48 protein-coding genes and 1 pseudogene are annotated in these 43,309 nt (G+C 53.3%); 32 read left to right on the top strand and 17 right to left on the bottom strand.

Annotated elements, in window-relative coordinates:
- The first annotated feature begins 137 nt into the window (after positions 1-137).
- Together FH749_06665 and FH749_06660 are read left to right on the top strand one after the other, a co-directional pair.
- Positions 138-692 (top strand): nitroreductase family protein, encoded by a 555-nt coding sequence (locus FH749_06665; GenBank protein ID MTI95157.1) that lies wholly within the window; start codon positions 138-140, stop codon positions 690-692.
- An 88-nt stretch (positions 693-780) separates the two neighbouring features.
- Positions 781-1,326 carry a hypothetical protein gene (locus FH749_06660; GenBank protein MTI95156.1) on the top strand — a complete coding sequence of 182 codons (546 nt, stop codon included), beginning with the start codon at positions 781-783 and terminating at the stop codon, positions 1,324-1,326.
- A gap of 106 nt (positions 1,327-1,432) precedes the next feature.
- Here the strand turns inward: FH749_06660 and FH749_06655 are convergent, their stop codons facing one another.
- Complete coding sequence (locus FH749_06655) at positions 1,433-2,254, bottom strand: NERD domain-containing protein (GenBank protein MTI95155.1); 822 nt, start codon at positions 2,252-2,254, stop codon at positions 1,433-1,435.
- Positions 2,255-2,488: 234 nt separating this feature from the next.
- Here FH749_06655 and FH749_06650 point away from each other — a divergent pair, with 234 nt between their 5' ends.
- The 3 genes from FH749_06650 to FH749_06640 all read left to right on the top strand — a co-directional run bounded on the left by FH749_06650 (position 2,489) and on the right by FH749_06640 (position 5,886).
- On the top strand, positions 2,489-3,910 hold the full coding sequence (locus FH749_06650) for a hypothetical protein (GenBank protein MTI95154.1): 1,422 nt from the start codon (positions 2,489-2,491) through the stop codon (positions 3,908-3,910).
- Between the two features lie 88 nt (positions 3,911-3,998).
- Positions 3,999-4,697: a DUF1614 domain-containing protein gene (locus tag FH749_06645; protein ID MTI95153.1), complete on the top strand. Its 699-nt coding sequence runs from the start codon at positions 3,999-4,001 to the stop codon at positions 4,695-4,697.
- Positions 4,678-5,886, top strand: a complete 1,209-nt coding sequence (locus FH749_06640; GenBank protein MTI95152.1) for a stage II sporulation protein P — start codon at positions 4,678-4,680, stop codon at positions 5,884-5,886. The genes FH749_06645 and FH749_06640 overlap by 20 nt, the downstream gene beginning before the upstream one ends.
- A gap of 44 nt (positions 5,887-5,930) precedes the next feature.
- On the opposite strand, the gene FH749_06635 is transcribed toward FH749_06640, so the two are convergent.
- The gene (locus FH749_06635; protein ID MTI95151.1) at positions 5,931-6,161 is read right to left on the bottom strand and encodes a thioredoxin family protein; all 231 of its coding nucleotides are present in this window, start codon (positions 6,159-6,161) and stop codon (positions 5,931-5,933) included.
- A gap of 173 nt (positions 6,162-6,334) precedes the next feature.
- Between FH749_06635 and FH749_06630 the strand changes: the two genes are divergently transcribed.
- The 5 genes from FH749_06630 (at position 6,335) to FH749_06610 (ending at position 9,446) form a co-directional block, all read left to right on the top strand.
- On the top strand, positions 6,335-6,673 hold the full coding sequence (locus FH749_06630; protein ID MTI95150.1) for a PadR family transcriptional regulator: 339 nt from the start codon (positions 6,335-6,337) through the stop codon (positions 6,671-6,673).
- Entirely contained in the window at positions 6,622-7,788 is a 1,167-nt protein-coding gene (locus FH749_06625) for an RDD family protein (GenBank protein ID MTI95149.1), read from the top strand. The genes FH749_06630 and FH749_06625 overlap by 52 nt, the downstream gene beginning before the upstream one ends.
- 25 nt (positions 7,789-7,813) lie before the next feature.
- A complete protein-coding gene (locus tag FH749_06620) occupies positions 7,814-8,053 on the top strand; it encodes an ATP-binding cassette domain-containing protein (protein MTI95148.1) in 240 nt (79 codons plus the stop codon).
- Between the two features lie 151 nt (positions 8,054-8,204).
- Complete coding sequence (locus tag FH749_06615; GenBank protein MTI95147.1) at positions 8,205-8,690, top strand: ABC transporter ATP-binding protein; 486 nt, start codon at positions 8,205-8,207, stop codon at positions 8,688-8,690.
- Positions 8,691-8,693: 3 nt separating this feature from the next.
- Positions 8,694-9,446, top strand: a complete 753-nt coding sequence (locus tag FH749_06610; GenBank protein ID MTI95146.1) for an ABC transporter permease — start codon at positions 8,694-8,696, stop codon at positions 9,444-9,446.
- 115 nt (positions 9,447-9,561) lie between these two features.
- On the opposite strand, the gene FH749_06605 is transcribed toward FH749_06610, so the two are convergent.
- The 6 genes from FH749_06605 to FH749_06580 all read right to left on the bottom strand — a co-directional run bounded on the left by FH749_06605 (position 9,562) and on the right by FH749_06580 (position 15,154).
- Complete coding sequence (locus FH749_06605) at positions 9,562-10,152, bottom strand: class I SAM-dependent methyltransferase (GenBank protein ID MTI95145.1); 591 nt, start codon at positions 10,150-10,152, stop codon at positions 9,562-9,564.
- 4 nt (positions 10,153-10,156) lie between these two features.
- Positions 10,157-10,876, bottom strand: a complete 720-nt coding sequence (locus FH749_06600) for an rRNA pseudouridine synthase (GenBank protein ID MTI95144.1) — start codon at positions 10,874-10,876, stop codon at positions 10,157-10,159.
- 384 nt (positions 10,877-11,260) lie between these two features.
- Positions 11,261-12,244, bottom strand: a complete 984-nt coding sequence (locus FH749_06595; protein ID MTI95143.1) for a dipeptide ABC transporter ATP-binding protein — start codon at positions 12,242-12,244, stop codon at positions 11,261-11,263.
- A complete protein-coding gene (locus tag FH749_06590; GenBank protein ID MTI95142.1) occupies positions 12,244-13,242 on the bottom strand; it encodes an ABC transporter ATP-binding protein in 999 nt (332 codons plus the stop codon). The genes FH749_06595 and FH749_06590 overlap by 1 nt, the downstream gene beginning before the upstream one ends.
- A gap of 14 nt (positions 13,243-13,256) precedes the next feature.
- The gene (locus FH749_06585) at positions 13,257-14,171 is read right to left on the bottom strand and encodes an ABC transporter permease (GenBank protein MTI95141.1); all 915 of its coding nucleotides are present in this window, start codon (positions 14,169-14,171) and stop codon (positions 13,257-13,259) included.
- Between the two features lie 17 nt (positions 14,172-14,188).
- Positions 14,189-15,154, bottom strand: a complete 966-nt coding sequence (locus FH749_06580) for an ABC transporter permease (GenBank protein MTI95140.1) — start codon at positions 15,152-15,154, stop codon at positions 14,189-14,191.
- 421 nt (positions 15,155-15,575) lie between these two features.
- Here FH749_06580 and FH749_06575 point away from each other — a divergent pair, with 421 nt between their 5' ends.
- Complete coding sequence (locus FH749_06575) at positions 15,576-16,025, top strand: methylated-DNA--[protein]-cysteine S-methyltransferase (GenBank protein MTI95139.1); 450 nt, start codon at positions 15,576-15,578, stop codon at positions 16,023-16,025.
- A gap of 45 nt (positions 16,026-16,070) precedes the next feature.
- Here FH749_06575 and FH749_06570 read toward each other — a convergent pair whose 3' ends face one another.
- The 5 genes from FH749_06570 to FH749_06550 form a co-directional block, all read right to left on the bottom strand.
- Positions 16,071-17,726 (bottom strand): hypothetical protein, encoded by a 1,656-nt coding sequence (locus FH749_06570; protein MTI95138.1) that lies wholly within the window; start codon positions 17,724-17,726, stop codon positions 16,071-16,073.
- A 390-nt stretch (positions 17,727-18,116) separates the two neighbouring features.
- Complete coding sequence (locus FH749_06565) at positions 18,117-18,473, bottom strand: hypothetical protein (protein MTI95137.1); 357 nt, start codon at positions 18,471-18,473, stop codon at positions 18,117-18,119.
- The gene (locus FH749_06560) at positions 18,454-19,188 is read right to left on the bottom strand and encodes a folate family ECF transporter S component (protein MTI95136.1); all 735 of its coding nucleotides are present in this window, start codon (positions 19,186-19,188) and stop codon (positions 18,454-18,456) included. The genes FH749_06565 and FH749_06560 overlap by 20 nt, the downstream gene beginning before the upstream one ends.
- A 70-nt stretch (positions 19,189-19,258) precedes the next feature.
- Positions 19,259-19,780 (bottom strand): signal peptidase I, encoded by a 522-nt coding sequence (gene lepB / locus FH749_06555; protein ID MTI95135.1) that lies wholly within the window; start codon positions 19,778-19,780, stop codon positions 19,259-19,261.
- Positions 19,781-19,844: 64 nt separating this feature from the next.
- The gene (locus FH749_06550) at positions 19,845-20,291 is read right to left on the bottom strand and encodes a GNAT family N-acetyltransferase (GenBank protein MTI95134.1); all 447 of its coding nucleotides are present in this window, start codon (positions 20,289-20,291) and stop codon (positions 19,845-19,847) included.
- Between the two features lie 121 nt (positions 20,292-20,412).
- On the opposite strand from FH749_06550, the gene FH749_06545 reads away from it, so the two are divergent.
- The 5 genes from FH749_06545 (at position 20,413) to FH749_06525 (ending at position 27,478) form a co-directional block, all read left to right on the top strand.
- On the top strand, positions 20,413-21,300 hold the full coding sequence (locus FH749_06545; protein MTI95133.1) for an HAD family phosphatase: 888 nt from the start codon (positions 20,413-20,415) through the stop codon (positions 21,298-21,300).
- A 146-nt stretch (positions 21,301-21,446) separates the two neighbouring features.
- Entirely contained in the window at positions 21,447-22,289 is an 843-nt protein-coding gene (gene fdhE, locus FH749_06540) for a formate dehydrogenase accessory protein FdhE (GenBank protein ID MTI95132.1), read from the top strand.
- A gap of 14 nt (positions 22,290-22,303) precedes the next feature.
- Positions 22,304-25,285: a formate dehydrogenase-N subunit alpha gene (gene fdnG, locus FH749_06535; protein MTI95131.1), complete on the top strand. Its 2,982-nt coding sequence runs from the start codon at positions 22,304-22,306 to the stop codon at positions 25,283-25,285.
- Between the two features lie 3 nt (positions 25,286-25,288).
- The gene (locus tag FH749_06530) at positions 25,289-26,065 is read left to right on the top strand and encodes a hypothetical protein (protein ID MTI95130.1); all 777 of its coding nucleotides are present in this window, start codon (positions 25,289-25,291) and stop codon (positions 26,063-26,065) included.
- A 114-nt stretch (positions 26,066-26,179) separates the two neighbouring features.
- Positions 26,180-27,478, top strand: coding sequence for a hypothetical protein (locus FH749_06525; protein MTI95129.1), 1,299 nt, complete (start codon positions 26,180-26,182; stop codon positions 27,476-27,478).
- A 35-nt stretch (positions 27,479-27,513) separates the two neighbouring features.
- Here the strand turns inward: FH749_06525 and FH749_06520 are convergent, their stop codons facing one another.
- Positions 27,514-27,846: a YlbF family regulator gene (locus FH749_06520; protein MTI95128.1), complete on the bottom strand. Its 333-nt coding sequence runs from the start codon at positions 27,844-27,846 to the stop codon at positions 27,514-27,516.
- A gap of 162 nt (positions 27,847-28,008) precedes the next feature.
- Between FH749_06520 and FH749_06515 the strand changes: the two genes are divergently transcribed.
- The 7 genes and pseudogenes from FH749_06515 (at position 28,009) to FH749_06485 (ending at position 32,429) form a co-directional block, all read left to right on the top strand.
- Positions 28,009-28,287 carry a DUF503 domain-containing protein gene (locus tag FH749_06515; protein MTI95127.1) on the top strand — a complete coding sequence of 93 codons (279 nt, stop codon included), beginning with the start codon at positions 28,009-28,011 and terminating at the stop codon, positions 28,285-28,287.
- Between the two features lie 235 nt (positions 28,288-28,522).
- Positions 28,523-28,906: a hypothetical protein gene (locus tag FH749_06510; protein MTI95126.1), complete on the top strand. Its 384-nt coding sequence runs from the start codon at positions 28,523-28,525 to the stop codon at positions 28,904-28,906.
- Positions 28,903-29,091, top strand: a pseudogene (locus FH749_06505) (hypothetical protein). The gene FH749_06510 and the pseudogene FH749_06505 overlap by 4 nt, the downstream one beginning before the upstream one ends.
- A gap of 122 nt (positions 29,092-29,213) precedes the next feature.
- Positions 29,214-29,756 carry an ECF transporter S component gene (locus tag FH749_06500; GenBank protein MTI95125.1) on the top strand — a complete coding sequence of 181 codons (543 nt, stop codon included), beginning with the start codon at positions 29,214-29,216 and terminating at the stop codon, positions 29,754-29,756.
- Entirely contained in the window at positions 29,735-30,193 is a 459-nt protein-coding gene (locus FH749_06495; protein ID MTI95124.1) for a DUF1893 domain-containing protein, read from the top strand. The genes FH749_06500 and FH749_06495 overlap by 22 nt, the downstream gene beginning before the upstream one ends.
- Positions 30,194-30,379: 186 nt before the next feature.
- Positions 30,380-31,333: a diacylglycerol kinase family lipid kinase gene (locus FH749_06490; GenBank protein ID MTI95123.1), complete on the top strand. Its 954-nt coding sequence runs from the start codon at positions 30,380-30,382 to the stop codon at positions 31,331-31,333.
- A 133-nt stretch (positions 31,334-31,466) separates the two neighbouring features.
- Complete coding sequence (locus FH749_06485) at positions 31,467-32,429, top strand: HAMP domain-containing histidine kinase (GenBank protein MTI95122.1); 963 nt, start codon at positions 31,467-31,469, stop codon at positions 32,427-32,429.
- A 75-nt stretch (positions 32,430-32,504) separates the two neighbouring features.
- On the opposite strand, the gene FH749_06480 is transcribed toward FH749_06485, so the two are convergent.
- Positions 32,505-33,248 (bottom strand): DUF4130 domain-containing protein, encoded by a 744-nt coding sequence (locus FH749_06480; protein MTI95121.1) that lies wholly within the window; start codon positions 33,246-33,248, stop codon positions 32,505-32,507.
- Positions 33,249-34,370 (bottom strand): putative DNA modification/repair radical SAM protein, encoded by a 1,122-nt coding sequence (locus tag FH749_06475; GenBank protein MTI95120.1) that lies wholly within the window; start codon positions 34,368-34,370, stop codon positions 33,249-33,251.
- A 99-nt stretch (positions 34,371-34,469) separates the two neighbouring features.
- On the opposite strand from FH749_06475, the gene yedF reads away from it, so the two are divergent.
- From yedF to FH749_06440, 7 genes are all read left to right on the top strand, one after another.
- Positions 34,470-35,036 carry a sulfurtransferase-like selenium metabolism protein YedF gene (yedF, locus tag FH749_06470; GenBank protein MTI95119.1) on the top strand — a complete coding sequence of 189 codons (567 nt, stop codon included), beginning with the start codon at positions 34,470-34,472 and terminating at the stop codon, positions 35,034-35,036.
- 153 nt (positions 35,037-35,189) lie between these two features.
- Positions 35,190-35,687 (top strand): rubrerythrin family protein, encoded by a 498-nt coding sequence (locus tag FH749_06465; protein MTI95118.1) that lies wholly within the window; start codon positions 35,190-35,192, stop codon positions 35,685-35,687.
- A gap of 27 nt (positions 35,688-35,714) precedes the next feature.
- On the top strand, positions 35,715-36,050 hold the full coding sequence (locus FH749_06460; protein ID MTI95117.1) for a rubredoxin: 336 nt from the start codon (positions 35,715-35,717) through the stop codon (positions 36,048-36,050).
- 85 nt (positions 36,051-36,135) lie between these two features.
- Complete coding sequence (locus tag FH749_06455) at positions 36,136-37,323, top strand: amidohydrolase (GenBank protein MTI95116.1); 1,188 nt, start codon at positions 36,136-36,138, stop codon at positions 37,321-37,323.
- Between the two features lie 79 nt (positions 37,324-37,402).
- Complete coding sequence (locus FH749_06450; GenBank protein MTI95115.1) at positions 37,403-38,140, top strand: hypothetical protein; 738 nt, start codon at positions 37,403-37,405, stop codon at positions 38,138-38,140.
- A gap of 95 nt (positions 38,141-38,235) precedes the next feature.
- Positions 38,236-39,657, top strand: a complete 1,422-nt coding sequence (locus FH749_06445) for a hypothetical protein (GenBank protein ID MTI95114.1) — start codon at positions 38,236-38,238, stop codon at positions 39,655-39,657.
- A 113-nt stretch (positions 39,658-39,770) separates the two neighbouring features.
- On the top strand, positions 39,771-41,138 hold the full coding sequence (locus FH749_06440) for a hypothetical protein (GenBank protein MTI95113.1): 1,368 nt from the start codon (positions 39,771-39,773) through the stop codon (positions 41,136-41,138).
- A 62-nt stretch (positions 41,139-41,200) separates the two neighbouring features.
- Here FH749_06440 and FH749_06435 read toward each other — a convergent pair whose 3' ends face one another.
- Positions 41,201-41,686: a QueT transporter family protein gene (locus tag FH749_06435; protein ID MTI95112.1), complete on the bottom strand. Its 486-nt coding sequence runs from the start codon at positions 41,684-41,686 to the stop codon at positions 41,201-41,203.
- 71 nt (positions 41,687-41,757) lie between these two features.
- On the opposite strand from FH749_06435, the gene FH749_06430 reads away from it, so the two are divergent.
- Together FH749_06430 and FH749_06425 are read left to right on the top strand one after the other, a co-directional pair.
- Complete coding sequence (locus tag FH749_06430) at positions 41,758-41,961, top strand: zinc ribbon domain-containing protein (GenBank protein ID MTI95111.1); 204 nt, start codon at positions 41,758-41,760, stop codon at positions 41,959-41,961.
- Between the two features lie 137 nt (positions 41,962-42,098).
- Positions 42,099-43,067 (top strand): hypothetical protein, encoded by a 969-nt coding sequence (locus tag FH749_06425; protein ID MTI95110.1) that lies wholly within the window; start codon positions 42,099-42,101, stop codon positions 43,065-43,067.
- Positions 43,068-43,309 lie beyond the last annotated feature (242 nt).

Raw genomic sequence — 43,309 nt, 5'->3', positions numbered from 1 at the left:
ATTGTCTGGGAACATCCCGAAAAATCCAACCCCTTAATAAGATTTCCCCCTCGGAAAGCAAGGGGGAAAGTGGAAGAAAATTACTGGGAATTTAGAGAAATATGCTTTCTAAACATATTATACGAGGAGGCGTTTGTATGGATAACAGATTAGACTTTATCTTCCGGAGACGCAGCATTCGCAGATTCCACGACAAACCGGTGGAGCAAGACAAGGTCACCGCCTTGCTGGAAGCGGCAATGGCGGCGCCATCGGCTGCCAACCGCCAGCCCTGGCATTTTGTCGTTATAACCGAACGGGAACGCCTAGACAATTTGGCGGAAGTGCATCCGTATGCGAAAATGCTCAAAGAAGCGACACTGTGTATTGCTGTCTGCGGAGAGCCCGCCGTCAGCCTTAGCAACCAAACCGGTGACCGCTACTGGGTTCAAGATTGTTCGGCGGCCATGGAGAACATGCTCATCGCAGCCGCCAACCTGGATTTGGGCGGCGTCTGGCTGGGTGTGCACCCAGTGTTGGACCGGGAAGAAGACATTCGCCGCCAACTCAAGCTGCCGGAAAACATCTTCCCTCTGGGCCTTGCCGCTTTGGGATATCCGGCTGAAGAGAAAAAGGCCCAAACTCGCTATACCGAAGCCAAAGTCCACTATCAGCAATATGGCGGCGCCAATCCCAGCTGTCCCACGGATTAATATCTCCGGCGGTTATTCGATGTAGAGCGGATTGCTTTGGGCAGATCAAGGGACATATTGCCCACATATAGCCTGAGAGGAGATTCCGATGGAGACAAAACAGCTAATTGCTAACCTTGCCGCACGTAACATTCACGCGCAATTTCTCCCCGGCCTGTCGGAGGCAAAGGCGGAGATACTATCGATGTTGCCGGATAATGTCAGCGTCGGTATTGGCAACTCCCAGACCATAAAAGCGATGAACCTCACCGACACCTTGCTGCAAAAGGGCTATACTGTTTATGACAAAACCCTGGCTAGCTCTCGGGAAGAGAGTAAATCACTAAAAAAGCAGGCGCTCCTGGCCCAGTGGTATATCAGTGGCAGTAACGCCATTGCCCTGGACGGCAGGATTGTCAATATTGACCACAGCGGGAATAGGGCCGCGGCCCTGACCTTTGGCCCTGATTATGTAATTATAGTTGTTGGCGTCAAAAGATTACCGAAAGTTTCGAGGCAGCCGTGGAGCGGGCCAGGTTTCAGGCGGCGCCTCAAAACGCACGCCGGGCAGGCTTTAACCCGCCCTGCGCAGAAACAAATATTTGCATCGATGTCGGCATCCCCACCGGGTGTGCAACAATCTATTGGTTATTGAAGGACAGGTAGACCCCCTGAGGATGCGGGTACTAATTGTTGACGAAGAAGCAGGGTTCTGATGAAATATGTCTGCAAGTAAAACACCGGGATTTTTCCCCGGTGTTTTACTGTACCAGCCAAAAGAGCAGCCAGAGCACAAACGGCAGCAGAACCGACGCCACAAATACCAGGCCCGGCCACTGGCGTCGCCGCCATTGCGGTCGGCGCTGACTTTGCCGGTCAAGCACCAGGCGTGTCAGTTTATGTAGTTGTTTCGTGTTCAGACGCGTTGGCAGACGTTGGGTTTTCTCCGCCAGCACCCTGTTTATTTCTTTTGGCGGTATCACTCGGGAACTGGCAAACGAATCATTGTCCAACACCACCAGCCCATAACAAGGTAAATTAAACTTCTCCCGGGCCAACAACTCTGTGACAGCCTGGACTTGCGTGCGGTTCTGGGCCAGAGGATTGGTCATTTCTTTTACTTCGCCGTGTTTGCGGACCAGCCAGGCGCCCGTTTTGCCCGAGCGGATAATCTCACCCTTCTGGGCTTTGGTCTCCAGCACCCAGGCCGCAGCGGGCGTGAGCACCAGGTGATCAATCTGAATTACCGGTCCCCGGGTTTTTAGGGCCAGGTCGTTGACAACCAGCCACTCCCCGGGCAGGCCGGACAATTTTTTCGCCACCGTGCCCTCCAACCCGTGGCCGGCAGCAGTAATTTGATGCTGTATCAGCAGCTTACGGGTATAATAACTCCAGCCCAGGGTGCCGAAAAAAGCCCAGACCGCAAGGTAGAGTAGGACCGACACTTGTCGCTGCCAGGAGAAAAACACTAATAAAGCTGCTGCTGCCAATAATAAGCGGCTCAACTTAAGAACCGGTGGTGTAAGCTTAAAGATTAGTCCCCGCAGGCCGGAATATCGATGGGACCGGAGCACTTTTGCCATGGCGGACACCTCCTGCTAACAAATTCCCCGTCGCAGCCCCCTTTTCCTGCCAACGCCAATTCAGGACGGTTCTCGATTGGCGCCTTATCCTGGAGATTCCGAGAACGCCAATCGAGAACCGTCCTCCGTTGGTCCTCCGTTGGTGCGGTATATTGGCAGAGTTTGTTGAATAATAGTTAAAGCAGGAAATTTATTCTTGAACACCGAAAATAATAGGGGAAGGAGGTTTTTAATATGGCATATTTATTAGACATGTTGCCCTCGGCGCGGGAGGCCGAGGCCGCGGCGATTCTGGGCCAGGCACTGGTCAACCGCAAGGGTAAGGGATTGCCGGGGCGGCGCCAATACGAGGAGATTGAAGTTGTGTCCCGGTTTTCTGTGCCCCTGCGCACCGTGAGCTGGTACCATACCGAACAGGGCTGCCGTTCTTTGGTGGTGGACCCCCAGGGCTTACTGGCCGGCACTGTCCGTTTCGGCCTCACTGCGGCGCAACCGGATCTGGAATTAAGTGATGATCTCAGTGAAGAGGGGTTTCACAGCCTATGTCAGCAACTGACGAAAAAGGCGGTGGATATAAACACTCGCAGCTTGGAAATCGCCGGGCTGGTGATGCCGGTAGATCAAATTCTGCCCTTGTTCAAGGAGGTTGAGTCGGATGTGCCTGGCGCCGAACTGGAGCAGCCGGTGGATGCCGACGAGGTCGTCAGTCAGTTGCGGCAAGAATTGGAGCGCTATGCGGAGTCGGCTGCGGCCTGGCAGCAGGCGCTGGCGGCGATTTATGCCCGCCGGGACCAGCTGACCAGCCAGATTGAGCAGGCGGCCCAGGAGACCCGGGATGGAAGCAGCAAGGCGTTGGAGGACCTGAAGGTGGAGGTGGATGCTGCCATTGCCACCAAGGCCCAGGAAATCGAGGCTGCCTTGGCCAAGAGCAAAGACGAGTTCGCAGACAAGCGACAGTTGTTGAGCAGCGAACTGGAGCGCTTTCAACAGGGATTTAAGGACAACGGCGATGACTATTGGCGTGACCAAATAAAAAGCACCGAACAAAAAATTGCCGAGTTAGACCGTAACCAAAAACAGGCGGCCAAAGACTTGGAGCAAAATCTGGAGCAGTTCCGCAAGCAACAACAGGAGCGGCTGGAAAAATTCAAGGCGGAGCGGGATAAGCGCCTTGCGGCCTTGGAGCAGCGGAGCAAGCGCCTGGATACCACTGTGGCCGGTCTGAAAAATGGTGTCGAGAAGCGGCTGGAATTATTGGCCGCCCAGCCTGACGTGGTCTCGGCCCTGGCGGTGGAACTTGCCCAGGAGCGCTGCGCCAGCGAATTATTGGTCGAATTTTGCGCGGTCCGCTACCCCGGCAACCGTTGGCAGGTGTTTGCGCCCCAGGTGTTGACGGAACCGGGACTGGCCGGCAAGCTCCGGGGCTTGGTTGGTGGCGTGAATCTACCCTTCAAGCCGGCGACAAAGCTTGGTGAAACCCTGGCCGGCAAATTGGAGAAGCAAATTTTTGGCGAGTTCGCCGCCCGTTTGGAAGCACATAATTTGCTTAATCCCGATTATGTCGCCCTGGCCAGGACTGGAATCAGGCAATTGGTTGACCAGGGCAAAGCCGATAAAAAAGCGTTGAAAATTTATGATGAGTATGAGCCGCAGTAGCGGCTCTTTTTTTGTGCACAGGGTTTGATTTTCCCGCATTTTGGGTAATTTAAGTACGTCTCAAACAAAATTGTAAAGGAGCGCAGACATGTTTGTGGGAATTTCAACCCTGATTGTTGTTGCAATCCTGATTTACATCGGGGTGGCCCAGCGGGTATTGGACCGGTTGCGCCTGACCGACCGGGAAGCGCTGCTCTTTATTGCCGCTATGGCAGTGGGCAATATGTTGCCGGAGATACCAATAACCGCCAATGTGGCCGTGAATATCGGCGGCGCTGTTGTGCCTGCGGTTTTGGTCGGCTATTTGCTGGTCCGGGCTGGCACTGCCGGCGAGCGTAATCGCGCGATTATCGCGACATTGGTCGCCACGGCCGCGATATACGGCGCTAACAAATTATTGCCCGCCCACCCCTTTGAAGTGTTACCTGTGGATCCCATGTACTTGTGGGCTGTGATTGCTGCTGCTGCCGGTTATCTGGCCGGACGCAGTCGACGCAGCGCCTTTATTGCCGGTGTCGGTTCGATGATACTGTTTGATGTTGTATCCCGGATTGAAGTGGCGTATATCGGTGGCGAGAGCTCGGTCACCATTGGCGGCGCCGGTTTGTTTGACGGCGTGGTAATCGTCGGCGTTCTGGCAGTGGCCCTGGCGGAAATATTTGGCGAGACCCAGGAACGGCTTCAGGGCGGACCCAGCAAAAACCGGCCCCGCAATCTCAAAAAGGGGCTCAGCGGGCCCAAGGTCGTGCCGCTGCGCCGTGAGAAGGATGACGACGATGAGAAGTAAAGGGGCGTCCAAAATGAGGCAAGTGCTGCTCTTGTTGATGGTTGTCGCTTTGGCTTTACCGGGAGCTGTTATCGCCGAAGAGCAGTCGGCAATAGAAGAGTTTTTTTGTGAGCTGAACTTGACGGAACGGGATGACGGCTCCTTCTACACTTTGGTCGATCAAGAGGGCAATGTGATTATGCGTACCGCCCGGATTGTCCATGAAGGGGACACTTGGATTGGTATTGATAACCGCAAGTTCGAGGTCTACCAGGTGGAAGGAGATACGGCCTATGCTGCCGCGGTGCAAGACCGGGAGGAACGAGGTTCACTAATTAGCCGTATTCAGTCCTTCCTGACCGGCCTCTGGCCCAGCGCCCAACCTGTGCAACAGGACGGAGAGGTTAACCGGCGGGTAGCAGTCTACAATACCCATGGTGCCGAGGCCTATGTTCCCAATGACGGGGTGGAGAGCGATCCCGATGGGGGAGGCATCATCACCGTGGCCGAAAGTTTGGCCCAGGCCTTGGAGGATCAGGGGGTGGAGGTGGCCCAATCCACCGAGACCCATGTGCCCCACGATGCCGGCGCCTATAAGCGGTCCCGGGACACGGTGCAGGAGCTGCTCCAGGAGGGAGTGGATGCCACCATCGATGTGCACCGGGATGCGATTCCCGCCGAAGAGTATCTGGGGGAAGTGGAAGGCCAGGGCGAAATGGTGCAAATCCAGCTTGTGGTTGGGCGTCAGAACCAAAACCAGGGTGTGATTCAGCAATTTGCCGAGGACCTGAAGGCGCTGGCCGATGAAAAATACCCCGGTCTGGTCAAGGGTATTTTCTCGGCCCAGGGCAATTACAACCAGGACATGACTCCCAATTCGATCCTCATAGAGGTGGGAACCCACGAGAACGACCGTGAGGCTGCCCAGGAGTCGGTTGTGCTGTTTGCCGATGTTCTCTCCACATATTTGTATGGTGAGGGCGCGGCGGCCCAGGCCGCTGATGGCGGTGGGCGCAATGCGTTTACCACCATCCTTTGGTTGCTGGCCATTGTCATTGTCGGTGGCGGGATTTTCCTGTATGTCAGCGCCGGCAGCTGGCCCGAGATGAAACGCAAGCTTCAGGGCTTTGCCAAGGGCGAATTCGGCGATTTGTTTAAGACCCGGGTCGATAACAGGGGTAATGACGATGACCCGGACGACCTGAATTAAGTCCACATTAAAAGCCGGTTGGGTTTATCCAAACCGGCTTTTTGCTATTGCAGAAGTTCTTTTAGCTCCGCCACCGACGGAACTTTGCCCGAAAGCACGACCTTCTCATCCAGGACCAATCCCGGGGTCATCATTATATCGTATTCCATGATATCTTTGATATCAGTAACCTTCTCAATTGTAACTTCAAGACCCAATTCTTTGGCTGCCTGCTCAACTCGTTCCGCCAGCACATGACAATTCCTGCACCCGCCGCCTAAAACTTTCGCAATCACTTTATCCCCTCCGCTTCTATCATTTGCCTTTAGTATAGACCACAGTTGTGAGCGAGGTCAAGATTACAATTAGTCATCACGGTTTGTTACAAAAAAATAACATTAGTTGCAATGTGTTTGTTTATCGCATATACTTGTTTACACAAAGTATTGATGTGAATGGAGGGGCGCGATTGGATGACAAGATTATCCGCGAACTGAAGCGGGGCACTTTGGAGATGGTATTGCTGAGCTTGCTCAGTGAGCGGCAACAATACGGCTATCAATTGGTGAGCGCCATTGCTGAGCGCAGCGACGGTCTGCTGACATTGGCCGAGGGTAGTCTCTATCCAGTGCTTTATCGCTTAGAGGACGCCGGCCTGATTGAGGCTCGCTGGGAGACCCAGGGGCGGGGTGTGCCCCGGAAGTATTATTGTGTAACTGAACTCGGCAAAGAAAATTTAGCTGCCCAAAAGGGCCAATGGCAGGCCTTAGTGGTGGCAATGGAAAAATTGCTTGGAGGTGGCTCTTGATGTATCGTAGCTTGGAAATGTATTTGCGGGATTTGGAACGGGAACTGCGTTTGCTGCCTGCAGAGCGGCGGCAGGACATTATTCAACAATTGCGCGGCGATTATGAGGCCAAGATTGCGGAGCAGGGCGCAGCAAAGGTTTTGGGGGCGCTGCCTGTGCCAGCGGAACTGGCCCGAGAGTTTGCGGCCGATCTTCCCCTGAAGCCCGCTGGGCACTTGCGCCGGATTCTGGCCTTCGCCCTTGACATTTTGGTGATGCTTTTGCCGATTCTGGCGGTGCTCTGGCTGTTGGTTCACGCCGTTGCCTGGCAAAGCACACTGGTGTTGGTCCTCGGCATAATGACAATTATAGGAATCATTGTTCTCTACTTCCCTCTTACCGAAGGAATGTTTGGCCGCACAGCCGGTAAGTTTTTCACCGGGCTGCTGGTGACCCGGGAGGATGGACGGCCATGTGGATTTGCCGAAAGTTTTCTGCGCCGGATTCCATTCTGGTTTAACCTGCTGTTAATTGACGCGATTTTTGCCCTGTTTCTTGCTGGCCGTCAGCGCGCCTTTGACCGGGTTGCCAAAACCTTGGTTGTGGAAAATCCAACTAAACCACGACCGTGGATGATCGCTGTGATTACGGTGCTGCTGGTGACGGTGGGTTCTCTGGGCGCGGCTGTTGGGCTGGGGATGTTTGATTGGTTTAGCGGCAGCGTGCCGCCGGTGCCGGGCGACAATGTCAGCGTCCAACAGGCTATGAATCTGGATTTGACGGAATATGGCTTGCAGCGCGGCGAACTGGATTCGAATGCACTCAGCGATGGTGAAGCGCTGTCCGGTCAGTGGGCCGGTCCCGGCAGGGCTGTTCATATCAGTATCTATCGCGGTCCCAGCCCCCGTACAATGTTGGCGATGTGGACCAGCGGCGATTCTCTGCGCATGATGTCCCGGGCAATAAATCTCGTCGACCGTGGCCTCAACCAGTACAGGACCAATAGTCATCATAAATTCGGTTGGTATGATGGCGACTGGGCCGTTTATGTTCAAACCAACAGGGAAATGTTTTCCCCATCAGAGTTCCGCCAGTTGGTACGCTCAATTGGTGAGCAGTTGGCGGAAATGAATTAATGGAGGCAGTAAAATGGTGAAATCTGTGTTAAAGGTCTCCGGTCTTGTTAAGACCTATGGCAAGCTACGAGCCGTAGACCAGGTGTCTTTTGAAGTTAATCAGGGTGATGTCTATGGGTTTCTTGGCCCCAATGGCAGCGGCAAGACAACAACAATCCGCGCGATACTAGGTTTGATCAGCACCGATGCCGGGCAGGTGGAAATTTGCGGCCATAACGTTGCCCGAGAATCGAGTCGTGCCCTAGCCAATGTCGCTCAGTTGTAGAAAATCCCGGGCTCTATCAATACATGTCCGGTCGCAAAAATCTTTACCTATTTGCGGATATCCAAGGGGTGGCGCGAAAGCGGGCCGATGAGCTCTTGGCTTTGGTTGGGCTGGCGGAACGTGCTGATGACAAAGTGAGCAAGTATTCCCTATGAAACAACGGCTGGGCATCGCCCAGGCGTTGCTGGGAGACCCGGCTTTAGTTATTCTGGACGAACCGACTAATGGCCTTGATCCCCACGGTACAGTGGAGATTAGGGAGCTGATTAAACGCTTGTCCACTGAGCATAAAATTACCTTCTTTGTGTCCAGTCATTTGCTCCACGAAGTAGAGCTGATTTGTAACCGGGTCAGCGTTCTCAGGCGCGGTCGGGTGGTTGGAGAAGGTTATGTCCGCGACCTGCTGCGCAGCGAGGGCGCCCAACTGCGAGTCATTGTCAATGACCCTGAGACTGCCCGCGCGCTTTTGGTCGGTCAGTCCTGGATTCAAAATGTGGAACTCGCGGGTGACGTTCTCAATGTGCAGACCGGGGAGGACCGGGCGGCAGACATCAACAAATTATTGGTGCAGAATGATGTATTGGTCAAAGGAATTTCCCAGGTTCCCCGAGTCTGGAGACATTCTTTATGGAAATAACCGCTGGCGAGGAAGGTGAACATAGTGCTTAAATTAATTAAGTGGGAATTGATCAAGCTTGCCCATCAAAAGAAAACCTGTATCGCCGTGGTAATTCTGGCTGCCCTAGCCCTCTTCCTGGCATATGCGTTCAGTGAGTTCACAATGGTGGAAGGCGTTGAAATGGAGGCGGATTTTGATACCACTGCCATTCACCCCCTGCTCTTTCCGGTGCTGTTTTTGGGCGGGATAATCGGTTTGTTCATTCCCTTGTTTGCGGTGCTGGCGGTCGCGGAAATGTTCGCCGGTGAATATTCCGCCGGCACATTAAAAACCTTGTTGGTGCGGCCCCTGGGGCGAACTCGAATCGTTGCCACCAAGCTGGTTGCCGGGTATCTGAATCTCTTGCTGTTGTTGTTCACCGCCAGCGTCTTTGCGCTCCTGGCTGGGTACCTTTTCTTTGATACTGCCAGTCCGCTGGCCCTGCAAACTGTCACCGGGCAGTTGGAGTTTGCTTCTGCCGGCAGCGTCTTGCTCTGGTCTACAGGCTTCATTTTTCTAACTTCTGTGCCGTTGATGGCCTTTGTGGTTCTGATTTCCTTCTTTGCCACCTTGTTCAACAGCACTGCCGGGGTGATTATGGCCGCTCTCGGATACCTGGTTGGCCTGGTCATTTTGGGACAGGTCGGCCTTGAACAGGTTCGCTACTTTCTTCAGGCCGAGCATTTCATGATTGCCGACCGTTTGCTGTCAAGTTCAGTTCCCCTGGCGAACTGACGACACCGTTGCTTGTGATAGCTGTGTTTTTGGTCGGGGGAATTGCCCTGACCCTGATTTCCTTCCGGCGCAAGCAAATTATGCTCTAAATTAAAATGAGGGGTGCTAAAACCCCTCATTTTTGACTTCTAATAATCCAATAGCCGCCGCTTTTATCCACAACTGTGCAATTGCCATATACCGATTCCAGTTTGCGCACAGCCGAAGGCGCACCCTGCTTGCGCTGGATAACCAGCCATAAGTGGCCACCTTCTTCCAGGAAATTATGACTGTCCTCGAACATCTGGTAAATTATCTTTTTGCCGGCCCGAATCGGCGGATTGCTGACAATTGTCGCAAATAAACCTTCAATTTCCGAAAATCCGTCGCTGTGGATGACCTGGGCGTTTAGAGCGTCGTTATCCCGGGCGTTCTCCAAAGCCAGGGCCAGGGCCCGCCGGTTCACATCTGCCATTGTCACCCGACAGTCCCGGTTCAGCCGCGCCAGGCTGACGCCGATTACTCCATATCCACATCCCATGTCCAGAACTTCCCCCTGCAGATTGGGTAAAGTTTTCAGCAGCAGATTGCTGCCGTAGTCGACTTTTTCCCGGGAGAAAACGCCGCTGTCGGTGCGGAAGCGGAAGTTTACACCCTTCAACGAGTAATCGATAATCGCCGTCTGGTGGGCGGCTTTGGGATCGGTGCTGAAGTAGTGGTCATTCATTTGTTTACCTCCATTCGGCAAGCAGGGCCAATTCTTCGGCAGTTAATTCCCGCAGTTTGCCGGGTGCAAGGGCGGGGTCTAAGGCCAGGCCGCCCATGGCTATGCGCTTCAGGTAGCGCACTTCCTTGCCTAGGGCGGCGAACATTCGCTTGACCTGATGAAACTTGCCCTCGTATATGGTTACATAGACCCGGGACTCGTCGCCGGCCTCAAGTATCTCCAGCTCAGCGGGCAAAGTTGTGAAGTCTTCCAGTTCAATACCGCGGGCAAAGGCAGCAACATCGTCAGCACCGACCCGGCCGCTGATCCGGGCATAGTACGTCTTGGGTACATGTTTTTTCGGCGCCAACAGACGGTGGGCCAGTTTCCCGTCATTGGTCAGCAGCAACAGTCCTTCAGTGTCCCGGTCCAGGCGTCCAACCGGAAACAAATCAAGATGGCTAAATTCCGGTGGAACAAGACCCACAACCGTGGAATGCAGATTATCCCGGGTGGCTGAGACAACCCCTGAAGGCTTATTCAGCATCAGATAATAGAATTTCTGGTAATGCACTTCCCGACCGTCCACCTGGATGAGATCCTGTTCGGGGTGGACAGCCATATTCGCCCCTGCGGCCGCGGCGCCATTCACCGTCACCCGTCCCGCTTTCACCAAGGTCTTGACTTCGCTGCGGCTGCCGTGGCCCGAATTGGCCAAAAGTTTATCCAGTCTCATTTTTTTCATTAGATCAAATCCTTAGTATAATTTTCCTCATTATACCACGAAGGGAACAGCTTAATAGTATCATCTCCATAAGTACAGGCGGATATCGCTCTAATGGCGCAATCAAACTCCGTCCCCGAATGGGCACCCGAATGGGCAAAAGAGAAGGAGCGTATCCGCGGATACGCTCCTTGTTGTTTAGTGAAGCCAGAATCTCAGTAGAATCCAAAGGGCCAAAATCGTTATTCCGACCAGTAGTAACAACTGGGGTAGAATGATTTTGTACAGGGCAATGATGAAAGCCAGGCGATCTTGCCAGGTGAACTTGGGAATTTCTTCATCATCCCGATCATTCTGGCCGTTATAGTACGGCGGTTGATTCCGATCTTTCAGAGGTACCAGCTCCTATTTAATCAGATGGCAGGCGACAAAGTGGCCCGGCCGTGCCTCCCGAAATTCCGGTTCTTGTTCGACGCAGATGTCCATTTTATAGGGGCAGCGGGTGTGGAACCGGCAGCCGCTGGGTGGATTGGAGGGGCTGGGAACATCGCCCTTGAGGATAATCCGCTCTTTGGTGACTGTCGGGTCCATAACTGGCACCGCTGAGAGCAAGGCCTGGGTGTAGGGATGGAGCGGCTCATCATAGAGTTCTTTCTTGGGCGCGAGCTCCACCATTTTACCTACATACATAACGCCAACCCGGTCACAAATGTGTTTGACCACTGAGAGGTCGTGGGAGATAAACAAGTAGGTGAGGCCGAACTCTTCCTGGAGGTCTTCCAGCAGGTTGATGATCTGGGCCTGGATGGAGACGTCAAGGGCAGAGATTGGTTCGTCGGCCACAATGAACTGGGGATTGAGAATCAGGGCCCGGGCGATACCGATCCGCTGACGCTGACCGCCGGAGAACTCGTGGGGGTAGCGACGATAATGGAAAGGCGCGAGACCGCAGACTTCCATGATGTGCTTGACCCGCTCCATGGTCTCCTTGGGGGTCTTGGTGATGCCATGCTCCAACAGCGCTTCGCCGATGGCGTCGCCGACCTTCATCCGCGGATTCAGAGAGCCGAAGGGATCCTGGAAGATAATCTGGACTTCCTTGCGAATGTCCCTGAGCTCTTTGTTGTTCATTTCAAAGACATTTTTGCCTTTGAAGTAGACATCACCTTCGGTTGGTTCAAGGAGTTTTAGCACTGTCCGCCCGGTGGTGGTTTTACCGCAGCCGGACTCACCCACCAGACCGAGGGTCTCTTTGGGCATGATTTCAAAACTTATATCGTCAACAGCTTTAACATGACCTACCGTCCGGGAAAAGATACCGGCGGTAATCGGGAAATATTTCTTGAGGTTTTCAACCCTAATCATCGGTTCTTGTTTAGCGTTAGCCATTACTTGCCACCTCCAGTCTTATCCGCATGCCAGCAGCGCACAGTGTGTCCGGGCGCCACTTCTTCCAGTTCCGGCATTTTTTCACGGCACTTGTCGGTGGCAAATTCACACCGGGGGTGGAAGTAACATCCTGAGGGCAGGTCCAATGGGTTGGGCACCGAGCCGGGAACGGAATAAAGCTTCTCCTTCTGTTCCTCTTCAACCTTGGGCTTGGAATTCAAGAGGCCGATGGTATAGGGATGCCGCGGTTTTTTGAACAAAGAGACAACATCAGCGTCTTCCACAACTTTACCCGAATACATTACGACAACGTGCTGGGCCATCTCGGCGACAACACCCAGGTCGTGGGTAATGAGCATAATCGCTGAATCCAATTCTTCCTTCAGTTCTTTCATCAACTCAAGAATCTGAGCTTGGATTGTAACATCAAGAGCCGTGGTCGGCTCGTCAGCAATCAGCAGCTTGGGGTTACAGGAGAGAGCCATAGCAATCATGACCCGCTGCCGCATACCGCCGGACAGGCTGTGGGGATAGGCGTCGACAATCCGCTCGGCATTGGGGATTCCGACCAGCTTGATCATTTCGATACTCTTGGCCCTGGCAGCATCATCGTCCAGCTTTTGGTGCAGCTTGACAACTTCTTCAATCTGATTACCGACCGTATAAACCGGGTTTAGTGATGTCATGGGCTCCTGGAAAATCATCGCGATATCGTTGCCACGAATGCCGCGCATTTCTTGCTCGGTCAGGGTAGTCAATTCCCGGCCAGCAAACTTAATCGATGAATCCTTGAGGATTTCGCCGTTGGTTTTAGGAATCAGGCGCATCACGCTCATGGCGGTGATGCTTTTACCGCAGCCCGACTCGCCGACGATGCCAATTACTTCGCCGGGCTTGACGGAGAAACTTACACCGTCAACAGCTTTAACTAGGCCGTCTTCGGTATTGAATTGAGTTTTGAGATTGCTTACTTCCAACAGTTTACCTTTTTCAGTCAATTTATATGCACCTCCTACAGCTTCAGCCGGGGATCAAGGGCATCCCGGAGGCCATCACCCACAAGGTTGATGCTCAGCACGGTAATAAAGATTGCAATGCCCGGCGGCAACCACAGGTGTGGGTAGCGGATGATAACAGTCATATTTCTTGCGGATTGCAGCATGTTCCCCCAGCTGGGCTGTGGCGGCGAAACTCCGAGTCCCAGGTAGGAAAGGGCTGCTTCGACAAGGATGGCGTTGGCCATAGCCATGGAAGCGTTGATCAAGAGCGGTGCCATGGCGTTGGGCAGCATGTGCCGCCAGACAACTTTGCTCCGCCTGATACCCAGGGCTTTAGTGGCCTCAATATATTCAGTGCTCTTAATTTGCAGGAACTGCCCCCGGACAATCCGGCACGTTCCCGTCCAACTGAGGAATCCGATAACAAAAGCGGTGGTCCACATACTGGGACCGACAATCGCCGCAACGGCAATCGCCAATGCCAGGAACGGGAAGGACAGAACGATATCGGTGAGCCGCATAATCAGCGTGTCCACTATACCGCCGGCATAGCCAGCGATGGAGCCAAGGATAACACCAATTGTTACCTGTATTGAAACTGCGACAATACCAACAAACATTGAGACGCGGCCGCCATAGAGCAGGCGGGAGTAAACATCACGGCCAATGTCATCGGTGCCCAGCCAGTGGCTGCTGGATGGCCCCATGTACTTATCTTCAGCAACGTTTCTGTATACATTGGGGTCGTGGGTAGACAGGACAGGTGCCAGAATAACTGCAATAGTAATGGCAATCAGCACACAGAGTCCGGCAACGGCGATTTTACTGCGCTTAAAGCGCCGCCAGACAACTAATCCGGGGCTGACAATTTTATCATCTGCTTTAACATTAGCTTCAGTTTGAACGTTAGTGGTCTTCAATTCACTCATCTAAATCCCTCCTTTACCTAGTTGTAGCGAATGCGCGGGTCAACAACCGCGTACATGATGTCGGCCAGCAGGTTGCCAAGGAGCACTAATATCGCCAAGAAGAGGTTGATGCCCATCAGCAACGGGTAGTCACGGGTTCCGACCGCTTCGACATTCAAAATGCCCATGCCCGGCCAGGTAAACACAGTTTCGGTGATAACTGCGCCGGAGAAAAGGAAGGGCAGGCTGAGTCCAAATACAGTGACAACAGGAATTAATGCGTTCCGGAGCGCGTGCTTATAAATAACGACCTTTTCGCTCAGACCTTTGGCCCGGGCGGTACGAATATAGTCTTGTCGCACAACTTCCAACATGCTGGAACGGGTATAGCGCATGTAGGTGGCGATATTAGCCGCAGAAAGAACAGCCAGCGGCATAATCAGGTGATGCAGCACGTCCAGGGCGTAGTCAAAGAAGCCGGTATGAACTCGACCAGCGGTGACCATACCGCCCAGCGGCACCCATCCCAGGTCGAAGGCGAATAATCGTAAACCGAGAATCGCTAAGAAGAACACTGGGATCGATATCCCCGCCATCGCCAGCACAGTTAGGAAATAATCCATCTTCGAATACTGCCTGGTGGACGAGAACACCCCGATTGGCACCGCAATCAACACACTGATAAACATAGAACTAAAGGTCAGCAAAAAAGTCGGAACTATCCGAGTTGAGATAAGCTGGGTTACAGGACGGGAATAACGGGTTGAGTAACCCAGATTGCCCTGAACAGCTTCTGTAATCCAGGTGGCGTAGCGGACCGGAAGCGGATCATAGTAACCTAGTGCCTCCAGACGGTTGGCCCGGTCCTCTCCAGTCATGTTGGGGTCAACTAGGTGGGACATTGGGTTACCGGGTGCAGCATTGATAATTAAAAAAACAAAGACTGTGATTCCGAGCAGGGTCGGAATTGATTGTAGAATACGACGAATTATATACTGATACATACACACACCTCCTTATAGAATGAAAAAAGAAAGGGAATCATTCCGATAAAAATCGACAAACTGACTGCACACCGAGGAATGATTCTTATTTTCATAACTGTATTATAGCAGCACCTCCCTCGAACAGGAACAAGCAATAATATCCATGCGCTTGCCAAGTGATATTTTACAGGACTAAATTGTTAAAACGCTTCTGTATAAAATAGCACAGTTGTTGGGACAAGTAAATACTCAAATGAATCAAATTCTATTACATATATACGGCTGAACAGGTTGGAATTCCTTCGTATAATCGCGCTCAGGTGCGTTTGTTTTATAATTGTAATTATCATGTAAAATTTTATTGGCGAAATAAACGTAATCGTAATTCTCGCATGTAAAACCATGGTATTATAGGACAGTAGAACAAGATAATGGGGGGATTCAGTTGTATTACAGAGTGATTAATACCCAAATTGGCGCCCTGGGCCTAGCTGCCAGCGCTAATGCACTCACTGGCGTGGAATTTTCACCCAGCCACCCGTCTGTAGGCAGTTCTGAGCTGCTTGAGACGGCAGAAAAACAGATTCAGGAGTATCTTGCTGGCGAACGAAAACAATTTTCTCTGCCATTGGAGTATGACGGCACTCCGTTTCAAGTTCAGATTTGGCAGCAACTCTTGCAAATACCTTGGGGCGAGACCAAGACCTATGGTGAAATTGCCCGCAGAATCGGCAACCCCCGGGCAGGCAGGGCCGTGGGTGGCGCCTGTAACGCCAATCCCCTGGCCCTAATCATCCCCTGCCATCGGGTGGTTGGCGTTGGGGGACTGACCGGTTTTGGCGGCGGCCTGGATGTTAAGCGTTACCTGCTTGAGTTGGAACAAAAATAACAAATAAAAAAGAGCCGCCGACTGAAGTCAGCGGCTCTTTGATTTTTACTCGTCAGCCCAGTGCCAGAGTTCTACGTCCCACCAGATGCTGAAGGGGTTCGGCTTGAACTCTTGCAGCTTGGAGTTGTAGACGTATACGTCTTCGTTGGCATAGAGCCATACATACGGAGCTTCTTCATACAGCAGACGCTGCCACTCTTTGTAAACTTCAGCGCGCTCGTCTGTGTCGAAGGTTGCGACGCCTTCTCTCAGCAGACGACGGTTTTCGTCGCTGTCAAGACCGGCGAAGTTCCAGATTTCTTCTTTGTCCGGACCCCAGATACCGGAACCATCGGGATCGGAGCCAAGGCCCCAGCCACCGAGAGCGGCATCGAAGTCACGGTTCTCGACATCTTCGAGGATGTCAAACATGGCGTTGAATTCGAGCATTTGCAGGTTTACTTTGTAGCCAACATCCTGCAGGTTCTGCTGAATCATTGGAGCAGAACGCTCACGGGTAACGTTGCCGGAGGGGAAGAGCAGGGTGAACTCGAGGGGCTGGCCATCCTTATAGCGGATGCCATCGTTACCCAGTTCCCAACCTGCTTCGTCCAGAAGCTCAGCGGCTTTGTCCGGATCATACGGATAAGCTTCGAGAGTCGGGTCGTAAGCGAAGGAAACGGAGGACATGTGGCTTACCTGAACAATGCCGTTTCCGTCCAGCAGACCGTCTACCATAGCTTCGCGGTCGATTGCGTAGGTGGTAGCTTGACGGACGAGCTTATCTTCAAAGATGCGACCTTCCCGCATGTTCATAACCATGTACTGGTAACCGTTTTGCGGGAACTTCTCGACGGTCAGCTCGATGGGCTGGCCTTTGGTTGCTTCAAAAGCATCCAAGTCTTCCTGAATCGGCTGGACCCAGGCGAGGTCGGTGTTGCCAAGCAGCAATTCTGCCTGGGCAACGTCAGCGTTAGCGGTCTTTACGATGATTTTGTCCAGCAGGGGAGCGCCAGCATAGTAGTCTTCATAAGCTTCCAGCTCGACAAACTGACCTTCAACCCAGCGACCAAACTGGAAGGGGCCAAAACCGATGGGTTCAGTGATGTTCGGATGGTTTTCCAAATCGCCAACCGGGGTGCCATCATCAAAGATGTGCTTGGGAGAAATACCCCAGGTGCTGACAGAAATATGAGCGGAAGCGTCAACGACAGCCATTTCAACGACAACTTCGTAGTCGTCGATAACCTGGATACCAACAACTTCGTCGGCATTGCCATCGCGGTATTCCTGGGCGCCTACAACGTTTGCCCAGTAGGAGAACCGGGTACCGGTGTAGTCGGGATGGCACATCCACTCGATGGTGAATTTAAAGTCATGCCCGGTTACCGGGGTGCCATCGTGGAAAGTTACATCGTCCCGCAGGTGGTAGGTGTAAGTCAGGCCGTCTTCAGAAACGTCCCAATCGTAAGCCAGACCTTCTTTCAGGGACATGTCGGGGTTGGTGCGCAGCAGACCTTCAAAAATTGGGTCCATGCTGTCGGCATCGTAGGTGGAGCCGTAAAGGTTAGGGTTGAATACCCCTTCAGCTGCGCTCCAGAGTGCGAATACAACCTGGCCGCCGCCTTCTTCGCGGGTGTCTCCACCACAGCCAGCTAATGCTGAAACTACCATCAGAGCTGCAAAGACGAGAACCAGACCTTTGACTTTAAGATTTTTCACTCGTAAACCTCCTCTTAATTTGACTAACTAATTGAGATAACAGCAGGGTAATTCTTGTGGCTACACCTCCTTGAAGATGATTATCAAACAAATGTTGATGGTGATGTATATTTTAGAGCGGCTTATCCGCGCTAAAACCGATTGAATAGATATACAATTAGAAGTTGAGACCTAATAAATTATTCTATAAAGTATTTGAAATTCCTGCTAACAAACAAAGAGAATTAGCTTGCTTGTTTTTATTCTCAGAAAAAGACCTTATCCCTTTCGTAAACCATTATACTTGTCCGGTTAATTTAGTCAAGAGTTTGTTACAGACATGTTACAGGGAAATTGCTCCAAGATGACGAGATAGACAGGAAAAAAGCGGGATTTTCCCGCTTTTTTAAACTATTCTAGTTTTTTTAGCAGTTTTTCCAGTTCCGATGCCAGTTCAGGCAGACCCACCGGTTGAATTTTTAGCGTGCGGATCACCCTGCGAAATTGGGCAACGGTGCCACAGAGCAGTGCATCGGTTCTGTCCTGGCGACAGTTGACAACTTGATCGCCGACAGCGGCTTCACCGCCCTTGCTCAACATCTCTTGCTTGAGGATGTTGGCTTGGGTCGGGGTGAGATCGTAAACCTTGATTACCCGGAACACGGCCTTGGGCGCCATGATGTTTACGCTTACCGGGCTTGCCCCCACCCGGGTAATTTCCGCCCGGGCAGATTTTAGATTGTCAATTTCAAGAAAGTGGGCTTTCATAGACCTCGCTCTTAACTCCGTATTTTGCCTTGACATTAATCCGCACCCGGGCCAGGGCATGAACCATTAAATAGGTTACCAATGGATAGGCGGCAATATGCAAGACCTGTTGGGGCAGGCGCATGGCAAACCTGGCCGCATAAAGTTGTGTGGTTACCTGCCCGTCCAAAAGAATATTTAATGCTGCAGGCATCAAGAGCCCGCCGGCAATAAACTGGGTGAGGCCGATTGCCAGATAATAAGGGGGCAGTTCATTGCGCAGCCAGTTACAAAGCGGCTTCATCAGCCGCAGCATCAGAGGCAGAAGTAAAGGCGGCAGTACCCCGTAAAGCATTTGAATAATTGTGATGGGCGGGAAAAAACTGCCCATTGGTTTGATGATAAAGCCGGTAATATCTTTGGTCAGTCCTACCATGGCGCCAGCAACGGGCCCCATGGTCAGCCCCGCCAGCATTGTCGGTACCGGGCTCAAGCCCACACGCAAATATGGCATTTCAATAGAAAAAAATTGCAGCGTCACTCCAAGTGCGACAAAAAGTCCGGCCAGTACAAGTGTCCGTACGGATGTAAAATGTTTCATTAAAATAAAAAACCTCCCTTTTATTGGGCAGGTTAACGTCCAGCCCAGAAAAGGGGGGCAAGCAGCCTTTTCGTGGGCGGCAGCGGACGCGGCTCTGCACCGCAGGGGCAAACCCCTTTCGTCCGGAGGCCACATCCCATCCTCCGGCACTTAACGCGCAGCGCCTACTCTGCCTTTCAGAGAGATTATAACATATATATAGCAATCAGTCGATGCCCTGGGGATAAGGAAAAATCACGAATTCCGCCCGACCGAGGACGCTGGGCAGAGGGATGGGCCCAAATGCCCGGGAATCCCAGCTCATTCCCGGATTGCGATTATCGCCCATAACATAGATAAAGCCCGGCTCAATAAACAACGGGCCAAGGTTGCCTTCGGTGTCGGCGGTGATATATTCTTCTTCCAATTGCTGACCATTAACCCAGACCTGTCCTTCACTTATTTGCACAGTGTCACCGGGGATGGCGATTACCCGCTTGATCAGCACCCGTCCGCCGCCGGCGCCCCTGTCCCGGAAGACCACGACATCGCCATGGTCAGGTTCGCCGAAGCGGTAGACTAATTTGTTGACAGCAACCATTTGCCCGTCATTGAGGGTTGGCAGCATTGAGGTTCCATCAACCATGTAAAAGGCCAGGACATTTTCCCGAATAAGCAAGGCAAGAATGATTGCAAGCGCCAGAGATTTTACCCAGCTCCAGATTTCTTTGCCGGCCACCGGCAGCACCTCCGTTCACAACTGTCAGTACATTATAGACACTAAATAGATAAATATTAGTTATTGGTAATTTTTATTCAAGAATTTTTTTCAGCAGCAAACGATGCTGGCCGGGTCCGAAGAAGTCATCGACAGTTTTGCAGGCAGTGAAACCATGACGTTGATAGATACCCAGGGCGGTGTGGTTATCCGGCTCTACCGATAGCTTGACATCCTGAACACCTTCGGCCTTTAGTATGTCGAGGGTCTGCACCAAAAGTTTTTCGCCCAGTCCCTGATTGCGCGCTTTAGGACGCACTGCCAGGCTCATGATCCAGGCGCGGCCGGGGTTGCCCTGCTCTCGGGCACACATAATATAACCCAAGGGGCTGCGACCTTTTATTGCCAAAAGCGAAGTATTGCCAAATAAAGTTGGCGCCATTTTAAGGAAATAAGGACTGTAGCCGCCGGTGAAGCTTTCGGCTTCAATCATCAGCAAATGGCGAAAATCATCCGGTTCCACGGTGCGAATCTCACACAAAATTATCTCCTCCCTGTTATTACTATACCAAAAAACAGGGACCAGGGAAAATAAATAATTTTCCTTTGTATTGAATTAAGTACTGGGATATATATAATAGACGGAAAGGAGGACTTCTCAAATGTATAAATTGATTGCCCTTGATATCGATGGCACTTTGATAAACAAACAACTTCAACTTACCCAGGCTACCCGCAGGGCTGTGAAGGCTGCCCGCAGCCAAGGCGTTCAGGTCACCTTGGCAACCGGCCGCAGCTTTCATTCGGCACTGCCCTATGCCGAAGATTTGGGAATAGAATTGCCGCTAATCTGCGCCAACGGCGCCGTGGTGCGCAAGCCCGACGGCACAGTGCTGCATGAGTCCGCCTTTGCGCCGGAGCTTGCGGCCGAGGCGGTGGCAGCGATGCTGGCTGCCAATACCCTGGTGCACGTGTTCCATAACGACGGGATTAGCTGCGCCGGTCCCGGTTTTAGTTTCTGGCGCTGGTTGAACATGATTGTCGAGCATAAAACTCCGGCCAATTTGCTCTACGGTTTTCAGGAATTCCGACGTAACCGGCTCTGCCGGGAATCGGGTTTGGAGGAGAAGCTTCGTCAGGATGCAATCAACACCCATAAAATTTTCGCCGCTGGCAGCGAGGCCCAACTTTCAGGCCTGCACGCGGAATTTGGCAAATTAGGGATTAGTCTCGAGTTTTACCCCGGGTATAACGGACACATGTATCTGGAACTGATGCCCGCCGGCGCCTCCAAAGGGGCAGCCGTGGCCTGGCTGGCCAAAGAACTGGCGATTCCTATGGAGCAGGTAATTGCCGTGGGCGATAATCTTAACGATTTGACAATGGTTAAGGCCGCCGGTCTTGGAGTGGCAATGGGCAATGCCCATCAGGAACTAAAGGACCTGGCCGACCACATCACCCTCTGCAACGAAGAAGATGGGGTTGCTGCAGTGATTCGCGATTTTATTCTCGCTACCGACAAGTTCAGCGAGGCCACACGGGGAGCGTAAGTATTACAAAATGTCAGCTACGGCTGACATTTTTTTATTTTGTGAAAAATTTTGCTTATACCAATACGACAATTTTATGGTGGCAGGATTTGTCAATGCAGCAGCATAACTTAATTATGAATCCAAAGTTAAAGGAGGAATGCTGATTGGGCCAATCCCATGCCCCGCCTATGGATGAGTTTTTCCCCGGTGTCGAGCCGCGTTTTCGTCAGATTCTCGCGGTACAACGACGTTACCAGGAGAAAATCAGGGCCGATTTGCCTGTCGAGCCTATGGAGCGCCTAGGTGGCAACTATGCCCTGGAATGTGAAAAGCTTCCCTTATCCGCGCTCCGTTTCCGGGAGGTGCTGCTGCATCTTGCGCCGGTGATTGCCGAGATGACCGGGATCGACTATGCGCCGTTGCTTTCCCGACTGGACGATCAGGTTCTGGAGCAAATGTTTAATTCTTTAGCAGATTGCCCTGAACAGGACGTAACCGGCGCCCTGGAGTTGACAGTGCGGGAGGTGCGCCTGGATAAGATTAGCGGTATCAAACCGGAAGTGCTTGTCCCCCTGCTGCAGGCAGCGATTGTTCCCTTTTACACAAGCTTTGCCAGCCAGCAGAATCAAAAGCTCTTTGAGCGCTGGCAAATGGGTTGGTGTCCGGTTTGCGGCCAATTCCCCGTCAACGGCAGCAACCGGCCGGGGGACGGACGCCGGGTGTTGGGCTGCTGGTTATGTGAAACCAGATGGATTTTCCCCCGTCTCGTCTGCCCGGTTTGCAGTAATCATGATAGTGGCAAGATTCACACACTGACATTGGCTGAGGACAAAAATCACCGGGTTCAGCTCTGTAGTGAATGTAATCATTACTTAAAAATTACCGATTGTCAGGGCAGGCCTGAAGATTGTGACCTGATGCTGGAAAACTTAAGCACCATGCACTTGGATGTTCTGGCGCAGCAGGACGGATTCCGGCCTGCGTCTGGACACTCCAATGCCTACTGAAAGAGGTGATATCCATGAAATTAACCCGGCGCGAGTTCATAAAGTTTACCGGGACCGCGGCCCTGGTGGGCGCCCTTGCCGGTTGTGAATGGGACAAAGAGCCCAGTATCAGCTACCGTCTGCAGCACGCCAAGGAAGTGCCCACCATTTGCCCCTATTGCTCCTGTGGTTGTGGCGCCCTCTGTTTTGTCGAAGAAGGCAAGCTGATCAGCGTCAGCGGCGATCCGGATCACCCGATCAATGAGGGGGCGCTCTGCAGCAAAGGCGCCTCGCTGTTGAACCTAAATTCGGTCTACAACTATCGGGATAATGAGCAGGAAATTAACCCCAACCGCCTGACCAAGGTGCTTTACCGCGCTCCCCACAGCCATATCTGGGAGGAGCGGGAATGGCATTGGGCTCTGGACCGCATTGCCTCTAGGGTCAAGGCGACCCGGGATGCCAGTTTCGAAACGGAAGTGGACGGGGTTACAGTCAATCGCACCACTGCCATTGCACACCTGGGCAGCGCGGCTCTGGACAATGAGGAAAATTACCTGTTGGCTAAATTGACCCGGGCCCTGGGTTTGGTGAATATCGATCACCACGCCCGGCTCTGACACTCCTCTACCGTGGCCGGTCTGGCCGCATCTTTTGGCAGGGGAGCGATGACCAACCACTGGATTGATTATCAGCATTCCGATGTAATTATGGCCATCGGCGTCAATACCGCTGAGAACCATCCCATGTCCATGCGTTGGATAGACAAAGCCCGGGCCCGGGGCGCCAAACTGATAGCCGTCGATCCCCGGGTGACCAGAACCACAGCCGTCGCCGACATTCATCTGACGCTGCGGCCCGGCACTGACATCGCCCTCTTGGGCGGTCTTATCAACTATTGTCTGGAGAACGAACTTTTCCACCATGAGTATGTGCTTAATTACACAAACGCCAGCTACATTCTCAGGGAGGACTATGATTTTGCCGACGGCGTGTTTTCCGGTTTGAACGAGGACAAATACGAGACCAGCAGTTGGCAGTACCAGCTGGATGCCGACGGCAGTCCCCAACAGGACCCGACCTTTTCCCATCCCCGCTCGGTGTTCCAGGTCCTCAAAAACCATTACGCTCGCTATGACCGGGAGACTGTAGGCGCCATCACTGGCTGCAATCTCCGGGACTTTGACGAGGTGGCCAAAGTCTTTTGCGCCACCGGCGAGCCCGGCAAGGCCGGCAATATTCTCTATGCCATGGGTATTACCCAGCATACCCACGGCTCCCAGAACGTGCGGGCAATTGCGATGCTGCAATTGCTCCTTGGCAATGTTGGTATCCCCGGAGGTGGCGTCAACGCCCAGCGGGGCGAGGCCAATGTCCAGGGATCCACCGATATGGCGATGCTCTTCCATATTATCCCCGGCTATATCGGGATGCCCCAGGCCGCTTTACACCCAACCCTGGCTGATTACAATGCCAAAGAGACACCAGCCAGTGGCTACTGGTCCAACAAACCCAAATTCCTGATCAGCCTGCTCAAGGCCTGGTGGGGGGATTACGCCACCAGGGACAACGAATACGGCTATCAATGGCTGCCCAAGCTGGACGGCAAAAACCGCTCCCATATCGCCATCTTTGAAGATATGGACCAGGGCAAAATCCAGGGTATGTTTGCCTGGGGCCAGAATCCAGCCGTTGGCGGGCCCAGTGTCAATCTCGAGCGGCGGGCCTTGGAAAAGCTGGATTGGCTGGTGGCTGTGGATATTTTTGAAACCGAGACCGCCAGCTTCTGGCGCCGCCCCGGCGTCAATCCCGCCGACATCAAAACCGAGGTTTTCCTGCTGCCAGCCGCAGCTTCCTATGAAAAGGACGGTTCGGTCTCAAATAGCGGCCGCTGGATTCAGTGGCGTTATGAGGCAGTGCATCCCCCGGGCGAAGCAATGAGCGATTTGTGGATAGCCGACAAGCTGTTTAAGGCAATCCGCGGCCTCTATGCCCAGGGCGGGGTGTGCCCGGAGCCGATTCTCAATTTGAATTGGGAATATGGCGGCGATGATACCGGCGAACCGGATATAGAGCGGGTGGCCCTGGAAATCAACGGGTACGATACCGCAAGCAAAGAGCCGCTATCCAACTTCACTGCCCTTGCAGACGACGGTTCCACCGCCTGCGGCTGCTGGATTTACTCCGGCTATTACAACGACCTGGAGGACCCGCCAGCCAAGCGTCGGATCCGGGAAACCGACGGAATCGGTACCCATCCCGACTGGTCCTTCGCCTGGCCGTTGAACCGGCGCATCCTCTACAACCGCTGCGCATCGGATCCCCAGGGCCAGCCCTGGAATCCGGAAGTGCCGCTAATCTGGTGGGAGGATGGCGAGTGGAAGCGCAATGACGTGCCCGACTTTGTCTGGGCGGATACACCGCCTGAGACTTCAGCAAAACGTCCGTTTATCATGCTGCCCGAACTCCAGGGACGCCTGTTCGCCACCACTGCCATGGTTGACGGGCCACTGCCCGAACATTACGAGCCGGTGGAAAGTCCCGCCAAAAATCTTCTTTCCCGGCAACAGGTGAACCCGACCATTATCTACTGGCCGGGGCTGGGCCAACTGGCAACCAGCGATGAATATCCGTGCATAGCCACGACGTATCGAGTGAGCGAGCATTGGCAGAGCGGAATCATGACCCGGAACAGCCCTTGGCTGGCGGAGCTGATCCCCGAGATGTTTGTCGAGATCAGTGTGCAGCTGGCCAACCGGCTGGGCGTGGAGAACGGACGCCAGGTGGTTATCTCCAGCCCCCGGGGCGAGATTCGGGCCGTTGCCTGTGTGACCAGGCGCCTGAAGCCTGTGGAAGTGGACGGCAAAATGGTCGATATTGTTGGCATGCCCTGGCACTGGGGCTATCGGGGCCTGTTCCCCGGCGATAGCGCCAATGTCCTTTCTCCCCATGTCGGCGACCCCAACACCACAATTCCCGAGTACAAGGCATTCTTGTGCGATATAAGGAGGGCGTAAGAGATGGGTAATGCAGCGTTCATCGATACCAGCAAATGCATGGCCTGCCGCGGCTGCCAGGTAGCTTGCAAAGATCAGAACCGCCTTCCCGCCGGAATCACCAAGTTCCGGGGCGAATACACCAACCCGCCGGTGCTCCAGGCCCATACCTGGACCCACATCCTGTTCACCGAAACCGAGAGTGGCCGGTGGTTGTTTGCCAAATACTCCTGTATGCACTGCATCGATGCGGCCTGTATCCGGGTCTGCCCGGTGGAAGCTGTGCGGCGCTCCAAGACCGGGGCAGTTTGGCATGATCGCGAGAAATGTGTAGGTTGTGGTCTCTGTGTTGACCACTGTCCTTTTGACGTGCCCCATATCAGTCCGGTCACCGGCAAAATGGCCAAATGCAGAGGCTGCATCGAGCGGGTGGTCAACGGCTACCAGCCGGCCTGCGTCACTACCTGTCCCAACGAGGCAATCATCTACGGTAAGCGGGAAGAGCTTCTGGAGAAGGCGCGGCAGCGGGTGGAAGTGCTCCAGGAACAGGGCCATTCCGAGGCCCGGCTGTACGGCGCTGAAGAACTGGATGGCCTCAGCCGGCTCTACGTGCTGTTGAAGCCTGCCTCCGAGTACGGCCTGCCGGATAACCCCCGACATACTGCCGGGGTCTGGACCTGGCAGGCGGCGAAACTCCCGATGCGACATCTGGCTACCGTCGGCCTGTTCGCCGGCCTGATCACCGCCGGTCTGCGTTGGCGGGGCGAACGGATACTCAAAAAGCAAAAGCATACGCTTTAATCTCAATAACCGGAGCAATCCGGTTATTTTTTTGCAGGAATTCCCCAAACGGAAACAGAAAAAGAAGAACATATAAGAGGGTATATAATAGAAACTTTTAAAGGAGTGCCTGACTTGAAAAAAATCCTTCCGGCTATACTCGTACTTTTTCTACTCACAGCCTGCTCCAATCCTAGTCCCCCCAGTGCCGCTCCTGATCGTCCGGTCATCATCAACCTCTGGGACTCAACGGCTAAGGGCGAATATCCAGCGGAACTTGATATTTCCCAGGAAGCTGGCGATTTAATTATCGAAGATTTCGGAGAGCCCCTGGCGGTGTACGAGCTGCCCGAGCACGAAAATCAGTTTCTGGTTCTGGACAACAATCAGGGTGTGGTTGGGTTTCACGTCCTGGATGTGCGCGCACGCACAATCGAAACCATTGATGCGCTTACCTTTGCCGGCGTAACGCCGCAACAGTTTAGCTTCGCCTGGCCCCGCCTGCTCCTCCAGGCCAGTGATGGTGGCGGCAACAGTAATTGGGCTCTGGCGGAAATTGACACCGGCCTTGACCAGGTGGAGATTGTCTGGCAGGACAATGCCTGGGTGCCGGAAACCCTGCGCCGGCGTCCGATCTGGGAATACGGGGGCAATTGGTATCTTGCGCCTGTGACAGGTCCGCGCCTCACCCAGATACCCGACGCTGAGGTAGTGGCCCGTCTGGAAGACACCGCCTGTGCCGTGAGCGGCGAATGGCCCGCCTGGATGGGTGCGGTGACAAACAGCCCCTACTTTGTCTATCCGACCAGTGGCGAGGAAGCAGCGCTTTTGAACCTCACAACCGGCGAGAAGCAGGTCATGCCTTTGTTCCAGGACCTGCGCTGGAACCAGGAGCGCAGTCGCTACGCCTGGCGTCAGGACGATACCATCGGACATTCTACCCCCGGTGCCGCCCAAGAACAGCTGGAGCTTGAGGGAATAGCCGGTTCGCTGCTTTGGGCCTCGGACTGGGATATACTGTACTTTATTGGTGGCCAGCGGGATTACTTTGGCGCCACCTGGGATACTCTCTGGATTTGGAACGAAGACGCCGGCCTGCAGCCGGTGCTGGAACTGCCCGAAAACCGTGAACGCTGGCGTCTGCTGGCGGCCACCAGCCAGTCCGTATTGGCCGCGAGCGGCAACGACCAGCTCTGGTATTTCGACCTGGACAGTTCGGTGGTTCACGATCTCAGCGGTATAGAACCGGGCAACTGGCGCTGGCAGGAAGGATTTTTGATTGGCGGCCGCGCCGACGAGCTGGTTCGGATAACCCCCGGCGCCGGCCTGCGGGTTATAGAACGGAACGGCGCTTATCGGATTTACTCCCTGTTGGATAATTACATCGTCTTTGGCCTCGAAGGCCAGGTGCGAGTCCGGCAGCTGGCAAATTAAAAAAAAACTGGCTGCCTCTAAAGAGGCAGCCAATTTTAACGCAGGGCTTCCGACAGGGTTTCGTTCACCTGGCCCATCAGCTTTTCAAACGCCTGTTGGGCTTCAACCAGGTTTTTCAGGGTCAGATTCAATTGCATCTGGGATTCCAGATTGCGCATTTCCGTAACAGTTTGCTCATCAACGGCCTGCCCGGACTGCTGCATCTGGATTAACTTGCCCTGGGCTTCCTGCAATTTGGTTAACAGATCCTGGGCGTTGGGGTCCAACTTAACCCGGGACTGGGCAGATTGCAGATTCTGATACTCCTCAGACTCACGAATCAAAGTAGCCAGCTCGCGAGTCTTGTCCTGAATACTCAATATATACACCTCCTAACGGATATCCTTAGTTTAGCATATAAGGTTTTTGCGGACAATGTAACAGTATAAAGTGACCCAGTAAAAAACCTCTCCTTACTGCTCCACACAAACGCGTACCCCACGCTGTTGTGGTCCTCACTACTCCACACAACGCCTGAAAGGAGGCCCCCCATGCACATCCTGCTCCTCACCGTCCACCTGCGTCTGCCCGGCGTCCGTTCCCTCAAAGAAAAACGAAGCATCATCCGCCCCCTGCTCCACAAGCTACACCGCCACAACAACCTCTCCGTCCACGAAGCCGCCGACCACGACAACCACAACCGGGCCAAACTCGCCTTTAGCTGGGTCGGCCCCGACAGCGACAGCGGCCGCCAGCTCATGGAAAATGTCGTCAATCATATCGAGACCCAGGCCGTCCAGATTCTCGACTATACAGTCGAAGAACTTTAAGGAATCTGGCAAGGAATAATCGCGGATTTGGGAACAGATTCACGTGTATATTAATGTAGCCAAATATTTTCTGATTCCGGCAACATGCCAGGTAGCAGCAGCCCTTGCCGAATAGGTGTATGCAGAGTAGTCCCGATGGTTATACCAGAAGAACCGAGAGCTGCGCCATGAACCCATAGAATAAATTGCCATCCAGTGCGCACACTAGGTAAAAACCATGGGAAGGAGGTTGCCTGTGCGCCCGGAAAGAATTCACCTTTTGCGGGGGGCCAGCGCACGTCGCATGGCCGAAAAGGCCCGGGTTCCGTTGGGAACAATATCGCCCCTGCTGCGGAGTATGTACTATCAATGGGATTCTGAATACTGTCTGCAGCTGATGCTGGCCCGCTTTGGCGAGCCCAGTTACCGCCTGCGCTTTCGAGACAAGAGCGAGGCCTGGACATGGGTGCTCTGGTCTCGGCGTCCCGAGAACGTGATTGTCGTCGAGATCTGGCCGCAAAATTTGCCCCAGGGCTTTTATTTACATTGCCGGAACTGGAACAGTGTAGTCGTTGAGTTTTGTCTGTGGTTGACCCGCGGGCATTTGCACAGGCAGCTCTATCCGGCCTGGGAAGGATGAAAATGCCAACCATTAAATATTCGGACGTGCGGTTTCGGATGCGGACAATACCCCGGGAAATTAATCTCTTTGTTTGAGAACTCCCGGAGGACAAAAAAGACTCGTTGTTTGAGGTGGTACGGGAGTTGGAAAACGCCGGACTTATCGAGCTGGAAGGTCAATTGCCGCCACCGGATCATTGCTGATCCGGTGTTTTTTTGGTTTTGGGACCAGTATTTACCCATGCTTCGAGAGCAGGATTATTCAATCTCCCGGCGAAACTAGAAGGGACTATTATTATTTTCTAATCCCTAAGGAGGCTTTATTTATGAAACTTCATAACCTGGTCAGGGGTGCATTGCTTCTGGCCCTGGGCGTTGTCCTGCCTTTTTTGTTTCATTCCACAGGCATCGCCGGGCCGGTATTTCTGCCCATGCACATTCCTGTCCTGCTGGCGGGGTTTTTGGTCTGTCCCTGGGCCGGCATCTACGTAGGTTTGTTTTCACCACTAATTAGCCACTTTATTACCGGCGGAGCAATGCCGCCGATGGCGCCTGTGCCCCAGCTCATCTTTATGATGGTGGAGCTGCCGGTGCTGGGTTTATTTGCGGCCCTGCTATACCGCAAACTTAAACTGAACATATCCCTGGCCCTGCCCGGAGCGTTGATAGCAGGGCGAATAGCCCTGGGCCTCGCGGTGTGGGTGTTTATTGGCGTACTGGGCTATGAGTTCGCCTTTACACCGCTGGCGTTTGTAACTACAGCAATCACCACCGGTATTCCGGGAATTGCAATTCAGTTGGCAATCATCCCGATTCTGGTGCATGCAGTGGAAAGGAGGCGGAGCCCATGGGCGGAGATCTCAAGATAGCAGCGGAAATTCTCGAAACCGAAAACCAGTCTCTGGTGGTGGTGCGGGACGGACGCAAGCTGTTCTCCAGCTCTTTGCCCGGGGTCAAGTCGCTGCTGGATGCACTGGACAGCGATGTTCTGCCCGGCAGCGCCGTGGCGGACAAAGTCATCGGCCGGGCCGCAGCAATGATTGCCGCCCTAGGCGAAGTCAAAGCTGTTCACACGCCGCTGATGAGCCAGGGCGCAGCCGAAGTCTTCAGTTCCGCCGGCATCCTCTACAGCGCCGAAAAAATCGTTCCGTGTATCAAGAACCGTCAGGGCACTGGCCCCTGCCCCATCGAAGCTGCGACCGAATTCACCGTTGTGCCGGAAAAAGGCGTCGCTGCAATCCGCCAGCTCTTGCAAGAACTGCAGGGCGCCAACAAAACCCAACAAGCAGAAAAAGTGATTCATTAAAATAACGGGGCTCCGCGCCCCGTTATTTTAAATTGGGCCGGTTTTTTGTGGGTATCGTTACACCCAGGTTTAACCCAACAAAATAACCTACCGCTCTGCACCGTTAGGGACAGTTCGCCCGGGAGCAGGAGAACCGTCCCCGTGCTCCCGTTGCAGGAAAATACAGCCCCGACAGCGAATTGATAGATGTTTAATGTTTCTCCGAAAGGTGGACTTTTAATGTCTAAAATATTCGTGCTTGTCAATCCTGCATCTGCAAACGGCAGCACCCGTCAGGTGTGGCCGGAAATCAGCAAATACCTTAAACATAAGGGGCTGGAATTTGAAAGCGCTCTCACCATCGAACCCTATCAGGCGCCTGAGCTGGTGCGCGCCGCTTTGCAGCGGGGCTTTGAAACGGTGGTGGCCATCGGTGGCGATGGGACTGTCAACGAGGTGGTCAATGGTTTCTTCGACGGCGGCGAGGCCATCAACCCCGAGGCGCGCCTGGCGATAATTTCCCGGGGCACCGGCTGCGACCTAATCCGCACTTTGGGAATCCCCAAAGACTACAAAGAAGCTATTGACCGGATTGTCGCGAATCGGGAGTGCTGCATCGATTTGGGCCAGGTGGAGTTTACCGCCCATGATGGCAGCAGAGCCACACGCTGGTTTGTAAACATCGCCGATGCCGGACTGGGAGGGACAGTTGCCAACCGGGTCAACCACACCTCCAAATCCGCCGGCGGATTTCTCTCCTTCTTTTACGGCACCCTGTGGTCAATCCTCTCGTACCGGAGCGCTCCGGCAAAGGTAATCGCCGACGGCAAGGAAGTCTATGCCGGGTCGCTGGCCATGGCCGGCCTCGCCAACGGTTGTTACTTAGGCGGCGGCATGCATCTTTCCCCCGATTCCCAGCTGGACGACGGACTTCTGGATTTAGTAGTTATCCAGGGGATGCCCAAGCCCATATTGTTGGCGAACCTGGCCAAAGTCTATAAAGGCACCCATCTCAGCCATCCGAAAATCTTTACGCTCCCGGCCCGGGAGGTTGTCATTGAAGCCGAGCGGCCGTTGCTCCTGGAGCTAGACGGCGAGGCCCCGGGGACAACGCCCGCCCGCTTTAGCGTCCGCCCCCAGGCCCTGCGGGTTTTGGTCTAGGAATTTGAAAAACTGCCCTGGTGGCAGTTTTTCTGGTATTGTAACGAAATATGTCGAAAAAAGCACTCCGATAGTAGCTTGTGTCAAAGAGGATATTGGCGAATTCTGGCGAATATAACTAGACCGGGAGGTGATGACTCTGGAGTTGCCCATAGATTTAATCGAATATTGGGGAACGCACAAACAGACACCGATGTTGCTCCTAGATTTTAATAATATAATCATCTGGCATAACAAGTGGTCTGCCTGGTTGTTTGAACAGCCATTGCAAGAAGTAAATATCAGGCAACTCCAGTCGGGGGACATCCTGGAAGACTTCATTTCCTTGGTTCGGAAACATCAGCAACCGCCCATGCTCTCGATGACCATGTGCGATGTTCCGTTTCAGGTATCCGGTCAGCTGATTCAGCGAGAGGACGGGGAAGTTGTGCTGCTCAAATGGCACATGAACTTTCTGTCCACGGCCAGCATGTTGGAGGTGTACCGGATGATGCAGGATTTCGCGTTAGAGGCAGGGGATCGGGTCAATAACCCCCTTACCACTGTGCTTAACTGTTTGCACATGCTAAAACGTTCTGTGCCTGAATCCAACCCCAACTTTAATTTTCTGGAGCTGGCGCTGCGTGAGGCGACAACAATGCAGGAATTTGGCAATTATGTGCGGCGCTTGAGTAATGAACTGCCTGTTATGGATACTTTTGACCTTGTTGCCACCATTCGGGATGCCATGGACCGCCGGGGCTTGATGGACTGGGAGCTTGCGATACCGGAGGCGGTTCCGCCGGTAATCGGTGCCCTTGAGCACGCAAAAGTGGTGCTGGGCGGGTTCATCAGCCTAGTAAAGCAGGCAACGGGCAACAGCCCGGGCCGGGTCAGCATTGCCCAGACGTCTGAAGGCCGAGTGAGTGTTGTGATCGCTGCCGGCGAAGGGCGAGTCAGGGATTTGCGAATGCTCTCGGAAGAGTTCTACGGCGGCCTCGGCCTGATGTCCGCCCGCTATTTACTGACCCTGATGCAGGCCCATCTGGATTTGGATTATGGTGACGGCAATGCCGTTCAGATTGCATTTGTCCCTGGAGCAACAAAAGAGCTGTAGCAAACTACTTGCTGCAGCTCTTTTTTATTAATCTGAATGCCCGAGTTCGACCAGTTCGTTCCCGCGCCAAAAACACTATTCTCGTTTTTGGCGTCGCGCCTTGTCCAATTCTTCTCCCTCCGCCAGCCACTGCCAGTATTCCCGGGGTATGGCCCGGGCGGCATGCCGGGGATTGTTGCGCTCATCGATGAACTGGCTGCGGTAATAGGTGAGCCAGGTCCGGCGAAATGAATCCTTGTCCAGGTGACTGCGGAAGGGGGCCCCGTCCACCGGGCGCACCCTGCCCTTTAGCGCCAGCCAATCGCCCTGGGGCGTGAGCAGCACCAGTGGGGTGCCGGGATTGCGTCGCGCCAGCCCCAAGGCGACCAAATCGCCTGTGAGGTGCCGTGTTGGCGCCTCGCCTACCAGCAGTTCCTGAACGGGCGTCAGGCGGGTAAAGCCGGTAAGGCGGTGAATTTCCCGCACCACCTGGCTGCGCATCGCCAACAGTTTGTGGCTGGCCTCGCCAGCACCCCCCAGCAGATATTCCGGGCCGCGCTCCAGAAGCTCGGCAAGCGCCGAAACCATCAATGCCCAGTTACGACTTCGGTGCCGCAGGCAGAAAAACAGCAGACTGCGAATGCGCCCTTCGCCCAAGGCGCTCCCCCAGCGTTCCGATTCCAGCAATTGCAGGAACCGGCGGTGAACGGCAGGGTCATCGGTGTCCAGGGCCGGATGAAACAAGGTCTGCTCATCGCCGGCGATAATCTCCACCCCGTCCCGGAGGTGCAAGAGTGCTGCCCGCACAAAGGCGTCGGGGGTAAGGTCAAACTTGAGCATTTAGTCACCTCCAAACAAACTTAACTGCTGGAAATTGAACTGTGCCCGATTCGGCATTGCCAGCTTGCCCCGGATCAGCAGGTAGGGTGCGGCCCGGGATGTGACAACGCCAATGTTCTTCAGCTCATTGAGATTAGCAATCGTACCCTGACGGCGCACCTTTATAATCCTGCCGGCAGAAACCGGCCCGATACCGGGCACTCGCAAGAGCTCTTTACGGGTGGCCCGGTTCACCTCCAGGGGAAAGAAGCCGGGATTGGCCCGGGCCCAGGCGAGCTTAGGGTCCTGGTCCAGGGGCAATTGACCGTCGACAAAGGGCAGTTCCTCGACACGGAACCCATACTGGCGGAGGAGAAAATCGCTCTGGTAGAGCCGCTGCTCCCGCACCAGGGAGGTGCGGTCCAACACTGCCAGCGGCGTATCAGGCACCGGCACAAAGGCGCTGAAGTAGACCCGGAGCATGTTATAGCGCCGGTAGCAGTCCAGGGCCCGCTTGAGAATCGCCAGATCGGTCTCCTGGGCGGCGCCAACGATGAACTGGGTGGACTGGCGACCGCGATCGGCTGCCGTCAGCGTCCGCACCATTTCCATGGCGCCGGTAATATCCTCCCAGCTCTTGGCCCGGCTGAGGCGCGCGAGGCTCTCCTGGTCCGGGGTTTCACAGTTTATCGAGACCCGCTGGGCCAGCCGCACTGCCTCCTGGATATGGCCGGCGCTGCAACCGGGTATCAGTTTCAGATGTATGTAGCCCGTAAAGCCATGCTGACTGCGCAAAAGCTCGGCCGTCGCCAGCATTTTATCCATGGTTTTGTCGGCGTTGTCGTCAATTCCGGAGCTGAGGAAGAGGCCGGAGACGTAATTGCGCCGGTAAAAATCCATGAACAACCGCGCCAGCTCTTCCGGGGCAAATGTTGTCCGCGGCACATCCCGCTGCACCCGGTTGGGGCAGTAGGCACAGTCCCGCTCACAATTATTGCTCATCAGCACCCGGAGTAAGGAAATGCAACGTCCGTCGGGGGTAAAGGACTGGCAGACCCCGGAACCCTGGGGCCCGCTTGTTGAGGAACAGATATCATATTTGGCGCCTTCGCCCAAAACCTGTAACTTAGCCAAAGTCTCCATAGTCTCACCCCAAAAACATTATACCAAACATATGTTCTGGTGTAAACTGTTGCTCATTGTGATACACTAAAGAAACAAATTACCTGCGGAGTGAAGAAAATGCAAATAGTCGATTGTCGCGGGCAGGCCTGCCCGCAACCGGTTCTGAATGTAAAAAAAGCGCTGGCCAAAGGCCCTTTCCCATTGGAGGTGCTGGTGGATACCCCGGAAGCCGCCGGCAATGTCGGGCGGCTTTTGGATGCTAACCGCTGTGAATATACATGTAAGTCCTCGGGAACCCTGGTACGCTTTATGGTCAATAGTCCCGGCGCCGCCACCGAATCGCCAAAGGGGGAGGCCCCGGTCTGGCTGCTGACTGCCGACGTCTTGGGGAGCGGTGACCGAGAGCTGGGTCGAGTTTTGATGAAAAGCCTGTTGCACACCATCGGCGAAGGCCCTCCGCCAGCCGTGATTTACTTTTTAAACGCCGGCGTTCGGCTCTGTGCCGGTCCCGACGCCCTTAGCTCCCATTTGCAGCCCCTAGCGGACAGGGGTGTGGACCTGGCGTGCTGTGGCACCTGCCTGGACTTTTTTAAGCTTCAGAGTGAGCTCCATATCGGCCGGGTCACCAATATGTACGAGATTGTTGAAGGAATACAAACGGCCGGTAAGGTCATAACTATTTAAGGTGAAAATGTTTAAGTTGAGGGTTGGCAAGCGCGACAACCTGTGGTAACATGTAGTTATCAGTAACTATTACTGTTACTATAACGAAAAAATTTAAGGAGTGTGGTTGAGTTGAGCAAGTCCCTGAAAGGAACTCAAACGGAAAAGAACCTGATGGCGGCATTCGCCGGCGAGTCCCAGGCAAGGAACAAGTATACTTTCTATGCCCAAGTCGCCAAAAAAGAGGGCTATGAGCAAATCCACGGCCTGTTTATGGAAACTGCCGACAATGAGCGCGCCCATGCCAAGCAAATTTTCAAGTATCTTGGTGGCATCGGCAACACCATGGAAAACCTCAAGGACGCCGCTGATGGTGAGAATTACGAATGGACAACAATGTATAAAGAGTTTGAGGAAGTGGCCCGCCAGGAGGGCTTCGAAGAAATCGCCGACTTCTTCCACGAAGTGGCCGAAGTTGAAGAGCATCATGAGGCCCGCTATCTCAAGCTTTTGCAAAACATCAAGGATGGAGTTGTCTTCAAGCGTAGCGAAGAGACCCAGTGGAAGTGCCGGAACTGCGGTTATGTACATACCGGCAAAGAAGCGCCGGAGCTTTGCCCCGCTTGCTTCCATCCGCAAAGCTGGTATGAATTGATGGCGGAAAACTACTAAACCTACAATAAATAACTGGGAGGAGAGATTATTATGTGGAAATGTTCTGTATGCAATTACCTGCATGAAGGCGAAGGCGCCCCGGAAAAATGCCCCAAGTGTGGCGCCCCCCAGGAGAAATTCAACCAACTGGAAGCTGACAAAGCGAAACTGGTGGAGCGCAGCCGCTTCAGCAATGGTTTGCTCATGGATTTGATCGGCCTGTTGGAGGGTATCGAGGAGATGTCCGAACAGGGCATCGAAGATAATCTCGATCCCGGTTGTGTCAAGCTATACACCGAAGTTAAAGAATTTGCCGCTTTTGCCCGTCAATCTGCCAAGGCCGAAATTGAGAACCACATGGGCAAAGGCAAGTGGGGCTAAAACCACAGAGAACAGGGCGAAGCATTGACTTCGCCTGTTTTTTTGGATTATATTGGCTATAATATTCTGACAGGGAGGCGTTAATTTGCAAAATCTGAAGGAAGCTGCCCGCAATTTGCAACCCCAGCTGGTGGAATGGCGGCGTTGGTGCCATCAGCATCCGGGAATCGGCTACGAAGTAGAGGAAACCGCGGAGTACATAGCGCAAAAACTGCGGCAGTGGGACATCGAAGTAGAAACAGGGGTCGGGAAAAGTGGTGTGGTCGGCATCGTTCGTGGCGCCAAGCCCGGCCCGGTCATCGGCATCCGCGCCGACATGGACGCCCTGCCCGTTACCGAAGCCAACGAACACGAATATGTTTCCAAATATCCTGGCAAGATGCATGCCTGCGGCCATGATGGTCATGTGGCCATGGCGCTGGGCGCAGCGAAACTGCTCGCCGAAATGCGACAAGATTTGTCAGGGACTTTTGTTATAATATTTCAGCCGGCCGAAGAAGGCCTGGGCGGCGCTAAGGCAATGATAGATGATGGTGTCCTCAGCCGCCACAAGGTTCAGGCGATTGTCGGAGGCCATCTCGGCCTGATTGCCAAGGAGCTGACAGCCGGACAGGTGGGCGTCTGTTACGGCCCGATGATGGCTGCCACCTACAGTTTTGAGGCCAATGTCATTGGCAAGGGCGGTCATGGCGCCATGCCCCATGAGACGGTGGACCCAATCGTAATTGCCGCTGAAGTGGTCAGCGCCTGGCAGCGCATCGTCAGCCGGGAGATTTCACCCCTGCATCCGGCGGTGCTCACCGTGGGCAAGATCCAGGGTGGCTCCACCCACAACATAATTCCACCGCAGGTGGATATGCTAGGCACAATTCGTTACTTCCATCAGCCGGCCGGCGATAAGCTACGCAACCGCATGGAGCAAGTGCTGGCAAATATCTGTAAGGCCTGGGGCGCCGAATATAACTTCAGCTACGGCGATGGCTACCCGCCGGTGGTAAATGACAAGCAATTCACCCAGCTCTTTGCCGAAACCGCGGAAGTGCTTGTCGGCAGCGAAAACGTAGTGGAACTGACCACGCCCACCATGGGCGGCGAAGACATGTCCTTTTTCCTGCAGCAGGTGCCGGGCACGTTTTTCTTCCTGGGCGCCGGCAATCCCGACAAGGGTATTGTCTATCCCCATCATCACCCCAAGTTTGACCTGGATGAAGATGTGCTCTGGATGGGAACCGCCCTGCTGGCCGGAACCGCTTTGGAGTACACGAAAAAATAGTTTACCAGTTTTTGAAACAAAATCATGTGTTTCTACGTCTAACTATATAGGTGTGCAATAACCTGGGAGGTGGAGGCCAATGGCCAGATTTCGGTCGTTTCTAATCACTGTCGCCATCATTTGTGTTTTCGCTGTGTTGATCCATGCGGCAACATCTTGTGGTAAGAACACCGATGAACCGCTGTTGGCAGCCGCTGTTCAGGCTACAGTTTACGCTATAGACGAGGGAGTAACTTTGGTCATCGAAAATACCGAGAAGCTCAATCTTTTCCTGCCAACCAATTGGGAAGGGGTGGCAATCTACCGTCGGCAGAACAACAGTTGGTCAGAGTATTACCACCCCGCCCCCTCCCATGCCATGAAACCCACCGCCGCCGACGAGATTGTCTACGAAATACCGCCGGAGTTCCTCAGCCCTGGCACCTACCGCCTGGTTATCCAGGGATACTTTGGTGAAGACGGCACCCGGTTTAGCTTGGAATCACCCCGAATCAAGGTTACAGAGCCGGACTTCTTGGTGGCGGTGGAGCTGGGCGAGGTAATGAGGTTCAGCCTGGAGAACCACAAAGAAACCCCTGCCGTCCTCAGCGGCAGCCAGGCGTTGGCCCTAGAGAAGATGGTCGACTATGATACCTGGGACGGTGTTGAATGCACATTCCACGATTTCGGCCAGAATACCACCATTATTCCTCCGGGCGGGACGCTGGAATTCAGCGGTGAAGCCGAGCTTGCTCCTGGTGAATACCGCCTGCGGGTCACCGGACTGGCAGACGGCGACCACTCTGTGCTTGGAATCGCTAGGTTCAGCGTCGATTGACCGAGACACTATAATAAATTTCTCTAATGCGGTAATTTTCACCGCAAATAAGGTATAATTAATCTTGTGAAATTTTGAATAAACGGGGTGTAGGTGTGAAAGCATTCTTTCGCAAAATCAAAAAAAAGTATAGATCGCTGCCCAAGGCCAAGCGGGTCCTGACCGTTACTGTAATCGTGCTCCTGCTTACCGGATCGGTGGCAGGCGCAGCCAGCAGTTGGTACTGGAGCCGTCTGGGCGATACCAAAGGGCGCCTCCAAGTGGAATGGCCCGAAGGTGACAATGATGAAATCCTAGATATCTGGGAAGCTTTTGACGAGAACATAATCAACATCGCCCTTTTTGGCTTTGACCGCACAGAAGCGCGGGACGAAATCTACATTGCCTACCGGCCAGACACAATAATGGTCGCATCCATCAACCTGGAGACCGGGGAGGTGGACCTGGTCAGTATTCCCAGGGACACTTTGGTTCCTATTTACAACCGCGGGGGCGGTAAAGACAAGATCAACCACTCCTACTACTATGGCTGGGACAAAGCAATTACTGGCATTACTGACCCCGATGAGCAACATAAGAGTGGCCTCAACTCAGTACGTCAGACCGTGAGTATGGCATTGAATGTGCCAATCCACTATTGGGTTTCCTTGGATATGGACGGTGTGGTTGAGATTGTAAACATCATGGGCGGGGTCTGGTATGACGTGGAGCACGATGTCTACACCGGTCATGGTAACCGTGTCATCGAAAAGGGCTACCAAAAGCTCAATGGCCGTCAGTTTCTCTGGTATGCCCGAACCCGGGATTTCTACGATGGCGATTTGCGCCGCGTGCAAAACCAGCAGAATCTGTTGAAGGCAACATTCGAACAATTCGCCAGGGCAAACAAACTGGTAAAAGCTCCGGAAGTATATCTGAGCATGCGCAACAACGTGGAGACCAATCTCACGGTGGAACAGATGGCCTCCCTCGCTCTCTTTGCCACTCGCAATATTAAGCCCGAGAACATCGAGAGCCACATCTTGCCCGGGCGCATGGCCTATGGTCGTCCCAATGAGCGTTATACCCGCGCCAACACTTATTACATCATAGATCAGCAGGCCAGGGCCCAAATGATATACGATATCTGGGGCATTTCCGTCACACCTGGCGCCACCGACGTCTTGCTGCCACCGCTTCCCGATGATGATGGCGAAGAAGAAGAGGATGACGCCACACTGCCGGAGGTTCCGCCTGGAAATGGCAATGGGAATGGAAATGGCAATGGTACCGGTGGCGATGATAACGGGGACAACGGAAAAGATGAAGACAACGAGTGTGAATTCTGTGGTGACCCTGAATGCACCGGCGACTGTCAAGACCAAGAAGATTGTGACTGCGGTGAGCCTGGTTGCGAAGGCGATTGTGAGGACGAGGAACAGTGCAAAAAGTGTGGTAATAATTTAGAAGAATGCACTTGCGACAGCGATAACGAAGATGAGAACGGCGAAGAGGACGATAACGAAGCAGACAACTAGACTGACGATTACACAATTCAGCCCGCCACCGGCGGGCTGTTTTTTGAAAGCAATATCTGTAATTTACAAACCTTGCTTGTCACCGTATAATAAAGCACACGGGGGTGTAGAGCTTGCAAAAATTACTACAAAACATACACAATAAATTGGGACAAGCCCGCCGTTGGTTTAATTCCCAGAGCAAAAAAAAACGTGTCCTTCTCTTGACCAGCATCTTCTTGCTCATCACCGTGCCTCTAACAGGCGCTTGGTACTGGCAGCGTCTAAACGATACCAAAGGTCGGCTAATACCCGGTGATGTGGAATGGCCCGACAATGATGATGACGGAATTCTCGATATTAACGAGGCCTTTGATGAAAATATTATCAACATAGCTTTATTTGGCTTTGATCGCAACGAAGCCCGGGACGAAACCCATGACTCATACCGCCCTGATACGCTGATGGTAGCGGCTGTCAACCTGGAAACTGGCCAGGTGGATGTAATTAACATTCCCCGGGACACTTTGGTGCCCATCTATGACCGGGGTGGCGGCCGGGATAAGATCAATGCTTCCTACTATTACGGTTGGAGCACAGCGATTACCGGCCTCACAGATCCCCAGGAGCGGCATGAAAGCGGTCTCAACTCGGTGCGCCAGACGGTGAGCATGGCGCTTAACGTTCCAATCCATTATTGGGTTTCCCTGGACATGGATGGCGTCAGCGAGATTATCGACATCCTCGGTGGAGTTTGGTACGATGTCGAGACCAATGTCTATACCGGCCATGGAAATTTGGTTGTGGAAGCAGGATATCAACGACTCAGCGGGCGTCAATTCCTTTGGTATGTTCGTAACCGTGACTTTGCCCTTGGCGATATTCAGCGTAATAAAAATCAGCAGCAGATTATGGTAGCAGCTTTCGAGCAGTTTAGTCGGGCCAACAAGCTGCTAAAGGCGCCGGAAGTCTATATGAACATGCGCAACAATGTGGAGACCAACCTCACAGTTGAACAAATGGCTTCCCTGGCCTTGTTTGCCACCCACAATATACGCCCGGATAACATTAACACCCACATTATGCCGGGCTCACTGGGTATGGGCAGAATGAGCGAAAATGTCAGCTTCTCCAGTTGGTACTATCTAATCGACCAACAAGCCAGGGTGGAGCTAATCAAAGATATCTGGGGCATAAGTGTCGACCCAAGGCCCACCGATACCTTGTATCCGCCCCTTCCTGACGAAGAACCTGACGATGAGAGCGAGCATGACCCGCCACCCAAGGCCGATGAGGGACAGGGAGTCGACCCGTCTGATGAACAGGATGAAGTTGACGAGGGCACAGGTGACGATTCGGGTGGAGAGCAGGATAGTGACGACAATGACGACCCTGGCGCTGGTGACCAGGAAGAGGATCCCCAGGACCAGGAAGAGTCCGGAAATGAAGATGAATCTGAAAGCGAAGACGAGACAAATACTGAGAACAGTGAAGACGATTAGTACAAAGACTAGGGCTGCCCGCGGGCAGCCCTAGAATGATGATTAAGTCAAATATGCAGAAGTTAATATTCATGTAAGTAAACTTTGCGCAGCCAGGCAATCAGCGGTACGCCAAGGCCGAAGACCACAATCGCCTGACTGATGGCAATTGAAACAGCGGTCTGGCCGTAGGCCACCCAGTATGTGGTAGAGAACCATTCATCAGTGATAAACCAGGCCACATATGTACTGATTAACACCGCGTTAAAAATGACCGGGCTCAGAAACGCAAAGACTGTCTTTCTGGTGAGACGGGTAACAATTGCGGCCAGCAAAGTAATTGAACTGCCAAATACTATGTCTATCCAGCCAAACATGGAAATTGTGTTGGCCAGCAAACAACCGATAAATACCCCGGGAATTGCCTCAGGGAACAAGATTGGCAACACCGTAAGCGCTTCCGCCGGGCGGATTTGAATTGGCCCAAAGGCCAGGGAGGCCAGGGGGACAGTAAGGATTACATATAAAGCGGCAATTACGCCGCCACGAACCAAATGTTTTGTCAGCATTTCAACCACTCCTTGACAATAATTGCACTCCGGCAACTCATTTATTATAATTTAACTGGAGGAGGGATTCCATGCCTTTATACGAATTCAAATGCAAAAAGTGCGCCGGGCAAATGGAACAGCTGTGCAAGATGGGGGAGAGCGGTGAAGAACTGGTCTGCGCTCACTGTGGCTGCCGCGGCCTGGAGCGAATCGTATCTTCATTTGCCGCACCGGGGATAAAGGGCGGCGACAAGTGTGGCGGCTGCCCCGGCGGCAACTGCAGCTCTTGTTAACCGAATAACAGATTATTGTATACAAACCGGACTGTTATTTTCAGTTCGGTTTGTTTTTGTTAAGCAAAATTGGAATATTAAGCATATTCTCCTGCACATGGGAATAATATGTCCTATCAATATTTAGGAGGAGTTGCATGGCGAAACGATGTGCGTTGTTGTTGGTTGTGTTGTTGGTGTTATCGCCGATGACACTGTTTGCTGCTAGTGAGGAGCCGGTAATTGACATCAGCCCGATTTTTGAAGGCTGGATTCAAAACGATGATGGGACATACAATCTGTACTTTGGCTATGAAAACCGGAGTACGCTGGGCGGCGAACCTTATGTGGTCACAGCAGAAGACAGCATTACAAACAAACTTACTCCCGATACCTACAGCGAATTGTTGCCCACGGAATTTGGTTTCCCCGGTGTTGTCGAGGGGCGTCCTGGACGGACTGGTTTCGGGATCCATGAAACCAACGCCTTTGTAATTGAGAATTGGGACGGTGTTGGCAACATTGTCTGGAGTCTGGCCGGCAGTACTGCTACTGCCAGCATCAATCCAGACAAAGAGTTTAAACCCGTAATCGACATCAGCCCAATCTTTGAAGGCTGGGTAGAGCATGAGGACGGAACATACTCCGCGTATTTCGGTTATGAGAACCGCAGTACCCGGGCGGGGCAACCGTATGAAGTCGATGTGGCAAGGGATGATATTAGTAACTTTATCACCCCCGACACACATCAGGAGTTGCTGCCCACAGAATTTGGCTTCCCCAATGTAGTTGAGGGTCGCCCTGGCCGTACCGGATTTGGCGTTCATGAAACCAATGCTTTTGTGATTCATGATTGGGATGGCAGTAATATTGTATGGAATCTCAACGGCCGTACAGCAACCGCCGGCCTAGCCGGAACTGAGCTGACATTGCCCGAAGAGCCGGAGGATCCGGAAGAGCCTGCAGATCCACAAGATCCCAAGGAATCTGCAGATGAGCAAGAAGATCCGGTGATTGAAGATGACGAAAAAGAGGAACTGCCTAAAACCGGGACTAACGTTATGTGGTTGTTGCCGGTAGGCGTTGGCGCTGCTCTGGTTGGTCTACGTAAGTTAAGCAAAAAATAGACTGAACAGTATTAAAGGCACCTGCGAACTGGCAGGTGCCTTTACAAATTATTATATTTTGCTGAAAAAATATAAATTTTAGAAGGAGTTAGTGAAAACAAGTAGAATTACTAATGATTCCACTGCAGATATGGTCGTAATGACCACCAATTAGTTTAATTAGCATCTACCCATGGCCATTATTAGGCTAGTATCCCCATTGGAGGGTATGGCTGGGGACTTATCCCTCAGTAGCCACCCTC

The sequence above is a fragment of the Bacillota bacterium genome (assembly GCA_009711825.1).
GTDB lineage: Bacteria > Bacillota > Proteinivoracia > UBA4975 > VEMY01 > VEMY01.
The sequence above is the reverse complement of the archived record's forward strand: the minus strand, read 5'-3'. Positions and strand labels throughout refer to the sequence as shown.

Coding starts and splice junctions, on each gene's coding strand:
- FH749_06665 (MTI95157.1), top strand. CDS start 138: ATGGATAACAGATTAGACTTTATCTTCCGGAGACGCAGCATTCGCAGA.
- FH749_06660 (MTI95156.1), top strand. CDS start 781: ATGGAGACAAAACAGCTAATTGCTAACCTTGCCGCACGTAACATTCAC.
- FH749_06655 (MTI95155.1), bottom strand. CDS start 2,254: ATGGCAAAAGTGCTCCGGTCCCATCGATATTCCGGCCTGCGGGGACTA.
- FH749_06650 (MTI95154.1), top strand. CDS start 2,489: ATGGCATATTTATTAGACATGTTGCCCTCGGCGCGGGAGGCCGAGGCC.
- FH749_06645 (MTI95153.1), top strand. CDS start 3,999: ATGTTTGTGGGAATTTCAACCCTGATTGTTGTTGCAATCCTGATTTAC.
- FH749_06640 (MTI95152.1), top strand. CDS start 4,678: ATGACGACGATGAGAAGTAAAGGGGCGTCCAAAATGAGGCAAGTGCTG.
- FH749_06625 (MTI95149.1), top strand. CDS start 6,622: ATGGCAGGCCTTAGTGGTGGCAATGGAAAAATTGCTTGGAGGTGGCTC.
- FH749_06615 (MTI95147.1), top strand. CDS start 8,205: ATGAAACAACGGCTGGGCATCGCCCAGGCGTTGCTGGGAGACCCGGCT.
- FH749_06605 (MTI95145.1), bottom strand. CDS start 10,152: ATGAATGACCACTACTTCAGCACCGATCCCAAAGCCGCCCACCAGACG.
- FH749_06600 (MTI95144.1), bottom strand. CDS start 10,876: ATGAAAAAAATGAGACTGGATAAACTTTTGGCCAATTCGGGCCACGGC.
- FH749_06595 (MTI95143.1), bottom strand. CDS start 12,244: ATGGCTAACGCTAAACAAGAACCGATGATTAGGGTTGAAAACCTCAAG.
- FH749_06585 (MTI95141.1), bottom strand. CDS start 14,171: ATGAGTGAATTGAAGACCACTAACGTTCAAACTGAAGCTAATGTTAAA.
- FH749_06580 (MTI95140.1), bottom strand. CDS start 15,154: ATGTATCAGTATATAATTCGTCGTATTCTACAATCAATTCCGACCCTG.
- FH749_06565 (MTI95137.1), bottom strand. CDS start 18,473: ATGAAAGCCCACTTTCTTGAAATTGACAATCTAAAATCTGCCCGGGCG.
- FH749_06560 (MTI95136.1), bottom strand. CDS start 19,188: ATGTGGCCTCCGGACGAAAGGGGTTTGCCCCTGCGGTGCAGAGCCGCG.
- FH749_06545 (MTI95133.1), top strand. CDS start 20,413: ATGTATAAATTGATTGCCCTTGATATCGATGGCACTTTGATAAACAAA.
- FH749_06530 (MTI95130.1), top strand. CDS start 25,289: ATGGGTAATGCAGCGTTCATCGATACCAGCAAATGCATGGCCTGCCGC.
- FH749_06515 (MTI95127.1), top strand. CDS start 28,009: ATGCACATCCTGCTCCTCACCGTCCACCTGCGTCTGCCCGGCGTCCGT.
- FH749_06500 (MTI95125.1), top strand. CDS start 29,214: ATGAAACTTCATAACCTGGTCAGGGGTGCATTGCTTCTGGCCCTGGGC.
- FH749_06495 (MTI95124.1), top strand. CDS start 29,735: ATGGGCGGAGATCTCAAGATAGCAGCGGAAATTCTCGAAACCGAAAAC.
- FH749_06490 (MTI95123.1), top strand. CDS start 30,380: ATGTTTAATGTTTCTCCGAAAGGTGGACTTTTAATGTCTAAAATATTC.
- FH749_06485 (MTI95122.1), top strand. CDS start 31,467: ATGACTCTGGAGTTGCCCATAGATTTAATCGAATATTGGGGAACGCAC.
- FH749_06480 (MTI95121.1), bottom strand. CDS start 33,248: ATGCTCAAGTTTGACCTTACCCCCGACGCCTTTGTGCGGGCAGCACTC.
- FH749_06475 (MTI95120.1), bottom strand. CDS start 34,370: ATGGAGACTTTGGCTAAGTTACAGGTTTTGGGCGAAGGCGCCAAATAT.
- yedF (MTI95119.1), top strand. CDS start 34,470: ATGCAAATAGTCGATTGTCGCGGGCAGGCCTGCCCGCAACCGGTTCTG.
- FH749_06465 (MTI95118.1), top strand. CDS start 35,190: ATGGCGGCATTCGCCGGCGAGTCCCAGGCAAGGAACAAGTATACTTTC.
- FH749_06450 (MTI95115.1), top strand. CDS start 37,403: ATGGCCAGATTTCGGTCGTTTCTAATCACTGTCGCCATCATTTGTGTT.
- FH749_06435 (MTI95112.1), bottom strand. CDS start 41,686: ATGCTGACAAAACATTTGGTTCGTGGCGGCGTAATTGCCGCTTTATAT.
- FH749_06430 (MTI95111.1), top strand. CDS start 41,758: ATGCCTTTATACGAATTCAAATGCAAAAAGTGCGCCGGGCAAATGGAA.
- FH749_06425 (MTI95110.1), top strand. CDS start 42,099: ATGGCGAAACGATGTGCGTTGTTGTTGGTTGTGTTGTTGGTGTTATCG.